Origin of the sequence: Xanthomonas sp. GW (genome assembly GCF_014236815.1) — a bacterium.
GTDB lineage: Bacteria > Pseudomonadota > Gammaproteobacteria > Xanthomonadales > Xanthomonadaceae > Xanthomonas_A.
The window spans coordinates 3752591-3809137 of record NZ_CP051189.1; the positions used below are offsets into that span (position 1 = coordinate 3752591).

The 56547-nt window shown below is 67.6% G+C and carries 55 protein-coding genes (2 of these 55 only partly in view); 14 read left to right on the forward strand and 41 right to left on the reverse strand.

Features of this window, described 5'->3' with window-relative positions; translation table 11 throughout:
- The 3 genes from HEP73_RS16005 to HEP73_RS16015 all read right to left on the reverse strand — a co-directional run.
- Nucleotides 1-2415 carry the 5' portion of an excinuclease ABC subunit UvrA gene (locus HEP73_RS16005; RefSeq protein WP_185820732.1) on the reverse strand. It extends 96 nt beyond the left edge of the window, so only the first 2415 of its 2511 coding nucleotides appear in the window; its start codon is at nt 2413-2415; its stop codon lies beyond the left edge, outside the window.
- Nucleotides 2416-2815: 400 nt separating this feature from the next.
- A complete protein-coding gene (locus tag HEP73_RS16010; RefSeq protein ID WP_179570728.1) occupies nt 2816-3121 on the reverse strand; it encodes a UBP-type zinc finger domain-containing protein in 306 nt (101 codons plus the stop codon).
- On the reverse strand, nt 3118-4824 hold the full coding sequence (locus HEP73_RS16015) for an FAD-dependent oxidoreductase (RefSeq protein ID WP_185820733.1): 1707 nt from the start codon (nt 4822-4824) through the stop codon (nt 3118-3120). The genes HEP73_RS16010 and HEP73_RS16015 overlap by 4 nt, the downstream gene beginning before the upstream one ends.
- A gap of 336 nt (nt 4825-5160) precedes the next feature.
- Here HEP73_RS16015 and HEP73_RS16020 point away from each other — a divergent pair, with 336 nt between their 5' ends.
- Nucleotides 5161-5691 carry a DUF1993 domain-containing protein gene (locus HEP73_RS16020; protein ID WP_185820734.1) on the forward strand — a complete coding sequence of 177 codons (531 nt, stop codon included), beginning with the start codon at nt 5161-5163 and terminating at the stop codon, nt 5689-5691.
- Nucleotides 5692-6069: 378 nt separating this feature from the next.
- A protein-coding gene (locus tag HEP73_RS16025; RefSeq protein WP_185820735.1) for an IS3 family transposase occupies nt 6070-7214 on the forward strand; the annotation gives its coding sequence in 2 pieces (ribosomal slippage) (nt 6070-6340 and nt 6340-7214; 1146 coding nt in all).
- Nucleotides 7215-7446: 232 nt separating this feature from the next.
- Here the strand turns inward: HEP73_RS16025 and HEP73_RS16030 are convergent.
- Together HEP73_RS16030 and HEP73_RS16035 are read right to left on the reverse strand one after the other, a co-directional pair.
- Nucleotides 7447-8097, reverse strand: a complete 651-nt coding sequence (locus HEP73_RS16030; RefSeq protein ID WP_185820736.1) for an HD domain-containing protein — start codon at nt 8095-8097, stop codon at nt 7447-7449.
- Between the two features lie 67 nt (nt 8098-8164).
- Entirely contained in the window at nt 8165-8749 is a 585-nt protein-coding gene (locus HEP73_RS16035) for an alpha-ketoglutarate-dependent dioxygenase AlkB family protein (protein WP_185820737.1), read from the reverse strand.
- Between the two features lie 212 nt (nt 8750-8961).
- Here HEP73_RS16035 and HEP73_RS16040 point away from each other — a divergent pair, with 212 nt between their 5' ends.
- The 4 genes from HEP73_RS16040 to HEP73_RS16055 all read left to right on the forward strand — a co-directional run bounded on the left by HEP73_RS16040 (nt 8962) and on the right by HEP73_RS16055 (nt 12761).
- Nucleotides 8962-9240 carry a hypothetical protein gene (locus HEP73_RS16040; RefSeq protein ID WP_185820738.1) on the forward strand — a complete coding sequence of 93 codons (279 nt, stop codon included), beginning with the start codon at nt 8962-8964 and terminating at the stop codon, nt 9238-9240.
- A 309-nt stretch (nt 9241-9549) separates the two neighbouring features.
- Nucleotides 9550-9792 carry a hypothetical protein gene (locus tag HEP73_RS16045; protein ID WP_185820739.1) on the forward strand — a complete coding sequence of 81 codons (243 nt, stop codon included), beginning with the start codon at nt 9550-9552 and terminating at the stop codon, nt 9790-9792.
- A gap of 243 nt (nt 9793-10035) precedes the next feature.
- Complete coding sequence (locus tag HEP73_RS16050; protein ID WP_185820740.1) at nt 10036-10938, forward strand: SDR family oxidoreductase; 903 nt, start codon at nt 10036-10038, stop codon at nt 10936-10938.
- A gap of 11 nt (nt 10939-10949) precedes the next feature.
- The gene (locus HEP73_RS16055; protein ID WP_185823455.1) at nt 10950-12761 is read left to right on the forward strand and encodes a glycoside hydrolase family 15 protein; all 1812 of its coding nucleotides are present in this window, start codon (nt 10950-10952) and stop codon (nt 12759-12761) included.
- A gap of 146 nt (nt 12762-12907) precedes the next feature.
- Here the strand turns inward: HEP73_RS16055 and HEP73_RS16060 are convergent, their stop codons facing one another.
- Nucleotides 12908-13492: a hypothetical protein gene (locus tag HEP73_RS16060; protein WP_185820741.1), complete on the reverse strand. Its 585-nt coding sequence runs from the start codon at nt 13490-13492 to the stop codon at nt 12908-12910.
- 6 nt (nt 13493-13498) lie between these two features.
- On the opposite strand from HEP73_RS16060, the gene HEP73_RS16065 reads away from it, so the two are divergent.
- From HEP73_RS16065 to HEP73_RS16080, 4 genes are all read left to right on the forward strand, one after another.
- Nucleotides 13499-14599: a sensor histidine kinase gene (locus tag HEP73_RS16065; RefSeq protein ID WP_185820742.1), complete on the forward strand. Its 1101-nt coding sequence runs from the start codon at nt 13499-13501 to the stop codon at nt 14597-14599.
- Entirely contained in the window at nt 14596-15363 is a 768-nt protein-coding gene (locus HEP73_RS16070; protein ID WP_185820743.1) for a LytR/AlgR family response regulator transcription factor, read from the forward strand. The genes HEP73_RS16065 and HEP73_RS16070 overlap by 4 nt, the downstream gene beginning before the upstream one ends.
- Nucleotides 15364-15615: 252 nt before the next feature.
- A complete protein-coding gene (locus tag HEP73_RS16075; RefSeq protein ID WP_255423530.1) occupies nt 15616-15975 on the forward strand; it encodes a hypothetical protein in 360 nt (119 codons plus the stop codon).
- Between the two features lie 27 nt (nt 15976-16002).
- A complete protein-coding gene (locus tag HEP73_RS16080) occupies nt 16003-17004 on the forward strand; it encodes an XVIPCD domain-containing protein (RefSeq protein ID WP_185820745.1) in 1002 nt (333 codons plus the stop codon).
- A gap of 96 nt (nt 17005-17100) precedes the next feature.
- On the opposite strand, the gene HEP73_RS16085 is transcribed toward HEP73_RS16080, so the two are convergent.
- The 20 genes from HEP73_RS16085 to hflK form a co-directional block, all read right to left on the reverse strand.
- The gene (locus HEP73_RS16085; protein WP_185820746.1) at nt 17101-18303 is read right to left on the reverse strand and encodes a hypothetical protein; all 1203 of its coding nucleotides are present in this window, start codon (nt 18301-18303) and stop codon (nt 17101-17103) included.
- Between the two features lie 167 nt (nt 18304-18470).
- Nucleotides 18471-18686, reverse strand: a complete 216-nt coding sequence (locus HEP73_RS16090; protein ID WP_185820747.1) for a hypothetical protein — start codon at nt 18684-18686, stop codon at nt 18471-18473.
- A 1-nt stretch (nt 18687) separates the two neighbouring features.
- Nucleotides 18688-19002 carry an XAC0095 family protein gene (locus HEP73_RS16095; RefSeq protein WP_255423531.1) on the reverse strand — a complete coding sequence of 105 codons (315 nt, stop codon included), beginning with the start codon at nt 19000-19002 and terminating at the stop codon, nt 18688-18690.
- A 280-nt stretch (nt 19003-19282) separates the two neighbouring features.
- Nucleotides 19283-20059 (reverse strand): restriction endonuclease subunit S domain-containing protein, encoded by a 777-nt coding sequence (locus HEP73_RS16100; RefSeq protein ID WP_185820749.1) that lies wholly within the window; start codon nt 20057-20059, stop codon nt 19283-19285.
- The gene (locus tag HEP73_RS16105) at nt 20059-21900 is read right to left on the reverse strand and encodes an N-6 DNA methylase (RefSeq protein ID WP_185820750.1); all 1842 of its coding nucleotides are present in this window, start codon (nt 21898-21900) and stop codon (nt 20059-20061) included. Before HEP73_RS16105 ends, HEP73_RS16100 begins: the two co-directional genes overlap by 1 nt.
- Before the next feature lie 184 nt (nt 21901-22084).
- Nucleotides 22085-22975: a restriction endonuclease gene (locus tag HEP73_RS16110; protein ID WP_185820751.1), complete on the reverse strand. Its 891-nt coding sequence runs from the start codon at nt 22973-22975 to the stop codon at nt 22085-22087.
- Between the two features lie 91 nt (nt 22976-23066).
- The gene (locus HEP73_RS16115; protein ID WP_185820752.1) at nt 23067-23330 is read right to left on the reverse strand and encodes a hypothetical protein; all 264 of its coding nucleotides are present in this window, start codon (nt 23328-23330) and stop codon (nt 23067-23069) included.
- A 67-nt stretch (nt 23331-23397) separates the two neighbouring features.
- Entirely contained in the window at nt 23398-25062 is a 1665-nt protein-coding gene (locus HEP73_RS16120; RefSeq protein WP_345776841.1) for an XVIPCD domain-containing protein, read from the reverse strand.
- A gap of 20 nt (nt 25063-25082) precedes the next feature.
- Nucleotides 25083-26009 (reverse strand): hypothetical protein, encoded by a 927-nt coding sequence (locus HEP73_RS16125; protein WP_255423532.1) that lies wholly within the window; start codon nt 26007-26009, stop codon nt 25083-25085.
- Between the two features lie 562 nt (nt 26010-26571).
- A complete protein-coding gene (locus tag HEP73_RS16130) occupies nt 26572-29241 on the reverse strand; it encodes a M1 family metallopeptidase (protein ID WP_185820753.1) in 2670 nt (889 codons plus the stop codon).
- A 135-nt stretch (nt 29242-29376) separates the two neighbouring features.
- On the reverse strand, nt 29377-30603 hold the full coding sequence (locus HEP73_RS16135) for a DUF1444 domain-containing protein (RefSeq protein ID WP_185820754.1): 1227 nt from the start codon (nt 30601-30603) through the stop codon (nt 29377-29379).
- 43 nt (nt 30604-30646) lie between these two features.
- Nucleotides 30647-30946 (reverse strand): type II toxin-antitoxin system RelE/ParE family toxin, encoded by a 300-nt coding sequence (locus HEP73_RS16140; RefSeq protein WP_185820755.1) that lies wholly within the window; start codon nt 30944-30946, stop codon nt 30647-30649.
- 1 nt (nt 30947) lies between these two features.
- Complete coding sequence (locus tag HEP73_RS16145; protein ID WP_185820756.1) at nt 30948-31232, reverse strand: type II toxin -antitoxin system TacA 1-like antitoxin; 285 nt, start codon at nt 31230-31232, stop codon at nt 30948-30950.
- Nucleotides 31233-31277: 45 nt separating this feature from the next.
- Nucleotides 31278-31466 (reverse strand): hypothetical protein, encoded by a 189-nt coding sequence (locus HEP73_RS16150; RefSeq protein WP_255423533.1) that lies wholly within the window; start codon nt 31464-31466, stop codon nt 31278-31280.
- A gap of 10 nt (nt 31467-31476) precedes the next feature.
- Nucleotides 31477-32172 (reverse strand): hypothetical protein, encoded by a 696-nt coding sequence (locus HEP73_RS16155; RefSeq protein ID WP_255423534.1) that lies wholly within the window; start codon nt 32170-32172, stop codon nt 31477-31479.
- Nucleotides 32162-32692, reverse strand: a complete 531-nt coding sequence (locus HEP73_RS16160; RefSeq protein WP_185820757.1) for a MarR family transcriptional regulator — start codon at nt 32690-32692, stop codon at nt 32162-32164. The genes HEP73_RS16155 and HEP73_RS16160 overlap by 11 nt, the downstream gene beginning before the upstream one ends.
- A gap of 135 nt (nt 32693-32827) precedes the next feature.
- Nucleotides 32828-34120, reverse strand: a complete 1293-nt coding sequence (locus tag HEP73_RS16165; protein ID WP_185820758.1) for an adenylosuccinate synthase — start codon at nt 34118-34120, stop codon at nt 32828-32830.
- Nucleotides 34121-34387: 267 nt separating this feature from the next.
- A complete protein-coding gene (locus HEP73_RS16170) occupies nt 34388-34573 on the reverse strand; it encodes a DUF2065 domain-containing protein (RefSeq protein WP_185813601.1) in 186 nt (61 codons plus the stop codon).
- A gap of 194 nt (nt 34574-34767) precedes the next feature.
- Nucleotides 34768-35631 carry a protease modulator HflC gene (hflC, locus tag HEP73_RS16175; RefSeq protein ID WP_185813602.1) on the reverse strand — a complete coding sequence of 288 codons (864 nt, stop codon included), beginning with the start codon at nt 35629-35631 and terminating at the stop codon, nt 34768-34770.
- A complete protein-coding gene (gene hflK, locus HEP73_RS16180) occupies nt 35628-36779 on the reverse strand; it encodes an FtsH protease activity modulator HflK (protein ID WP_185820759.1) in 1152 nt (383 codons plus the stop codon). Before hflK ends, hflC begins: the two co-directional genes overlap by 4 nt.
- Nucleotides 36780-36922: 143 nt before the next feature.
- On the opposite strand from hflK, the gene HEP73_RS16185 reads away from it, so the two are divergent.
- The gene (locus HEP73_RS16185) at nt 36923-37927 is read left to right on the forward strand and encodes an acrylyl-CoA reductase family protein (protein ID WP_185820760.1); all 1005 of its coding nucleotides are present in this window, start codon (nt 36923-36925) and stop codon (nt 37925-37927) included.
- Nucleotides 37928-38009: 82 nt separating this feature from the next.
- On the forward strand, nt 38010-38393 hold the full coding sequence (gene pilH, locus HEP73_RS16190; protein WP_185820761.1) for a twitching motility response regulator PilH: 384 nt from the start codon (nt 38010-38012) through the stop codon (nt 38391-38393).
- 205 nt (nt 38394-38598) lie between these two features.
- Here the strand turns inward: pilH and HEP73_RS16195 are convergent, their stop codons facing one another.
- Nucleotides 38599-39489, reverse strand: a complete 891-nt coding sequence (locus HEP73_RS16195) for a DnaJ C-terminal domain-containing protein (RefSeq protein WP_185820762.1) — start codon at nt 39487-39489, stop codon at nt 38599-38601.
- Nucleotides 39490-39625: 136 nt separating this feature from the next.
- On the reverse strand, nt 39626-40093 hold the full coding sequence (locus HEP73_RS16200) for an Hsp20/alpha crystallin family protein (protein WP_185820763.1): 468 nt from the start codon (nt 40091-40093) through the stop codon (nt 39626-39628).
- A 170-nt stretch (nt 40094-40263) separates the two neighbouring features.
- Between HEP73_RS16200 and HEP73_RS16205 the strand changes: the two genes are divergently transcribed.
- Nucleotides 40264-40746 (forward strand): peroxiredoxin, encoded by a 483-nt coding sequence (locus HEP73_RS16205; protein ID WP_185813608.1) that lies wholly within the window; start codon nt 40264-40266, stop codon nt 40744-40746.
- 34 nt (nt 40747-40780) lie between these two features.
- A complete protein-coding gene (locus HEP73_RS16210) occupies nt 40781-41356 on the forward strand; it encodes a ferritin-like domain-containing protein (RefSeq protein WP_185813609.1) in 576 nt (191 codons plus the stop codon).
- Nucleotides 41357-41806: 450 nt separating this feature from the next.
- On the opposite strand, the gene pbpC is transcribed toward HEP73_RS16210, so the two are convergent.
- From pbpC to HEP73_RS16275, 13 genes are all read right to left on the reverse strand, one after another.
- A complete protein-coding gene (pbpC, locus tag HEP73_RS16215; protein WP_185820764.1) occupies nt 41807-44230 on the reverse strand; it encodes a penicillin-binding protein 1C in 2424 nt (807 codons plus the stop codon).
- A 21-nt stretch (nt 44231-44251) separates the two neighbouring features.
- Nucleotides 44252-45055 carry a DeoR/GlpR family DNA-binding transcription regulator gene (locus tag HEP73_RS16220; protein ID WP_185820765.1) on the reverse strand — a complete coding sequence of 268 codons (804 nt, stop codon included), beginning with the start codon at nt 45053-45055 and terminating at the stop codon, nt 44252-44254.
- Entirely contained in the window at nt 45052-45699 is a 648-nt protein-coding gene (locus tag HEP73_RS16225; protein ID WP_185820766.1) for an HAD family hydrolase, read from the reverse strand. The genes HEP73_RS16220 and HEP73_RS16225 overlap by 4 nt, the downstream gene beginning before the upstream one ends.
- 22 nt (nt 45700-45721) lie before the next feature.
- The gene (locus HEP73_RS16230; protein WP_255423535.1) at nt 45722-46876 is read right to left on the reverse strand and encodes an MFS transporter; all 1155 of its coding nucleotides are present in this window, start codon (nt 46874-46876) and stop codon (nt 45722-45724) included.
- A gap of 360 nt (nt 46877-47236) precedes the next feature.
- Nucleotides 47237-47743 carry a sensor histidine kinase gene (locus tag HEP73_RS22500; RefSeq protein WP_221899421.1) on the reverse strand — a complete coding sequence of 169 codons (507 nt, stop codon included), beginning with the start codon at nt 47741-47743 and terminating at the stop codon, nt 47237-47239.
- Between the two features lie 805 nt (nt 47744-48548).
- Nucleotides 48549-49940 carry a sigma-54-dependent transcriptional regulator gene (locus HEP73_RS16240; protein ID WP_185820768.1) on the reverse strand — a complete coding sequence of 464 codons (1392 nt, stop codon included), beginning with the start codon at nt 49938-49940 and terminating at the stop codon, nt 48549-48551.
- Nucleotides 49941-49950: 10 nt separating this feature from the next.
- Complete coding sequence (gene vapC / locus HEP73_RS16245) at nt 49951-50364, reverse strand: type II toxin-antitoxin system tRNA(fMet)-specific endonuclease VapC (protein ID WP_185820769.1); 414 nt, start codon at nt 50362-50364, stop codon at nt 49951-49953.
- Nucleotides 50361-50597 (reverse strand): antitoxin, encoded by a 237-nt coding sequence (locus HEP73_RS16250; protein ID WP_185813619.1) that lies wholly within the window; start codon nt 50595-50597, stop codon nt 50361-50363. The genes vapC and HEP73_RS16250 overlap by 4 nt, the downstream gene beginning before the upstream one ends.
- A gap of 96 nt (nt 50598-50693) precedes the next feature.
- Nucleotides 50694-53132, reverse strand: a complete 2439-nt coding sequence (locus HEP73_RS16255; RefSeq protein WP_185820770.1) for an ADOP family duplicated permease — start codon at nt 53130-53132, stop codon at nt 50694-50696.
- A complete protein-coding gene (locus HEP73_RS16260; RefSeq protein ID WP_458309693.1) occupies nt 53129-53866 on the reverse strand; it encodes an ABC transporter ATP-binding protein in 738 nt (245 codons plus the stop codon). Before HEP73_RS16260 ends, HEP73_RS16255 begins: the two co-directional genes overlap by 4 nt.
- Before the next feature lie 51 nt (nt 53867-53917).
- Nucleotides 53918-55168: an efflux RND transporter periplasmic adaptor subunit gene (locus HEP73_RS16265; protein WP_185820772.1), complete on the reverse strand. Its 1251-nt coding sequence runs from the start codon at nt 55166-55168 to the stop codon at nt 53918-53920.
- Nucleotides 55169-55318: 150 nt separating this feature from the next.
- Entirely contained in the window at nt 55319-56266 is a 948-nt protein-coding gene (locus HEP73_RS16270; protein ID WP_185820773.1) for a glycerophosphodiester phosphodiesterase family protein, read from the reverse strand.
- 30 nt (nt 56267-56296) lie between these two features.
- Nucleotides 56297-56547, reverse strand: partial view of a TonB-dependent receptor gene (locus HEP73_RS16275; RefSeq protein WP_185820774.1) — the end only. It continues 2626 nt past the right edge of the window; only the last 251 of its 2877 coding nucleotides appear in the window; its start codon lies beyond the right edge, outside the window; its stop codon occupies nt 56297-56299.

The following is a 56547-nucleotide window of genomic DNA, read 5'->3' on the forward strand; positions in this document are numbered from 1 at the left end:
GCCGGCGCCCGGCCCCATATCGATGATCCAGTCGCTGGCCGCGGCCACGCGCATGTCGTGCTCGACCGCCACCACCGTATTGCCCGCCTCCACCAACCCGTGCAGCTGGCGCAGCAGCGTGTCCACGTCGGCCGGGTGCAGGCCGGTGGTCGGCTCGTCGAGCACGTAGACGGTGTCGCGGCGTTGCGCGCGCTGCAGCTCGGTGGCCAGCTTGATGCGCTGCGCCTCACCGCCGGACAGCTCGGTGGCCGGCTGGCCCAGCCGCAGATAACCGAGTCCCACCTCGCCCAGCACCTGCAGCGGCCGCGCGATCGCCGCATCGTCGGCGAAGAAGTCCGCCGCCTGCGCCACGGTCATGCGCAACACCTGCGCGATGTTGTGCCCGCGCAATTCGATCTCCAGCGTCTTGGCGTTGTAGCGCGCGCCATGGCAGGTGGGGCATGGCGCATAGACGCTGGGCATGAACAACAGTTCCACGAACACCGCGCCCTCGCCTTCGCAGGTTTCGCAGCGGCCCTTGGCGACGTTGAACGAGAAGCGGCCGGCGTCGTACTTGCGCTTGCGCGCGGCAGGCGTCGCGGCGAAGCGCTTGCGCACATGGTCGAACAAGCCGGTATAAGTGGCCAGGTTGGAACGCGGCGTGCGGCCGATCGGTTTCTGGTCCACCTGCACCAGCCGCCGCACATGCTGCAGGCCGTCGGCAATGCGGCCGTCGGTCGCCACCTGCGTGCTGCGCTCGAGCGGATCCACGCCTTCTTCCGGATCGATGCGCTCCTGGCCAAGATGCGCGCCGAGCAGTTCCACCAAGGCCTGGCTGACCAGCGACGATTTCCCCGAGCCGGACACACCGGTGACCGTGGTGAACACGCCCAGCGGGATGTCCACGTCCAGCGCGGCGACGTTGTTGCGGGTGATGCCGCGCAGCTGCAGCCACGCGCCCGGCGCGCGCGGCGCATGTGCGATCGGCGCCTGCTCGGCGAACAGGTAGCGGCGCGTGGACGAGGCGGCGACCTGCGCCAGTCCGGCCGGCGGTCCGCTGTACAGCACCTGCCCGCCCTGCTCGCCCGCACCGGGACCGACATCGACGATCCAGTTGGCATGGCGGATCACGTCGATCTCGTGTTCGACCACGAACAGCGAATTACCCGCGGCCTTGAGCTGGTCCAGCGCGGCCAGCAGCGCCTGCGCATCGGCCGGATGCAGGCCGGCGGACGGCTCGTCCATCACGTAGACCACGCCGAACAGCTGCGAGCGGATCTGCGTGGCCAGGCGCAGCCGCTGCAGTTCGCCGGGCGACAGCGTCGGCGTACTGCGTTCCAGGGTGAGATAGCCCAGGCCCAGCTCCTGCAGGATCTGGATCCGCGCCAGCAGATCCTGGGCGATGCGCTGCGCGGCGATGGCCTGCTCGGGATGGCGCTTGGCGCCGCGGGTGCGGCCTTCTGCAGCAGGGCGCAGCAGTTCGGCCACTTGCGTGAGCGGACGCTGCGACAGCGCGCCGATGTCGAGTCCGGCGAAGGTCACCGACAGCGCCTCACGGCGCAGACGCTTGCCGTCGCAGGTCGGGCATGGCGTGCTCAGCAAGTATTGCGACACGCGCTTCTTGATCAGCGCGCTCTGCGTGCTGGCGAAGGTATGCAGCACGTAGCGGCGCGCGCTGCTGAAGGTGCCCATGTAGGCCGGCTCCTGCTTGCGCCGCAGCGCACGCTGGGTCTCGGCGAGGGTGAAGCCCGGATACACCGGCACCGTCGGCTGCTCGTCGGTGTACAGGATCCAGTCGCGGGTCTTCTTCGGCAGCTTCGCCCACGGCACATCGACGTCGTGGCCGAGCGTGGTGAGGATGTCGCGCAGGTTCTGTCCGTGCCAGGCCGGCGGCCACGCGGCCACGGCGCGCTCGCGGATGCTCAGCGACCGGTCCGGCACCATCGATGCCTCGGTGGCGTCGTAGATGCGGCCCAGGCCGTGGCAGGTCGGACAGGCGCCGGCCGGCGTGTTCGGCGAGAAGCCGTCGGCATAGATGATGGCCTGCCCCGGCGGATAGTCGCCGGCGCGCGAATACAGCATGCGCAGCGAATTGGAGATGGTGGTGACGCTGCCGACCGACGAGCGCGTGCTCGGCGCGCCGCGATGCTGCTGCAGCGCCACCGCCGGCGGCAAGCCCTCGATGGAATCCACGTCCGGCACCCCGGCCTGGTCGATCAGGCGTCGCGCATACGGCGAAATCGAATCCAGATAGCGGCGCTGCGCCTCGGCGAACAGCGTGCCGAACGCCAGCGACGACTTGCCGGAGCCGGACACGCCGGTGAACACCACCAGCGCATCGCGCGGCAGTTCCACATCCACATCCTTGAGATTGTGCTCGCGGGCGCCGCGGACGCGGACGAAACCGGAGGCGGGGGAAACGGGCGGCTTTGGCATTGGCTGGAAGATTGGCAAGAGCTTGCGCAAGCTTAGCGGGGTCCGGCGGAAGTGGCCGTGTATGGGCTGGCGCGATGGGCGCGGCGACGCGTTCGCTACATGCACACCTGTCAATCGACAGGCGCTGTTGCGGGGGTGGCTTCAGTTCCGGCGCTGCCCGAAGCTATCAGGTCCACCGCTTCGCCGGTCGCGGCTGAAGCCGCTCCTACAAGAGCCGACATGCCCGCATAGACCCGACACCCCCGGCCAATGCCCCTGTAGGAGCGGCTTCAGCCGCGACAGGCAGCTCGGAGTATCGATACATCCCGGTCGGGGCTGAAGCCCCTCCTACAGAAACCTTGCAGCAAGCTGGCCGGATGCACTGTGGGAGGGACTTCAGTCCCGACGCTGTCACCCACCGCTACACATAACGCGGAATCGGCCCCAGCTGCGGCGTCTGGTCCGGCAGCTCCACTTCGGTGTCGTCCACGTAGCACCAGCCCCAGCCTTCAGGCGGATCGTAGCCTTCGATGATCGGGTGCGCGGTCTGGTGGAAATGCTTGGTCGCGTGACGATTGGGCGAATCGTCGCAACAGCCGACATGGCCGCAACTGCGGCACAGGCGCAGGTGCACCCAGGGGCTGCCGATCTTCAGGCATTCCTCGCAGCCGCGCGCGCTCGGCGTGACCTCGACGATGGTGGAAAGGTGGGAACAACGCGCACTCATGGGCTGGCCCTCTCGATGGTGGCGGGCGCACTGCGCCGCGCCAGGAACTGATGGATCTGCGCGACCACCGCCGCGCCCTCGCCGACCGCCGCGGCCACGCGCTTGACCGAACCGGCGCGCACGTCGCCGATCGCGAACACGCCCGGCCGATCGGTCTCCAACGGCAGCGCAGGCACCTGGCCAGCGACCGGCTCGGCGCCGGTGACGACGAAGCCGGCGTGGTCCAGCTGCACGCAGCCGTCCACCCAGGCGCTGTTGGGATCGGCGCCGACGAACAGGAACAGATGGTGCAAATTGCAGCGATGCGTGGCGCCGCTGGCGCGATCGCGGAACTCCGCGCTCTCCAGGCGCTGCGATGCGTCGGCCTGCAGCGACACCACCTCGGTGCCGGTGTGCAACTCGACATTCGGCAACGCGGCGATGCGCTCGATCAGGTAGCGCGACATCGACGCCTCCAGCCCGGCGCCGCGCACGATCAGGTGCAGGCGCTTCACCTTCGGCGCCAGGAACACCACCGCCTGGCCCGCGGAATTACCGCCGCCGACCAGGGCCACCTCCTCGCCTTCGCACAGCCGCGCCTCCACCGGCGAAGCCCAATACGACACGCCATTGCCCTCGAACGCGGCCAGGTTGACGATGTCCGGGCGCCGGTAGCGCGCGCCCGACGCGATCACCACGGTGCGCGCCTGTACGCGCAGGCCGTCGCGCATCTGCAACTGCAGCGGCGCGGCGCTGCAGTCCTCGGCGCTGGCCGCATCGCAATGCAGCTGCGCCACTTCCAGCGGCAACGCCAGCTCGGCGCCGAACTTCAGCGCCTGGTTGTAGGCGCGCCCGGCCAGCGCCTGGCCGGAGATGCCGGTGGGAAAGCCCAGGTAATTCTCGATCCGTGCCGACGCACCGGCCTGGCCGCCGATCGCGCGCTGGTCCAGTACCAGCACCGACAGCCCTTCGGAGGCGGCATACACCGCGGTCGCCAGGCCGGCCGGGCCGGCGCCGACGATCGCCACGTCGTAGCGCTTGTCGGGGTCCAGCTCCGGCGTCATGCCCAGGCAATGCGCGGCCTCGGCCTCGCTGGGACGGCGCAGCACCGTGCCGCTGGGGCAGACCATCAGCGGCAGTTCGTCGTGATGGATACCCAGGCGCTCAACCAGCGCGCGCCCCTCGTCGTCGTCGGCCGCATCCAGGAAGGTGTTGGGATAGCCGTTGCGGGTCAGGAAGCCCTGCAAGCGGGTCAAGCGCGCCTCGCCCGGCTCGCCGATCAGCACCGAGCCGGCGGTATCGCCCTCGATCAGCCCGACCCGCCGCAGGATCAACGCGCGCATCACGATCTCGCCGACGTCGGCCGAACTGATCATCAGCGAGCGCAGATGCGCCGCATCGAACGGCACCGCCACGCAGCCCTGCGCCCCGGCACGCCCGCCGGCCAGCGACGCACGGCCGGCCAACTGGCTGACCTCGCCGCTGAACTGCCCGGCGCCGTGCTCGGTGACCGGCTTCTCGTGACCCAGCCCGTCGCGGCGCACCACCGCGATCGTGCCCTGCAGCACCAGCCACACCGGCGCCGGATGGTCGCCGACGGCGAACACCTCCTCACCCGGCGCGAACGTCCGCGGCGCGCCGCTGGCAAAACGGCGTGCGGTGTCCACCTGCGCCGGCTCGAGCACAGGGAACATCTGATGGCGACGGGTATCGGCCAGGCTCATCGGCATCCTTGTGGGTAGCGGGCGACAACCCCCACAGCATGCGATGCGTGGACGCCGCGGGCAATCACCCATTCTGGGAGGCCCTCTCCCCTCTCCCACCGGGAGAGGGGCCGGGGGTGAGGGTACGGGCGCAGCCACATGTCCTCAGTGGACGCGGCTGTCTTCTTCGCAGCGCAGCCTCCCTGCGGCACCCATTACGTACACCCTGGTATGGCCCGCGCCAAACGCAGCGGCCCTGGCGGCGATGCTCTTGTGTTCCACCCGCACCCCCCCATCCAGTGGTTGCTGTGCCAATGCCGATGTTTACCCGGCCATCTCTTTCTCAAGGAACCGCCCATGTCCGTCTCGATGTACCGCCTTACCGTCCCAGTGTTCCTGCGCGGCCTGGATGTGCTGCAGCACTACGTGGACTTGGCCGAGCGCCATGCGCAGGACAACGGCCAGGATCCGCAGACGCTGGTCGACGCGCGCCTGGCGCCGGACATGTTCGGCTTCGCCGCGCAGATCCAGCGCAGCTCGGACACCGCGAAGAACACCATCGGCCGCCTCAGCGACATCGTGCCGCCGAAGATGGCGGACGACGAAACCACCCTGGCGCAGCTACGCGAGCGCATCGCCGCCACCCAGCGCTTCCTGCACAGCGTGGAGGCTTCCGCCCTGGACGGTGCGCAGGACCGCGCAGTATCGCTGAGCGCCGGCAAATTGAAGGCCGACTTCAACGGCAGCGACTACCTGCTGACCTTCGCGCTGCCGAACTTCTTCTTCCATGTCGCCACCGCGCACGCGATCCTGCGCCAGCAAGGCGTGGCAGTGGGCAAGCTCGACTACCTGGGTCGGTTCGACACGGTGGAAACCGAGAGCGCTTAAGCCCCTCTCCCCTCGGGAGAGGGGTTGGGGTGAGGGTACAGCGCGAAAGCGTCTCGCTGATCCAAGCGCACGAGGCTTCGCCCGTACCCTCATCCGCCCCTGCGGGGCACCTTCTCCCGAAAAGGGGGCCATGGTCCCGATGGGAGAAGGAACAGCCGAGCGTTCATAGCCCCTCTCCCACCGGGAGAGGGGTTGGGGTGAGGGTACGGCGCGAAAGCGACTCGCCGATCCAAGCGCACGAGGCTGCGCCCGTACCCTCATCCGCCCCTACGGGGCACCTTCTCCCGAGGGGAGAAGGGAACAGCTGCAGCTGTCCTGGTCTAATTCTCGTGGACACCTCGCTAGGGGATGATCATCCCCCCGAGGACCGAGTACGCCATGACATCCCGCCCGCGTAGGACTTTCGATAGCGCCTTTAAGCTGCAGGTGGTGCATATGATCCGCGACCAAGGTCTGAGCGTGGGCCAGGTGTGCCGCGATCTGGATCTGGTCGATAGCGCTGTCCGTCGCTGGCTGGCCCAGCACGACAGCGAGCAGGCCGGCCAGGCGGGACCAGGCAGACCGCTGAGTCCCGAACAGCAACGCATCCGTGCATTGGAGCGGGAGAACCAGCGGCTGCGTGAGGACAACAGCCTGCTAAAAAAAGCATCGGCCTTCTTCGCCCGAGAACTGAAGTGATCCAGCAGGTGATCCAGCAGTGGCAGGAGAAGGCCTGGACCGCTCGGCTGTGCCGGTTGTTGGGCGTGAGTCGTTCGGGGCTGTATGCCGCGCGCCGACGGCGGCCCGCTCCACATGCTGGCGCGCTCGCGGCCGCGTTGCAGGCCGCTTTCCAGGCCAGTGGCGGCAACTACGGCAGCCGCCGGTTGAGCGCCAGTTTGAAGGCCCAGGGCCTTCCCGCTGGCCGCCACCGGGTCCGCCGCCTGATGAAGCAGCAGGGGCTGAAGGCACGGTGGAAGCGCCGGTTCGTCCACACCACCGACAGCCGGCATGACTTGCCCGTGGCGCCCAACGTCCTGGACCGGCGCTTCACCCCCGCCGCCCCCGACCAGGCGTGGGCGGCCGACATCACCTACATCCGCACCGAGCGCGGCTGGCTGTACTTGGCCGCCGTGCTGGACCTGTACTCGCGCAAGGTCGTGGGCTGGGCGATGGCGCCGACCATGCCGGCCGAGCTGGCCTGTGCCGCCTTGCAGATGGCGATCGTCCTGCGCCAGCCCAAGCCGGGACTGATCGTGCACACCGACCGCGGCAGCCAGTACGCCAGCCAGGCCCACCGCGATCTGCTGGCCAAGCACACCCTCGTGGCCAGCATGAGCCGCAAGGGTAATTGCTGGGACAACGCGGTGATGGAGCGGTTCTTCCTGAGCCTGAAAATGGAGCGCGTCTGGCAGCGTTGCTACGCCAATCCCACCGAAGCCAGCGCCGACATCACCCACTACATCGTCGCCTTCTACAACACACAACGGCTGCACTCCACGCTCGGCTATCGATCACCGGCCGACTACGAGAACGCAGCTACCTAAAATCCCCTATCGCGGTGTCCACTAAAACTTGACCACGACAAGCGCTTTAGCCCCTCTCCCACCGGGAGAGGGGTTGGGGTGAGGGTCCGGCGCGAAGCGACTCGCTGATCCAAACGCACAAGGCTGCGCCCGTACCCTCATCCGCCCCTTCGGGGCACCTTCTCCCGAAAAGGGGGGGGCCATGGTCCCGACGGGAGAAGGGAATTGCCGAGCATGCATCGGCGCCAAACGACTACACCAACGAAGGCACCGCAAGCGCACCAGCATCGTCCACGACAAACTCCTCACCCGCCAACGCATGCATCCGCGCCACCGCTGCCGCGAACGGCCGCAGCACCGCCACGCCGCGTTCGGCGAACACCGCATGCAGCGCGGCGTAGTACCACAACGTCCCCTCGCGGCCAGCAGTGAAGCGTTCGAACACCTCCACACCCACCTCGGGATCTTCCAGATCCGCAACGATGCTGCGCGCGTTGTAAAGCTTGTCGCAGGCCGAGACCAACAACACCGCATCCGGCGCCTCGCGCAGATGCGCCAGATACGCCTGCTTGCGAGTGCGCCAATCGCGGCGCCTGGCCGGCACGTCCTCGTGTTCGGCCTTGCGCTCGGCGCTGGCGTCGGTGCAGCCCATCACGATCGTCGCCACCGCATCGCCGAACTGCGCGCGGATCACCGCCTCGTGGCCCGCGCCGCAGTCCTCGACCACGTCGTGCAGCAACGCCCCGATCGCCTGATCTTCATTGCCCCCGGCTTCCAACACCAGCGTCGACACCCCCAGCACATGGCTGAAATACGGCACCGTGCCGCCCTTGCGGAATTGGCCGGCGTGGGCGATGCGCGCGTAGTCCACGGCACGCGCATAGCGTTCGGTGAGAGCGGTCATGCGGTCTTCCTGACTAGGGCGGACCCGCATTATCGCGGAATCCACACGCTGTCGCGGCGCGAACGGTTCAGCCCGACCGCGGCCGCACCCGGAACACCACGCTCATCCGCGGCGCCACCGGCCTGGCGGTCTTCGGGATGCCGTGCTCGTGGGTGAGCTGCGAGGCGTGGCTCATCGCCAGCAGACTGCCCGGCGCCAGTTCCACACCGATGGTCCTGCGCGCGCCGGCCGTAGCGCGAAGATTCATGCGCCGCGGCGCGCCCAGCGACACCAGCGCGATCGGGTGCGGCGCCAGCAGCGTATGCAGCTTGTCGTGATGCATCGCCACGCTGTCGCGGCCGTCCCGGTACAGGTTCAGGCCCACGTCGGTGTATGGCGCCGGCAGCCGCGCCTGCACCGCGGCATGCAGCGCACGCAACGGCAGCGCCTCGGGCAAATCCTGCAGGCGATACGCCGCCACCAGCCGCGGCACGTCCACCACCCGGTCGTACATCGGCCGGCGCAGCTGCTGCCACTGCGCGCCATCGCGCAAAGCGGCGAACCAGGCCTGCGCCAGCTCCGGATCGAGCAACTGCGGCCAATAGCGGATACCGCCCTCGGCATCGGGCACCAGACAATGCGGCGCGTCGTCGGGCTGGGCGAACAGGTCCATGGGCACAAGATGGGGGCGCGGCAAAGGAGGCACCATCCCAGCATCTGAACGGATCAGCGGCTGCGACGCGGCCAAATGTCGCAGCCCGCGAGGGGAATTCTTACTTTTCGCCCGCGCTGCCTTAACGTTGCGCTTGGGAGCATGCACACTGTCCCACCCAACAGCACAGGCGATACGCACGCATGACCGCAGCGCGCAGGACGACGGAAAGCATGACCACAGCAGCCGCCACGCCCCTCCACAGCGCCTACGGCGCCGATGCCTCCGGCAACGACGGCGTCCAGGCACCCGCCGCAGCGCTCGGCGCACGCGGCGCACGGACCAACCGCAGCGAGGTGTTCCAGTCGCCTCTCTCCGCAGGCAGCGCCGACAGCGATCTACGCCGACGCGCGGAGCGTGTGCAATTGGCGACCAGGGTGGCCGCGGTCGGCACGATTGCCGCCGTGGCAGCGGTCGCCGCGCTGATCGCCTGGCGACGCGCGCGGCGCTAGCCGATTGCGGCGACGGCGTGCTGCTGCCTTGCTGCAGCAGCATGCAAGCACCCGAGCGCGTCCATCCGCTTGCAACTTGATGCTGAGTGCCATGCTGTTTGGTCGCGCAAAGGACACCGGCTAGGCCGAATAGCCTTTAGCCATCCAGAGCCGCCACCACGCAATCCTCCCAAAGCGGCCGCCGCAGCACACTCATGCATGGCCGCTAGCGGGCCATCGACACCATGAATTGAGTGGCGGCATCCCCTTGGCGCGTGGTGATCGGCCCAGCGGTCGGCGCGATGCGCGTGGTGCATGCGCTGGCGCCCAATGCGTTCGATCCGCGGCATGGGCCGCTTCTTCGACCGCTATCTGGCACGCACGCCGCACGCGCTAATGTTGCCGGGCAACGTCTTCCAGCCGCCACTGTCGCCTGTCGGCGTGGACGGCGGCCTGCGCCGGCGCGCGCAGCGCACCGAGCTGGCGACGCAGGTGGCCGCGGCCGGCGCGGTGGCCGCACTGGCCGCACTGGCCACGGTCGCAGTGATCGCCTGGCGTCGCAGCAGCCGCTAGAGCGCAGCAGGCATCGCACACGCATATCGCTCGGTCGTACCGCACGCCGCATCCGTAATGCGACGCGTGCGGTTGCGTCTGCATGTCTGCAGGCAAGCCGTGCCGGTATCGCACTTTCACGTGCCCTGCCCATTTCGTTCACCCTGCCGCATCCGCGCGATTTCCATACTGCGTGCGTTGGCCCGCCGAGTGCGTCCACCTCGGCATGGCGCCGCGCCTTCCCCCATCGCAAGGAGATCGTGCATGTCTGGCAGCAAGAACCAGTTCACGATGCAGAACCCGCTCACCCAGTTCCCGCAACCCGAGTTCCCCGAGCAGACCCAGACCCCGCCCGGCAGCGTGCACGCGTTGCAGCCGGCCGCCGACCACGGCGAGCAGAGCTACCGCGGCTTCGGCCGCCTGACCGGGCGCAAGGCGCTGATCACCGGCGCCGATTCGGGCATCGGCCGCGCCACCGCGATCGCCTATGCGCGCGAAGGCGCCGACATCGTCCTCAACTACCTGCCCGAGGAAGCGCAGGACGCCGCCGAGGTGGTCGCGCTGATCGAGGCCGAAGGCCGCAAGGCGGTGTGCCTACCCGGCGACCTGCAGGACGAGGCGTTCTGCGAGCAGCTGGTGGCCAAGAGCGTGGAGGTGCTGGGCGGGTTGGACATCCTGGTCAACGTGGCCGGCAAGCAGACCGCGGTGAAAGACATCGCCGAACTGAGCACCGAGCAGTTCGAGGCCACCTTCCGCACCAACGTGTTCGCCATGTTCTGGCTGTGCAAGGCCGCCGTGCCGCATCTGCCACCGGGCGCCACCATCATCAACACCACCTCCATCCAGGCCTACCAGCCCTCGCCGATGCTGATCGACTATGCGTCGACCAAGGCGGCCATCGCCAACTTCACCCAGGCGCTGGCGCAGCAACTGGCCGACAAGGGCATCCGCGTCAACGCGGTGGCGCCGGGGCCGGTGTGGACGCCGCTGCAGCCCAGCGGCGGGCAGCCGCCGGAGAAGATTCCCGCGTTCGGCTCGGAGACCCCGCTCAAGCGCGCCGGCCAGCCGGTGGAGATGGCGCCGCTGTACGTGCTGCTGGCCTCGCAGGAATCGAGCTACATCACCGGCGAGATCATCGGCGCCACCGGCGGCCTGTTGCTGTCTTGAGCGCGCCGGCCGTGCCTGCTCGCGCGCCACGCCTGCAGCGCGATGCCGAGGGCACCGCGCCGATCGAGAGCTATGCCGCGCTGGGCGACGGCCGCTCGGTGGCGCTGGTCGCCGCCGACGGCAGCATCGACTGGTGGTGCGTGCCGACCATGGACGCACCGCCGCTGTTCGACCGCCTGCTCGACGCGCGCGACGGCGGCCGCTTCGCCATTACCCCGGTCGGCTCCATCGAGGTGCAGCGCCGCTACCGCGACGACAGCAACGTGCTGGAAACCACTTTCCGCACTGCCGGCGGCAGCGCGCGGCTGACCGAGTCGCTCAACAGCGGCGAAGCCGGGCGCCTGCCGTGGTCGGAGCTGGCGCGGCGGCTGGAAGGCATGGACGGCGAGGTGGAGTTCGAGATCTGCTTCCGGCCCGGCACCCGCGCCGGAACATCCACGCCTTGGATGAGCGACACCCCCAACGGCCGCGTGTTCCACATCGGCCCGGTGATGGCGATGCTGCGCCACTCGCAGGCGCTCACCGTTTCCGCCTACGACGACCGCGGCGTGCAAGCCCGGCTGCGCCTGCACGCCGGCCAACGCGAGGTGCTCGCGGTGCTCGCCACGCAGGACGAAGCGCTGCCGGTGCCGCCATTGGAGGACATCGACGCGCGCATCGAGCGCAGCGACCAGGAATGGCGCGAGTGGACCGGCAACCTGCACTACGACGGCGGCTACCCGCAGACCGTGCTGCGCTCGGCGCTGGCGCTGAAGTTCCTGTGGTATTCGCCCACCGGCGCCATCGCCGCCGCGGCCACCACCTCGCTGCCCGAGGGCATCGGCGGCAACGGCAACTGGGACTACCGCTACGCCTGGGTGCGCGATGCCGCCTACACCACCAAGGCGTTCCTGCGCGTGGGCGCCCTGCCCGACGCCAAGGCCGCGTTCGCCTGGCTGCTCGGTACCATCGCCCGGCACCGGCCGTGGATCCGCCCGTGCTACACGCTGCACGGCGAACTGGTCCCTGACGAGCGGCAGATCGATATCGCCGGCTACCGCCACACGCGCCCGGTGCGCGTGGGCAACACCGCCACCGACCAGCTGCAGCTGTGCCTGTACGGCGACGTGTTCGAGATGACCGCGCGCTTCGTCGAGCACGGCCACATCCTCGATCCGCACACCGCGCAGCACCTGTTCGAACTCGGCAACGCATGCGCCGAGGCATGGATGCGCAAGGACGCCGGATTCTGGGAACTGGAGGACGCGCAGCACTACACCATGTCCAAGATCGAGTGCTGGATGGCGCTGCGCCGCGCCAGCGAACTGGCCCAGGCCGGTCACCTGTCCAAGGCCATGCTGCCGCGCTGGCAGCGCGAACAGGCGCGCATCCTCGACTGGATCGACGCGCACTGCTGGTCCGAGCACAAGCAGGCCTACACCCTGTACGCCGGCAGCGACGCGCTGGATGCCGGGCTGATGCTGGCCTCGCGCTTCGGCCTGGGCGAGGTGCGCCGCGAACGCATGATCGCCACCCGCGAGGCGATCCGCCGCGAACTCGGCAGCGGCGACGCGCGCGCCCTGCTGCACCGCTACAGCGGCATGCAGCAACGCGAAGGCGCGTTCATCGCCTGCAGCTTCTGGATGGTGGAAGCCTACGGCCTGCTCGACGAACGCGACGAAGCCAGACGCCTGTTCGAACACCTGCTCGACACCGTCGGCAACGACGTCGGCCTGCTGCCGGAACTGGTCGACCCGCACAGCGGCGCCGCGCTCGGCAACATGCCGCAGGGCCTGAGCCACCTGGCGCTGATCCACGCCGCCCTGGCAGTGGGCGGCGAATAGCAGCGGCATCGCAGCGGCGCCCTAGCGCACCGCCCCTGTAGGAGCGACTTCAGTCGCGACAGACACCACCAACAACACGTATCGCCCCCGCCAGCACGTCACTCACCAAAGCATCTCCCGCAACGCCCCCCGCAGTCTCGAAAAGGCTAATCCCCCATCGACACCGCGAACCGCATCGACGCATCCACCTCCTTGCGCGGCAGCGCCCGGATCCGTACCAGCACATTGCGGCACACGTCCAGGTTGCGGTACACCAGCGTGCGCCCGTCGCCAAACTCGAAACGCAGGTCGTAGCGGCAGCCTGCGCCGGCGATGCCGATGGTGGTCGAGTCGCCGCCGCCACGCAGGGGGTCGGCGGCAATGGCGCGGAACGTGGTGCTGCCAGGGTCAGCGACCGCCAGCGCGGTCACGCTGTCGTGCGCGCGGTTGACCAGCATGACGTAGTGCGTGCGGCTGGCGTCCTGCGCATGGGCGGTGGCCGCTGCGGCGAGCAGCGCGATGGCAAGGCAGGCGGTAGGCAATGGAGTCATGGCGGGAATCTCCGGCAGAAGGGATACCGCCTCGTGCACATCGGCAACAGCAGCGGTGCGCATATCTGGCACGCCCGCCCTGCCCCAAGCCCAGCGATCCGGGACGAATCGTCGTACCGGCGTGACCAATCGTCGCCATTGCTCGCCGCGCTTCTCAGCGCGCACCACCGCGCTTAGGATCGCCGCATCCCGTTCGAGCATCGCCCGATGAAGATCCGCCTGGGTTCCACGGAAATCGGCCTGACCCGATACCTGAGCCTGTGGACCGCCGTTGTGGTGGCGTTCGCCGTGCAGGGCTGTCTGTACGATTCCGTCAACAACGGCCACAGCTGGCAGCTCGGCGACTACCTGCGCTGGTCGATGATCCAGTGGTACACCTGGGCCGCGCTGGCGCCACTGGTGTTCCAGTTGGGCGAACGCTTCCCGATCGTCACCCCGCTGCGGCTGCGTTCGCTGGGGCGGCAGCTGCTGGCCGGCATCGGCGTCACCGCGCTGGCGATGTTCATCGGCGCAGTCGTCTCGCCAGGCGCGTTCTTCGACCAGCTCGGTCAGTTCATCGGCAAGCACTTCGCGATCGGCCTGCTGACCTACTGGGGCCTGCTGGCGATCCAACAGGCGCTGCACTACCGCAGCGAGAGCGACCGCCGCGAACTGGAAGCCAGCCGCCTGGCCACGGAACTGGCGCAATCGCGGCTGCAGGCGCTGAAGACCCAACTGCAACCGCACTTCCTGTTCAACACCCTGCACGCCATCGTGACCCTGCTCGACGACGACGTCGCCTCGGCCGAGGACATGCTGTTGCGCCTGAGCGAACTGCTGCGCGCGCTGCTGGAGGAATTCGACGGCCAGGAAATCACCCTGCGCCACGAACTCACCCTGCTCGACCTGTACCTGGGCATCCAGCGCAAGCGCTTCGGCGACCGCCTGACCACGCGCCTATATATCGATCCTGCCACCCTGGACTGCGCGGTGCCGAGCCTGCTGCTGCAACCGATCGTGGAGAACGCCATCCAGCACGGCATCGGCCGCCACGCCGGCGCCGACTGCGTGGAGATCGAGAGCCGGCGCGAAGACGGCCAGCTGCGCATCGAAGTGCGCAACCGCAACAGCACCCTGGGCGACAGCAGCGGCACCGCCGGCCACGGCATCGGCCTGTCGAACACGCGGCTGCGGCTGCAGGAACTTTACGGCACGCACGCCGAGATCCGCCTGGACATGATCTGGCCGCAAGGCGTGGCGTGCCGCATCCGCATGCCATTCCGCGAACTGGAAGACGCCGAAGGCGCGCCGGAGCACGTACCCGCATGACCATCGCCGCGCTGGTCATCGACGACGAACCGATCGCCCGCCACGCCATCGTGCGCCTGCTACGCGAGCATCCCGACATCGCCCTGCTCGGCGAATGCGGCGACGGCGCCGCCGCGGTGGCCGCGATCCGCGCGCACTCGCCGGACCTGGTGTTCCTGGACATCCAGATGCCGGAAATGACCGGCATGGACGTGGTCGCGCAGATCGGCGCCGAGCGCATGCCGGCCACCGTGTTCGTCACCGCCTACGAGCAGTACGCCGTGCGGGCCTTCGAAGCCAACGCGCTGGACTACCTGGTCAAGCCCTTCAGCCGCGAGCGCTTCGCCGCCACCCTGCAACGCGCCAAGGCGCGGCTGGGCGGCGCCGGCAACAATCCCGCCCACCTCCTGCAGGCGCTGGACGCACTGCGCCAGCGCGACGCCTACCTGCAGCGCATCGCCGTGCGCGTGGACGAACACGTGGTGTTCGTCGCCGTGGACGACATCGTCTGGATCAAGGCCAACCGCAACACCGTGCAACTCCACGTAGCCGGCGCCGTGCACGAACTGCGCGAGACCATGGCCGCCCTCGGCGCACGCCTGGACCCGCGCCACTTCGCCCGCGTGCACCGCTCGGCGATCATCAACGTGCGCCGGGTCAAGGCCATCCATCCCTGGTTCAACGGCCACCACGTGGTCACCATGGACAACGGCCAGCAGCTGCGCATGAGCCGGTATCAGCATGAGGTGTTCCTGCGGTTGGTGACCAATGGCGGTGGGGAATGAGGCGGGCGCGGCGGCCGTAAGCAGGACCACGGCCTAGCTCCGCGCCAAGCGCTCCACCGCACACCGTCCGGCACCGGCTCGCGCGGCCCAGGCACCGAATCGACAGGCGCAGCCGGCGCATTTACAGTGGGCACATCGCCTCGCCGCAGCACCGCAGTGCGACACGCCGGGCCACACAAGGAGAAGCACATGAAGCCGTGGCTCGCCGCCGCCCAGATCGCCGGCCTCTTGTTCGTCGCAGGAGCATGCAGCATGTCCGCCGCCGCAAAGAAGACCCCGATGGCCTCCGATATCCTGGCAGTGCCCGCGGACCTGCCGACCCAGCGCCTGTTCGACTGCGCCGAGACCAGCATCACCAAGTTGTCCGAGACCAGCAGCTCCTGGCCCAAGGTCACGCGCAAGGACGACGCCAAGGGCGTACTGGAATCGGGCAACTTCGAAGAAGAAAACCGCAGCGGCTTCCGCATGCGCATCGAGCGCGCGCAAGGTGCCGGCCAGGCCAAGATCACCCTGAAGGGCGCAGGCGCATACTTCGTCGACCTGGGCGTGGCGCAGGCGATGAAGGACCTCAAGGCCTCGCTGGACAGCTGCGTCGCCACCCAACCGCACTAACCCCGATCACCAAGGAAGGAGACAGACATGCCCGATTATTCGATTGAAGCACGCTCGCTCGGCGTCGCCGGCGTTGCCGGCCACGACTACTGGGTACTGCGCGACGAGCACGGCAAGGCCCTGGCCGAACTGCACGGCCTGGCCACCGACCGGCAGACCGGCGAAGCCATCCCGATCGGCACCGACGAGACCAAGCATTCGTTGCGCGCCTGGCACTACCCGCACGACGCCGGCTACGCCAGCGCCATCGGCGCCAAGGTCGACGGCACCAGCTACATCCAGGAAGGCCAGCCGTCGCGCACCGTCGCCACCGGCGACAAGGACGAGATCCTGGCGCGCTGGAACACCGCGGTCAGCGCCGTGCCCGAACTCAACGCGCAGGACCTCAATTACCCCAACTACGGCTTCAAGGTCTTCGGCGAGACCGTCAACAGCAACTCCGCCTACCGCACCTTCGGCGAACTGATGGACGTGCCGGTGAACGACTTCCCCGGCCGGGTCGAGCCGGGCATCGACAACCGCATGCTGTCGCGGGAACGCACCGAGGCACTGCGCTACCGCGAGCAACCGGCCCTGGACCGGCAGCGCGCTCCGGCGCCGGACGACGCCCCCGCGCACCAGGGTCCCCAGGACCCCGCCATGCTGCAGCAGATCCGCGGCAAGGTCGAAGGCCTCAACGGTCCCGGCCAGTTGGACCCGGCCGACAACGACCGCGTCAGCGCCAGCCTGTACGCACTGGCCAAGCAGAACAACTTCAGCAGCGTCGACCAGATCGCACTCAGTGAGAAGACCAGGGCCGCCCCGGCGGGCGAGAACATCTTCATCGTGCAGGGCGCGTCTGACGACCCGGCCAAGATGCGCGCGCACATGTCGACCGCGGAAGCGGCGCAGACCCCGGTCGAGCAGTCGTTTGACAAGGCGCAAGCGCAGCAGCCCAACCAGCAGGTGCAGGAGCGCGAGCAGCAGCAAGTGCAGAACCAGGTCCAGACACAGGAAGCGCAGCAGCGGCCGATGGTGCAGGCGCTGTAGCTTTGCTGTTTGCAGTCGCCGGCCACCCTCAGAACAGGGTGGCCGCGTGCTGCCTGCTAGCCCGAACACAGCACCTGTTTGCAAACAGGCAATCGATTACTTGGCTGGTGGTGTGGGCGGTGCAACTGCTGTCTTCTTGGCAGCCTCGACCCTGCTCCAACTCAGCACTTGGCTCGCAGGAATCAGAAAGCGCGGCTTGTGCTCATCGCTGAGCCCACCAGGCGGCGCCACATAGAAATCCGATCCCAACCGGGTCAGCACATCGACCGACGGCAGCACATACACGTTCGATCCGGGTTGCGCTCGCTCGCAGCGCGCTTCCGGCCAGGCGGCCTTGACGATCTGGCAGCCCTGCTCCGTCAATTGCAACTGCACGCTCGGCAGCATGCCGATGCCGAGCTTGCGCACGGTGACGTCCACGCTGCCGAGCAGCGCGCCGCTGTAGATCACCACGATCAACAACGCTGGCGCAAAACCTCGCAGACGTTTGGACAGTTCGACGCGATGGGTTACGTACACCCCCCAATGGGCGAAAACCAGCATCAGCGCAGAAAGCGCGAGATAGAACCAGTCCCTGCCCCGCACGGGAGGTGCCACGTAATCGACCGCAAACGCGGCAAGTGGCCAGAAGGCCAGGTACATCAGCAGCATCAACACGAACGTATTGTGCCGCTTGCGCAAAATCGGCCAAAACCGACGGACGCGATCAAAGTCCCAGGCGACGGTCAGCACCATCAAGGTGATTGCACCAACGCAGAAACCGGCGATGACGCCATAGGTCGCCACACCGCCGAAGCCCGAGCGCGCGCAGAGCAGCATGATGGTGTAGTAAGCGGCACTCACCAGTGCCGCTCCGGCGAACACCCACATACTGCCGAAGATGCGCTCCTGCCGCGGGCGCGGCGCGACCTGCGCGCGACGATAGTAGGATTTCAATCCCTTGCGTGGCGCATTGTCCTGCCTCGGCCGCAACGGGACGGGCAGCACGTGCTGATCGACCAGCATCCCGATCACCCACGCGGGCAGCGCAAGCACTGCCAAAAAACCGAGCAGCGCAATCGCACCAAACAACGCCACCGCACTCAGCACCACGCCAAGATCGCCGAGCGACAGCACATAGCCGATGCGCAGGAAGTGCGCCAGCACCATGCCGCCACCCCAACAGGGCACCAGCCATTTCAGGTCCACCCCGAACGTCTGGCGCAACATGCGCCACAGCGGCATGGCCGGCGCATTGCGTTTCCCCGGTCGCTCGCCGGCCTCACTGCCGCCAGGGGCGGCCTCCTCGCTCTGCTGCATCGTGGTTCCTTGGCGCTTGGCCGCACTGTTTCCTGGCAGGGGCCAAGCATACGCAAGGTCCGCCGCACGGAGGCAGACACTTTCCTGCGACCGCATGGCATGGCATACAGCCGGATGGGCATGCCGTATAGAGCAGCCGGGCCAAACGCACTATTGCGCCGCGCTGCTCAAAGCTTCTGCTTGACCACCTCAACAAGGATGCCGCGCACCGCATGAGCCGCGTCATAGATCGCCTCTCCAAGCGCAGGCAAGGACCGGTGATCGAAATGGGCAGCACCGCCCGCGGCGATCACATCGCCATAGACCGTGATCGTCCGCATCAGGCGGTCGAGCGCGTCCACCTGCTTCAGGGTCAGGCCGAAGGCAAAGGATGTAGCGGCCATCTCACTCCCTCCCCCGCATCGAAGCGTCCACGGTGTCGGCGCCAAGATCCTGGCCCGAGTAAAGAGACTGACGACATGCCGGCCACGACACCTCGCGTAGCACCATGTCCATCTGCTCCGCGAGCAATTCCATGCACACCGCTAGCTCGCCCGCTCGCACCTTCGGCGCGGCCTCCCGCTCTTCGTCCACGCTGCGTGGCTCTGCCAGTCTTGCGAGGAACTTGATGAACTCGCCCAGCCGCACCAACCGGAACTGGCTCTCTTCGGGCAGGAAATAGCCCGCCATTTCAAGATCGTCCGTTCTGTACTCCGACATCGTCGCCTCTCCTTCCATGAAGTGGCCGTCCGCCGCCAATGGCGGACGGGAAGTCGGGAGGCTAGAAACCGCGTATAGCCGGCGGGTTTATTCCCCTTTCGGGTGTTGTATTCACCGCCCTCCCGACGCAGAACGCCGCGTCGGCTGTACCTACAAAGTATGCAGGCACAAAAAACCCACCAGTTTGTCGGAGGTGGGTACCGCTATACGAGGAGTTTCTAGGCTCCGTGTGGTAATCATGCACCCGCTAGCGCGTTAGGTCAAGCCACCGGACGATCTCTTACACCATGGCGAGCATCGAAGTCATTTCCACATCAAACTCTTCGTACTTCTTAACTGCCGAGCGGAATTTCTCCGCTATAGATCTAACCTTAGCAGGGGACTTCACTGGGACCCAAAGGCGACTTATGTCCTGCGGATATATCTCAACCTGGCCACTCGAACCGTTTATGTATCGGTAAATTTGGCGCTGCCCCTGCTCACTGAGCAGGTAGGCTGCCGTATACCAAGCGTAGTCAGGCTCTTTGAATCTGACAATAGTAATATGACCGTCAACCACGGCTTTATGATCCCTATTATAAATGGCAACGCGTCCGATTGTGCCATCACCCGTCGAGTTGATCAAAAGATCATGCTTTTGGACACCTGCTCGACTTCCATGCTTAATGAAAAAATCTTTCGAGACTGCGCGGGCGACGCCAAAATCGACAAAGCCCCAGCGGACCGCAACAGATTTAAGGGCGCATATGTTACTGGTAGCAGCAGAACCAACTTTCTTTCCAGAGCGATCGACCATCCCCTGGTAAACCAAGGACTCCGGATCACTCTCATCGTCGATATATTCAGGTTGCCTTCCGCGATTAGGCTCACGTAAAATACGTGAAAGATCGCCAATACGGAATGCTCCACGGCTCTCCTTCGCATTCTCGCTAGCGGCTCGATACAATTCCTGGTGAAATTCTGGCTCAAAGATGTGATTCTGCGAAAGCAATGCATCGCCATCCACATTCAAATCCAACAGCGCATCCACAAACGGTCGCTTCGTTAACAACGCCATTACTTTGACCTCCAAGAAATTTCTTTCTTAAGATATTTTCCAATTATACCGAGGTCTGAAATTATCGCACCAGAACTATCCCGTATCAACCGGCCACTTTGGTCCTTGCCCGATTGCTCAGCCACTGCGTAAACAATTGGCCCATCGTTAGCCGCCTTGTGCAGATCGACAAGCTCAACTTCTCGTTTTTGCACGAAAAGCACACAAGTCTTTGTGTTCGTGAAGGGCTTAAACATATTCCCTGTAAGACTAACGACCGCCTTGATTTTTGCACGCTGAAGAATAAATCTCCGAACCCGCTCGTCGGTATAATTTTTAAATATCCCCCGGGGAAGCACGATGGCCATCCTCCCCCCAGAAGACAACGACTCTAAGCACCGCTCAAGAAAAAGGATGTCACGCGAAACTCTTGCGAGGCGCTTGCTACGCCCACTTGCTTCAGTCTTATAAGCGAGGCGATACTTCGACAACGTATCTTCTGCGGATATGTCACCTGCAAATGGTGGATTAGTCGCGATAATGTCGAACTGCCTAAACTTCCTTTTTCCTTGTCGCACGTCCTGAAACTTCGCCCGAGCCTCATCCGACCAATTTCCGTCATTTAGCCCATCCCCAACGCAGATATTCGACCGGCCGTCCCCCCATATAAGCATATAGGCCTTGGCAACCTTAGCGATCATAGGATCGTAGTCCATCCCGAACACATTGCTGGAGGCATAATCCTTCTGATTCTCTAAGATCTCGCTTTCGTCATCACGCTCTGCACGTATGGCTTTGAATACATGATCCATTGCAGATACGAGAAACCCCCCGCTGCCGCATGCTGGATCGAAAATAGTTTCACTATCCTGCGGATTAAGTACATCTATACAAAGATCAATGACATGCCTAGGGGTAAAGTATTGCCCCTTATCACCCTTCATCGTCGGATTGACCATTACCTCGAATGCAGCACCAAGCACGTCCGCATCGGACTTCAAAAGATAGGTCTTTTGAAGTGCAGATACACAAAATGCTAGCGTCTCATCACCAAGATTTATATCTTCACCTGGAGCGAACACACCCTGCCACTGAGTGCGAGCATCTGAATAAAGCTTAACAATGCGCCCTCGTGCGTCCACTGCTGATTCAAGCGCACCCACTCGAAACTTGGCTGGCGAATCATCATTCTTCAAATTACGACGCTCATCGTAGAGTTTCGCAAATATCAGCTTGAATATCTCATCAAAAACATTAACCCCCTCGTGCGCCTTAATGTGATCCTCGCATTCACGCAAAATGGCGAGAAAATCATTAACCGGCTCAAGCTGACTGCGAGTAAGAGGCCTGTCAACGGATGAGATATCCTCCTCCGCAGCAGGGATATTTCTCAGCTCTCGCCAACTAGCTTCCTCTTGGCCATCTTTGGGCTCTACACGGAGCAAATAAACATGTGGAGTTCCACCATTACTCCAGAGGCCCAGGCGGCAACCGGTGGCATTCATGTAGACCTCAAGCTGGTCCACACCGTCCTTCCGGTCAGGCTTTTTGACCTCAACAAATATTCTCGCAATACGCTTCGTGTCATCTTTATAGACGACTATATCGGCCTTCTTTTTTGCTTCTGCCGATCCAACGCGGACTGAAACCTCCACTCCAATTTGGCTAAATTTGTAACCATATTGATCACGGAGTCGGTATAGCCACCACTGCCGAACTATTTCTTCCGGCTTAGAATCCACCTTGTACGCCTTTTCACGAATCGGGCAAAACACGAAACGCTCATCCCCGACCAAGAAAATAGTAAACTTCGCGGGAGCTGCACTGGGCTTATCTTTTATTAATACAGTCTCGTAATGCATCTCTATCTCTTATTATCCTGAATTTACAATATCACGTTCAATGATAGCTTTTATTAAAGGAGACAGTGAACGCGCGCACTCCTGTCCTTTATATGTTGATAGGGCTTTCTGCTTACTCAGATTACCCAAATCTCAAGCAACAAAACTACAGGCAACAAAACTACTTGTCTGCAGAGCCATCTACTCACTCGTCCCCAGCAAGAAACCACACCGGCTTAAGCGGCATGCGGGTGCGGGCGACATCGTCAAGCTGGGCGTAGTGGGCGGTCCACAACCCCAGCAGCTTGCGCGCATCGATCAGGTTGATGCGGCGATGCGACTGCCGCGCCTCGTAGTCCGCATCCTTGGTGAAGCCGGACAGGGCCACGAACAGGCCCACGTCGCCCTCGCTGAGCACGGCCATGAAGCTGCGCAGGTCCCTCACATCGATGCGCGGGGAGTTGGCGTTGCGCTTGACCTGCACCTTGATGCGCGGCGGCCGGGTGCCGAGCGGGTCGTTGTAGGCGATGATGTCGGTGCCGCCGTCCTTGCCGGGCGGGGCGATCCAGGCGACGTGGTAGCCCATTGCCTTCAGCAGAGAGCCGACGAGTTCCTGGAAATCGTAAGGCGGCATCGCCGCGAGATATGCCTCGATCTCGGTCCAGGCCATCTCCTCGGCTTCTTCCAGGGTGATGGTGGCCGAACCCTCGCCGATCTCCTCCTCACCCTCTTCGCCCTCGACCGGGTCGGGCTGGGCGCTCTTCCATTTCTTGTATAGCTGGCCGACCGCGCGGTTGAACTGTTCCGGGTCGGGATAAGCCTGCAAGGCGGCTTCGCCCTCGGGCGTCAGCGTCCAGATGCCCTTGTCCTTGACTAGCCAACCGGCCTTCACCGGCGCCACGGTGCTGAACCGCACGATCTTCTCGAAGCGGCGTCCGCCGGTCTCGTAGTTCCCTTCCTCGTACTCGGTCAACGTGGCCTGCTTCGCCAACAGCTCCAGCGCTTCGCTGGCCCGCATTCCCTCCGGCTGTGCCTTGAGGATTTGGAACAGCATGCGAATCAGCTCGCCTTTGCGGCGCTTGGTGATGTTGGCCATCGGCTTTTCCATGTCTCCGGTGTCTAGGGTGCAGGACGCGCACTCAATGATAGCCGCCTTCACGCTGGGGCTTACCGCCAGACTCCCGGGTTTAGCCCTTACGCGCCAAGTCCAACCGGGACTGCAGCGCCGCCAACACATCCTTTGCCTCGACATAGACGCCCGATCGGCGGGCCTTGGCGCGGGACGCCAACCCACGCGCGACGAACGCTTCCTGCCCCTGACGCGGCGACATCTCGCCAAGCACGGACTGCTCGGCGAAGCCGGAGACAGCTTCGCCTTCATGCGACACCGACTCAGGCACTCCGCAAACCGCGGGATCGTGCCTGCGCCGTGGCTGGGAAGGCGACGTCATCGTGCTCGCCAGCATCGGCAGACAGCGCTACGCACTTCGATCCCACCGAAACCAGCACTCTGGCGCATCAGCCCATCCCGCGTTGCTTGGCTCCCTGCTCTTGCGTCAGAGCTTGGTCCTGCGCCTGGCTCTGTGCCAGCGAGCGCGCATCGAGCGCTTGCAGTTGGGCCAATGACTGTTCCACTGGCGTATTGACCGCCACCTCGGTCGGCATGTCGGCACGCAGATGCGCCGGATTACTAGGCTCGCCCTGCACGACGAACACCGTTGCGCCCGCCGCAGCACGCGGCGTCTGCTCGCTCAGCAGCACATGATCGATGCGCTCCAACCCGTGCTCCTTTGCCAGATGCGCGAGGCTGGCGCTCATGCGCTCGCTGTGTTCGTCGCTGGCCCTGCCCAAGCGCGCGTCCAACTGCCCGACCAGGGTGCTCGCCTGGGCGTGCAGCGGGTGCAGCGCTGCCTGCTGTGCAGGCTCGATCTCTGCCCGGGGCTGCCCGCCGTGCGGTGGCGCTGCGGGCCGACCCTCGGGACGATGGTGTTCCGGCGGCCCTCGTCCGTCCTGCTGGGCCGGTCCTGGCCTGGCGCCTTCCTGCTGGTGTTCCTGGTCGCGCTGCTGCTCTCTCACCGGACCTGGCGTCGTGCTGGTCAGCACGTATTGCCAGCGGGTCTGCGCAGGATTGCCTTGAACGGCTTGCATGAACGTGTCGTAGTCGTCCGCATGTATCGTCTGGCAACCAGCCGAATCGGTGCTGCCGCGCGATCCGCGGTGGATCTTGAACGTGTCGTTGAGGTCTTGCACGCCGTTGACGTCGGCCCGATCGAACCAGCCATCGGCGTTGCTGTCGCGCTGCACCATGCCACGCCCTGCCGCGATGGCGGCTTGGCTCGGCCTAAGCGCGTCTTCCAGTGCCCCGCCCGCTATGGGATTGGGATGTTGCGCCATCTGCATCTCGACCGTGCCGTCACGCAGGCGTCCCAGGTCGCGAATGCCGTCTGCGTTTACATCGTCGCCCTCGATCTTCCTGGGCCGCGCAATGTCCTCGAAACCCGGGGATGGATCCAACCTGCGGGTTTCTCGCCCACCGTCGGCAAACGGACGGTTGCCGGTACTGCCGGCGTGGTGATCGTACTGTGCGGTGGGCTCGGTGTTGGCCCGGTCGGATTCGACCACGTGCGGCGTGCCGTTGGCATCTTTCCACAATACGACCAGGCGGTCGTTGTAGATTCCGCCGCCACCACGCGACTCATCACGTGGCGTGGCTGGATTGTCTGCGCGCCGCTGCGCGGGATGAGCGGCATCCTGCATGGTGTCGAACGTCGAGTTTTCTTGCCGCAGGCCTAGGATGACTCTCTGCCCCGGCGTCGCCAGCGCCTGATCGGCTGCTGCATTTCCACGCGTCTGCGCGATGCTGGCATAGACGTCGTACTTTTGACCGTCGGAGAGCGTCGCAATCTCGGCATGCGCGGGGAAACGCGGCTCGCTCGTTCTGGCATTTTGCAGGCGCTGCAACACCTCTCCCGCATTGGGGCTAGGAGGCGCTGCACTATAGCCCGCAAGACTGCGCTCGGCACTGGTGCCGACATAGCGATCCAGGCTTTCCTGCACCACCTCCGGCTGCCCTTGCCGCTGCCGCTCCAGCAGTGCCAGCGCCTCAGCGGGACGATTGGCGTTGAACAGCGCAGCGACTTCGTCTGCGCGCTCCCTGATATTGAATTCTACTACCCGAGCCATCATTGCTCTCCATGCATCGACTAAGGGGTAACGAACCGATCGCCCATCTTGTCCAGTGAGCCGGAACATTCCGGCTCACCTTCAGGGACCGGACGACACGGCCAGTGCAAGCGGTCGACCTTGTCGGTCAACTCGAACCGTCGGCCTTTCCACACCAGGAAGCCGAAATGCACATAGGCCCAATCGTTGTAGTAACGGGGATCGTCGGCCAGCGGCGCATCAGGATCCAATTCGATCACCCAGCGCAGGACGGGAACCGTCCACAAGCGCGACGTATCTAGCAGCGGAATCGGTTCCGCATAGGGGTCGTAGCGGCGGATCTCTGCCTCGCTCAAGGTGGGCGCGGCAGGAAGAACCTGGTCGCTGACGTCAGCCAGCTTGCCATTTGCAGCGAAGCGGAATGCGCGCACTCCAGTGCCGCCCTGGCACTCCAGCGCATGCGCCGTGCACGCCACGCCCTGCACCAGATAGACGGTATCGCGCGGATCGGGCGCCTCGAACGAACGCACCCAGAACGTTTCGGTGGCCAACATGAAATCCGGACGTTTGCCCAAACCGGGCGAAGCAACATATGCCGCGTCGTCCAACGCCTTGAGCCGCTCCTCCTCGCTTTCGGCCAGGTCGGTTGGCGCGAGCGACAGCACGACCTTGGCCAACGGACGCGGCGCCGGCCCGAGGCACTCGTCGGCCGGTAAGAGGACGCTGCGACCAGAAGAGTTGCGTTGCGCCCGCGTCGAACACGTTGCGCCCATGGCCCGCTCCAAAACGAAACGCGTCCACGGCTGCGGCGAGGACGCCGGCACGGCCGGGTAACGGTCCTCGGCTGCAGCAGAGGCCGGCGGAGGCGGCACAGGCGCCGTTGTCGAACGCGCGCTCTCTTGGGTGCAGCCCATGGTGACCAGCAGCAGCGTCCCTGCAAAGAATCCACTGGAGCCAACGCGACGCATGTACTTCCTCCTTGTGTACGCAGCCCTGAAGCAAAACGACTGCGCTTGTGGCGAGCACGACCAATGCCCTGGCACGTGGCCCTGTCACGCTGAACGGCGCGTACCTTGGCGCACTATGGGTCGGGAAAAGACCGCATTGCAAGAGCAGTTGTAGACGAAATGCGCATCGCGCACGGACTAGCGCGGTTTGCCTAGCAGCGCCCCTGCTTGGCCTTGCCCTGTATGGCAAGCAGGCCGGCATCGGCCAGCTTGGCGGGATCCTACTGCACCGCACAGGAGCCCCGCCCGTGGCGGCGATCGGCTTACGCCCCCGACGCCATTTTGCGGCTGCCGTACAGCACGGCCAGCACGCATTGCTTCGTACGGGAGAGCAAGACACCGGCCAGACCCGATGACGGGCGATAGAGCACATGCGAGGGCTGGGCCTTGTAGTAACGGCGGTGACCTTGTTACCCAGAATGGGTTGGTCATTACCCAATTTGGGTATCAGCGCAGGCTTGCCTGGGCCAGGGAAAGGCTCCCTGGCGGCAGCCAGCCCCACTCAACCAGCAACTGCCAAGCCTCACCCCTTCCGCCCCACCAACCACGCCTTGATCTGCGGCACCCGCTGCGCACGCAGCTTCACCCGCGTGCGGATGTCGGCGATGGCCGCATCCGCATCCCGGCGCGAGGTCGCGGCGAGGTAACGCTGCGCATACGCCTGGATCTTGTCGACCATCTTCAGGTCGACGGAGCCGGCGCCCAGGCGCGGGTAGTAGCGGGCGCGCGAGGTGGTGTCGATCAGGGTGTCCACGTGGTCGCGGTGGGCCACGGCGAAATCGAAGGCCAGGTCCGGATGCTCGCCCGCGACCGCCGAGATCATGGAGGCGCTGTTGGTGGCGCCGGGTTCGTCGGTCAGCGCCATGTCCAGGGCGCGTTGCGCGAGGGTGGTGTCCTTGGCGGCGGCCAGCAGCAGGTAGTCCTGGTCGCGGATCATCGAGGACGTCTCCTTCTGCGCCATCCGATGCAGCGCGTCCCAGGTGGCGGCGTCGGCATGGCGCGCGACGATGCCCAGCACGCTGTTGCGCAGTTCCGGCGACAAGGCCTTCGGGTCGGACTGGAATGCGGCGAAGCGGTGGCGCGCTTCGGCGATCACCTGGGCGTCGCCCATGCCGCCGAGCGTGTCGATCAGGTGCGCGCGCAATTGCTTGTCCTGGGCGGCGTCGCTGGCGCGGTCGTCCCAGCCCAGGGTGGCGAACTCCGGCGCCAGCCGCGACAGCGCGTAGCGGCGCCAGGCGGCCTGGCTCTGCGGGTCGTCCTGGAACAGGTCGTCGATGCCGGCGTAGACCGTGGCGACGGTGGCCCACAGGTCCGACGCGGCGCCCACCGGCACGGTGTCGGCCAGGCCGAGCAGGTCCGCTTGCGGCTGCAGGCCGACGCTGGCCAATGCGCTGGTATCCAGCAGCACGCCGAGCTGGTCCACCACCGGCAGCGTGGCGAAGCCAGCGGTCAGCACCTTAAACTGCGCGGGCGCGTACAGCGTGCGGTAGTAGCCCTTCTGCCCGGCGTTGACCAGCACCGGCGCGGCGCAGCCGGGCAGTTGCAGCTGCGCGCTGCCGTCCACCAGTACGCGCACGTCTTTGTCGCCGCTGCGCACGGCCACCGGCACGTGCCAGTGCAGCGGTTGTTTGTCGGGGCGGTCGAGGGTGTATTCGCCCTGCTCCAGGCGCACGACGGTGGTGCCAGCGTTGCAGCTGGTGGCGACCTTGATCAGCGGCACGCCGGGCTGCAGGGTGAAGTCGTGCGCCACCTGCAGGAATTGCTTGCCGGGCGCGGCGGCGTCGATTTCCTGCCACAGGTCGCCGGTGACGGCGTTGCCGTAGGCGCGCTTGGCGATGTAGCGGCGCACGCCGTCGCGCCATGCGTCGGCGCCGACGTAGTCCTCCAGCATGCCGATCACCGCCGAGCCCTTTTCGTAGGTGATGCCGTCGAAGGCCTGGCTGGCCTGTTCGACGGTGTCCACTTTCTGCACCACCGGGTGGGTGGTGGCGTAGGCGTCGCGGCCCATGGCGGCGCGGCTGACGTAGGCCGGGCCGGTCTTGTCGATATCCCATTCCGGGTGCAGCTTGGCGGTGGTGCGGCCTTCCAGCCAGGTGGCGAAGCCTTCGTTGAGCCACAGGTCGTCCCACCAGGCCATGGTCACCAGGTCGCCGAACCATTGGTGCGCGATCTCGTGCGCGGCGGTGGTGAACACGCGCTGGCGGTCGGTCACATCCGACACCGCCGGGTCCAGCAGCAAGGAATGTTCGAAGGTGAAGATGGCGCCCCAGTTTTCCATGGCGCTGAAGAACTGGCTGCCGCCCGGCGCGGCGATGTTGTCCAGCTTGGGCAGCGGATAGCGCACGCCGAAGTAGTCGTTGTATTCGCGCAGCACGTCGCGGCCGGACTCCAGCGCGAAGCGCGCCTGCTCGGCCTTGCCCTGCTGGGCGATCACGCCGATCTCGGTGCCGTTGTCGCCCTTGAGCGCGGTGCGCTCGAAATCGCCCACGCCCAGGAACAGCAGGTAGGTGGACATCTTCGGCGTGGTCTGGAACGCGACGCGCTTGAGGCCGTTGCCGAGGTCGGCGGTGGCGGCCACGGGCATGTTGCCGACCACCATCTGCGCGGCCGGTGCGTTCACCGTCAGGTCGAAGGTGGCCTTGAAATCGGGTTCGTCCCAGGACGGCAGGAAACGGCGCGCGTCGGAGTTCTCGAACTGCGTGTACAGCGCGCGGCGCTGGCCGTGCGCGGTGGCGTAGTCCAGCGCGAACAGGCCGTTGGCCTGGGTGTTGATGACGCCGCTGTAGTCGATGGACAGCACGTAGCTGCCCGGCGCCAGCGGCTTGGCGAACACGAAGCTGGCGGTCTGCGCGTCGGCGTCGGTGGCGACCTTGGCGACCAGCGCGGCTTTTGCCTTGCCGCCGGTCAGGGTGCTGCGGCCGAAGCGCAGGTCGGCCGCCTGCAGCACGATGCGGTCGGTGGGCTGCAGCACGTCGAGCGCGATGCGGACCTTGCCGTCGAACGTCATCGTGTCGGCGTGCGGGGTGACTTCCAGCGCGTAATGGCGCGGCCTGGCGGTGCGCGGCAATTGCGTGGTGACCGCGGCGGCCGGCGCGGCGGCAATGCTGGGCGCAGGACGTTCCGGCTGGGCGAACGTGTACGGCGAGACGCTGGCCAGGGCCAGGGCGATAGCAGTCGTCAGGATCTGGCGCATGGGGGCTCTTCGAATGGGCCGGCGCAGGATACAGACGGCGTGGCGGGTTCGACGCGGCCGCGTGGAACGCAGACAGCGGGCAATCAGCTCGGGCCGCCAGGACCCCACCCTGCCGACCCGATGGCAGCGGCTAGGTCACGCCAGTTGCCTGAGTTGCGCCTCGCTGGGAAAGCCTCGCACGCGAAAGCGCGGCGGATAGAAATCGGGTTCCTGCTGCATCAGTTCGGCGACCACCGCGACGGCCTTGTCCCAGTCCGCGACCACCATGTCCGCGTCATCCGCGTCCTTCGGCATGACGAAGGCGATGCGATCGGCCTTCGGCAAGGAGGTGTCGACATCGCGGGTCCAGGTCGCCAACGAGAACTGCTTACCGCTGCCGTCGTTCTCCTCGAACACGCGGTAGGAGGCGACGAAGATGTCGGTGTGGTTCGCTTCGTGGATCTTTTCCAGCAGTTCCTTCTGCAGGGAATAGGCCGGCGCATCCATCATGCGCTGCAGATCGGCCTGGCGGCGCCGGTGCTCGGGCTGCGGCAGCGCGAACGGCACGATCCGGCGCGCGTCGTCGTAAGCGAAGGCCAGCGAGGAGATGCAGCGGCCGTTCGCGGCCGCTTCCATGCTCAGTTCCAGCATGCCCGCCATCGCGGTTTCGTCGCGGTCGCCCACGACCAGCAGGCAATCGCGGGTGGGCAGCATGAACACCGGCCGCCCCTTTACCGGGACGCGCTGCAGCACGTCGGGCAGCAACACGCGGCTGGTGTCGTAGGCATCCTGCCATGCGCCGCGGAAGATGCCTGCGGCGACCTCGACGAAGCGGTCCGGCGTGACGTCGCGCAGGTTGTCGTGGGCGATGGCCAGGGCTTGCTCGAAGGTGATGCCCCATGCGTCCTTCGGCCCAGCGAGCAGGGTCGAGGTCGAATCGGGGCGGTCGATCGCCAGCAACTCGACGCAGTCCTCGCTCAGCTCGCGCCAGACGGTGGTGAACGGTGTCTCCCAGCCATGCTCGCGGACATGCTCCAGGCGCATTTCCTCGAACATGGCGCGATGGCGCACGACGGGCATCAGCATCGGCCGCGCCTGCTCCAACGTCTCGATCTGGTTTTCTTCGCCACCCTCCTCCACGAAGGCCGCGGCATAGCTGCGCAGCACCTCGGCGCGGCGCTGGCGATCGGCGGTGGTGTAGTCGTGGTAGGCGTTGTGCAGGTTGATGATGCGCCCGCGCGGCGCGACAAGGCGGAATTCGTCAGGCCGGTACGTCAGTTCGTCGCGGCAGCCCTGCGCGCGCAAGGCATCCTCGAACAGTTTGGCGAACGCATCCGGGCTGGGCTTGCGATTGAACAGCTTGTCGAACAGTGCTGTGAGCATCAGCGGTCTTCCTTGTTAGTTGGGGCGGGTGTCCGCCTTGGTTTCATGCATCGCGTGCATAGCCCGCCTCTCGCTGTGCGCGGATCGCCAGCACGACCACCGTGTCGGTCACATCCACATAGCGATACGACGCCACGTATCCGCGCGAACCGCGACCCATCACCAGTTCGCGGCTGTCTCCATGGACCGGACGGCCGATCAACGGATTGCCTGCCAGCACGTCGAACGCGCTGACGATCTCCTCGGCTCTCTCTTCTGCATGCGCGCTCTCTTGGTCGCGCAAATACGCGGCGATCCGCTCCATATCCTCGATCACGCCGGGGCCGAGGCGAATGCGCGCCACTTCAGTCTTCCAGCTTGCGCGCCACCGGCCGCTTCGCAGGCTTTCCTGCAACCTGGGCCCTGAAGTAGGTGCGCGCCTCGTCCCACGGGATGGTCTCACCCGTCTCCAGGAACTCGGCCCAACGCTGATCGGCCTGGGCGTGGAAATCGGCGCGCCGCTCGGCCAGTTCGGCCTTCTCGGCGATGGCTTCCAGGATGAAGTTGTGCGACGTGGTGCCGGCCGCTTCCGCCGCCTTGGCGATGCGGGCCTTGAGCGCGTCCGGCAGGCGGATGGTGGTGGTGCTCATGCAGAGCTCCCGGCGATGGGTTCGAGGCAATGTAGCACATGTGTGTTACAGGCAGCAGGTAGCCGACCGAGCAGGGTTCAGCTCAGCTGACATGCCCTTTTCCAGGTAGACGCGCATGTCGCTCCACGCAATGGTCTTCCCGGACGCGACGATGCCGGCGCAGCGCCGCTCGGCCACCGCGTCGACGTCGGCGCGAGGTTGGGAGTGTCGTCTTGCGTGCGGCATCTTCGTCATGCGGCGATTTTCACTGTGGCCGCAAAAGGAGCATGGCTTGAAGGCGTTCGTGCACAATCCCTGCCCTTCCGGGCTCGGCCACCAAACCGGGTAGCGCATTCGCGAAGGCGGGATCGTCCAGCAGCGCCGCAAACGCGTTGGCGACCATGCGCCTCAGGTCTTCCGGCGCCATGGCAAGTTCTTCCACCAGTTCTGCCCGACCGTCGATGACATTGAGCACGTCCTCCAGATCGTGGCTGGAAAGAAAGTCGCCCTTACCTCGCGTGGCGAAGGCCTCGAGCTTCGTCGCCACGAACGCGACCGCCGTGACCATCCGTATGGATAAACGCTCATCCAATTCAACTGACTGAGCGGTTTCCACGGCGTAGGCGTACCAACGATTCGAGAAGCCCAGGACCTCGGAATCCACCGGCATCAGATCGAACACCACGCCAGACTCACGATGCACCCAACGGCAGACCACGCCACTTTCCATCTCGCGGGCGAAGCCTTGCGTCTGTACGCGCTCTTCGATGCGACGGAACCGGGACCAGTCCAAATCCACCACCGCATCGACGTCGTAGGTAGCGCGAACGCTCTCGGCCAATGGATCGGACAGCAACAGGCCAACGACTGCGCCACCGAGGAAGACGACCTGCTCGCGCAGTTCGCCTAGCGCATCGGCGATCGCACGTAGATGCGGCAGATTGGGATCGTCAGCTCGCATCGCCCAGGCCCAACCGTTGCTTGAGGTGCTTGGCGGCCAATGCGCGCTCGCGCGCACGGCCGATGCGCAAGGCGTCCTGAAGCGCCAACAATTCGTACAGGCCAGGATCGGCCAGCGCAGCGTGCGGCGCATTGGCGGACAACGGCGCCACGCCCGGCCCCTTTGCCGTGCCTTCTGCACTCGGCCACACCGGCGCCTCGCCGGGCGCGCTGGCGATATCCACGGACAGCGGCGGCGCGCCGAACGCCGTGGGGATCCCTCGTCGCACAGGACCCAAGGCGGCGGGGAACGCATAGCGCACGCCGTGGACTGCGAATTCATGCAGCGCCGTACGCACCGCCTCCCATTCGCCGCGCCCTTTCTCAAGCGCCAAACCGGACGCCGTGCATCGCTTCACGCTACGGTGCACTTGCGAGGCGCTCATCTGCAGCGCTTCGCCCAAGGATGCATACGTCCAGGATCGCCCTGCTTGAGCGACCTGCTTGTACAGCACCACGAGGTCCTGGGGTTTCAGCTCCACAGCGCACCCTTATTCCATATTCCGGAATATGGAATATCCACCCCAAAGCATTGCTTTGCAACTCTTAGCCAAAAAAGAAGGCCCCTTGCGGGGCCTTCCTGCGATACTGGTCCCGGCATGCGCCGGGACGCCGGATCACGCGAACGGATCCTGCAACACCATCGTGTGGTCGCGGTCTGGGCCGGTGGAGACGATCGAGATCGGGCAGCCGGCCAGTTCCTCCAGCGCGCGCAGGTAGGCGCGGGCGGCGGGCGGCAGCTCGTCCCACACGGTGATGCCGTGGGTGTTCTCGGTCCAGCCCGGGAACTCCAGGTACACCGGCGTGCACTCCTCCCAGCCCTGCGCGTCCAGCGGGGCGTATTCGGTGCGCTTGCCGCGGTATTCGTAGGCGATGCAGATCTTCAGCTTCTCCATGCCGTCGAGCACGTCGAGCTTGGTGATGCACAGGCCGGAAATACCGTTGATGGCCACGGCGCGCTTGAGCGCGACGATGTCCATCCAGCCGCAGCGGCGCGGGCGGCCGGTGGAGGCGCCGTATTCGGCGCCGCGGTCGCGGATGCCCTGGCCGACTTCGTCGTCCAGTTCGGTCGGGAACGGGCCGCCGCCGACGCGGGTGGCGTAGGCCTTGGCGATGCCCAGCACGTAGTCGATGGCATCGGCGCCGACGCCAGTGCCGGCCAGCGCGCCGCCGACGGTGGTGTTGGAGCTGGTGACGTACGGGTAGGTGCCGTGGTCGATGTCCAGCAGCGCGCCCTGCGCGCCTTCGAACAGCACGCGCTTGCCCTGCTTGCGCAGCTCGTGGAGGATGCCGGCTACGTCGGACTTCATCGGCTGCACGTATTCGCCGAAGGCCAGGGCCTCGTCGAAGGTCTTCTGGAAATCGACCGCTTCCACGCCCAGGTACTTGGTCAGCACGAAGTTGTGGTAATCCAGCGCGGTGCGCAGCAGTTCTTCCAGCTGCGGCGGGTAATGCAGGTCGGCAATGCGGATGCCGCGGCGCGCCACCTTGTCTTCGTATGCCGGGCCGATGCCGCGGCCGGTGGTGCCGATGGCCTTGCCGCCGGCGGCCTTTTCGCGGGCCTGATCCAGGGCAATGTGGTACGGCATGATCAGCGGCGCGGCCGGGGAGATCTTCAGGCGCGAACGCACTTCCACGCCCGCTTCCTCCAGCTCGCTGATTTCCTTGATCAAGGCGGCCGGGGAGATCACCACGCCGTTGCCGATCAGGCACAGCGCGTCTTCGCGCAGGATGCCGGACGGGATCAGGTGCAGCACGGTCTTCTTGCCGTTGATGACGAGGGTGTGGCCGGCGTTGTGGCCGCCCTGGAAGCGCACGACGGCGCCGATTTCCTCGGTGAGCAGATCGACGATCTTGCCTTTGCCTTCATCGCCCCACTGGGCGCCGAGCACGACAACTGACTGACCCATGGCTGGGTAACTCCTGGTTTGCTGCGCGGCCATCGGGGCCGCACGGATGTGGTGGCCATGCACGGGTCTTGCCGGCGCCGGTACGGCCGCTCCATCGGGGAGCGTCCAGGCGGCGGCAGGCCCTTACACAGAAAAAGCCGGTCGAGACGCTCGCATGGAGCGGGCCCGGCCGGCTTTTGTGCATTATCCGGGTTTTGGGTGACGCTCACCACCCCCTCGGCCGCTGCGTTCAGCAGCGCGACCGGGCTGGATGGATCGGAGCCCCGCTCAGGCGCGGACCCACCACAGGGCCAGCAGCCCCACCGCCACGGCCACGCCACCGGACGCACGCAGTTGCGCGGCCGGCATGGCCAGCATCTGCTGCACCAGCCGCTTCCACGCCTCCGGCGCGACCAGCAGCACCAGCCCCTCGAAGACGATCATCAGGCACACCGCGGCGATCAGATCGTGCATGGGGTCTCGGGCAAGGGGGATGGATTCAGCGCGTCGGCGCTGGCGCGCCTTGGAATTTGTAGGCCCCCTGTAGGAGCGGCTTCAGCCGCGACAGGATTTCCCAGGAAAGCCGTCGCGGCTGAAGCCGCTCCTACAGGGGGACTGTGGCGACCGGAACCCGCTCTTGCGAATCCCGAATCCCGAATCCCGGCCCCTCAGCGCTCGCTCTTCAGGTACTGCAGGAACGGATCGTTCTTGTCCAGCACGATCACCGCGTTGCCGTCGGCCATCGCACCGCGATAGGCCTCCAGGCTGCGGTAGAACGCGTAGAACGACGGGTCCGCGGAGCCGGCCTTGCCGTAGATGCTGGCGGCTTCGGCATCGCCTTCGCCGCGCAGCTTCTGCGCGTCGCGCTCGGCCTCGGCGACCAGCACGGTGCTCTCGCGGTCGGCCTGGGCACGGATGGTCAGCGCCTGCTCTTCGCCTTCGGCGCGCAGCTTGCTGGCTTCCTGCTTGCGTTGCGCGCGCATGCGCTCGTACACGTCGGTGATCACCTGGCTGTCGGTCGGCAGGTCGATCTGCTTGATGCGCAGGTCGGTGATCTGCATGCCCAGGGTCTTGCCGGCGGCGTTGATCGCGCTCAGCTGCTGCGCGATCAGTTCGCTGCGGTCGCCGGACACCAGCTGCTGCAAGGTGCGCGAATTGATCTGGTTGCGCAGCGAATCGATGATGATCGGCGCCAGGCGCGCGTTGGCCACCTTCTCGTCGCCGCCGGTGGCGCGGTAGAACGCGCGCACGTCGGAGATGTAGCCGATGGCGAAGAAGTCGACGCTGACGTCCTTCTGCTCGGCGGTGAAGTAGCGCGCCGGCGGCGTGTCCAGCACCTGGAAGCGGCGATCGAACACGCGCGTGGATTCCACCAGCGGCAGCTTGAAGTGCAGCCCCGGCTTGAGGTCGGCGCGGGCCACGCGGCCCAGGTTCAGCACCATCGCGGTCTGGTCTTCGCGCACCACGAACACCGAGCTCAGCAGCGCGAACAGCGCCACGACCGCAACGCCCGCCCACAGGGAAATTCTCATCGCTGCACCTCCTCACGGCCGTTCGGGCGCGGCGTGCGCTCCGGACTGCGGATACTTTCGGCCGGGCTGCTGGACAGCGACGGCATCAGGACTTCCTGCGGCAGCGTCGGCATGCCGCCGCTGGCGGACGGCGCCGGCGCGGCGCTGCCACCGCTCTTGCCGCCATCGGCCGGCATCGGCACGTAGATCAGCTGGCGGCCGTCGCCGCCGATGACCTTGCGGTTCTCCGACAGCACCTTCTGCACCGTCTCCAGCCACAGCCGCTTGCGGGTGACCTCCGGCGCGTTCTGGTACTGCTGCTGCAGCAGGGTGAAGCGCTCGGCATCGCCCTGCGCGCGCGCGATCGACGCTTCCTTGTAGCCCTCGGCGACGGTGCGGGTGCGCGCGGCCTGGCCGCGGGCTTCCGGCACCATCTTGGCGGCATAGGCCTGGGCCTCGTTGATCAGCCGTTCCTTGACCTGCTGCGCGCCGTTGACCTCGTCGAAGGCCGGCTTCACTTCTTCCGGCGGACGCGCGTCGGGCAGGGTCAGGCCGGTCACGGTCAGGCCGGTGCGGTAGGCGCTGAGCGCGGCCTGCAGGCGGTCGCGCGCGGCGGTGGCCATCGGCCCGCGGTTGTTCAGCACCACGTTGAGGTCGGCGCGGCCGACCTGTTCGCGCACCGCGCTCTGCGCGGCCTGCTCCAGCACCTGGTCGGCGTTGCGCGAGCCGAACACGTACATGCGCGGATCGTCGATGCGGTACTGCACGTTGAGCGAGACGCTGACGATGTTCTCGTCGCGGGTCAGCACCGGCACCTGGTTGCTGAAGGTCTTGATCTCGGTGGCGTTGACCTTGCGCACCGATTCGATCGGCCACGGCAGCTTGAAGCTCGGGCCCGGCTGCAGGATCCGCGAGAACTGGCCGAAGCGCAGCACCACGCCGCGCTGCTGCTCGCCGATCAGCTGGAAGCAACTGAACAACAGCAGCAGCACCGCCGCCGCCAGCACCCAGCGGCCGATGTTGGCGCCGTCGCCGCCGAACAGGTCCTTCAACGGACCGGGCAACCCGCCCCACTTGCCGCCACCATTGCCGCCACGAGGCTTCCAGGGATTGCGCCCGTTATTGTCCGAGCCATCTCCGCCCTTGCCGCCGGGTGTATTCCAGGCCATGCATGCTCCAAGAAGGTAGGTGGCGGCGCGTCGGTCCGCGCCGGTCACCGTAAGTGAGTCGCCGATTCTACAAGATGGGGCAGATCCGACGTTTCGAAAGGGCTATCTTGGTGCATTCCTTCGTGCCGACCAAGGTTTTCGCCATGTCGCTCCCCGCCAGCTTCCCCGCTTTCCGCATCCACCAGGACGAGGCCGGCTACCGCGCCGCGGTCGAGCCGGTGCGTCTGGACCAGCTCAGCCCGGGCGAAGTGGTGATCCGCGGCGCCTGGTCTTCGGTGAATTTCAAGGACGCGCTGGCCGGCACCGGCCAGGGCAAGATCCTGCGCCGTTTCCCGCTGGTGGGCGGCATCGACGTGGCCGGGCACGTGGTCGCCTCCAGCGACCCGGCCTTCAAGGAAGGCGATGCGGTGCTGGTCACCGGCTGCGGCCTGAGCGAGACCCGCGACGGCGGCTACAGCCAGTACGCGCGGCTGGAGGCCAAGTGGGTGGTGCCGCTGCCGGCCGGGCTGAGCCTGCGCGAGAGCATGGTGCTGGGCACCGCCGGCTTCACCGCGGCGCTGGCGCTGCTGCGCCTGCTCGACAACCGGCAGACCCCGGAACACGGCCCGCTGTGCGTGACCGGCGCCACCGGCGGGGTCGGCTCGCTGGCGATCGACATCTTCAGCCGTGCCGGCTTCGAGGTGCACGCGGTCAGCTGCAAGGCCGACCGCGCCGAGCACCTGAAGGCGCTGGGCGCCAGCCAGGTGCTGGGCCGCGACGCGCTGCAGAGCAAACGCCCGCTGGAGTCGGTGCGCTTCGGCGGCGGCCTGGACAACGTCGGCGGCGCGATGCTGACCAGCCTGCTGGCGCAGACGGCGCCGTACGGCAACGTCGCCAGCGCCGGGCTGGCCGCGACCCCGGAGCTGGACATGACGGTGATGCCGTTCATCCTGCGCGGCGTGTCGCTGCTGGGAATCGGTTCGGCCGGCACCGCGCGCGACCTGCGCGACCTGATCTGGCAGCACCTGGGCAGCGACTGGAAACCGCGCCACCTGGACGCGATCTGCACCCGCGAAGTGGACCTGTCCGGCCTGCCCGAGGTGTTCGCGACGATGCTCGCCGGGCAGTCGTTCGGACGCACCGTGGTGCGGCTGGATCCGGCGGCGTAGACGCCCCCGGGGGTTTGTGACGCGCACCGCTTTCCGGCTGCGCGCCGCTGCCACTACACTCGTGGCTCCAAGGGGGAAACACATGGCACGCATCCTGATCGTCGACGACTCGCCGTCGCAGTTGCTCGGCATCCAGCGCATCGTCGAAAAGCTGGGCCACGAAACGATCACCGCCACCGACGGTGCGGCCGGCGTGGAAGCGGCCAAGGCGTCGTTGCCGGACCTGGTGCTGATGGACGTGGTGATGCCCAACCTCAACGGCTTCCAGGCCACCCGCACGCTGCGCCGCGAGCCGACCACGCAGAACATCCCGGTGATCCTGGTCACCACCAAGGACCAGGACACCGACCGCATGTGGGGCATGCGCCAGGGCGCCCGCGCCTACATCACCAAGCCGTTCTCCGAGGACGAGCTGTCCGAGGTGATCGAGCGGGTGTTCAGTGGCGAGGATCCGCCGAAGGGCTGAAAAGCCGGGATTGGGGATTGGGGATTCGGGATTGGGATGCAGCCGAGGCCGCCATTAGCTCCCGCGCTGCGCTTTTTGTGGGGGGCTTCAGCCCCGACGCGTTACCGGTAACGCGTCGGGGCTGAAGCCCCTCCCACAGGAAAGCACAAGCCGCGGCAAGCCTGGGAAACTCGAATCCCCAATCCCGAAGCCCTAATCCCGGCCCTTAAACTGCCTCGCCGAACGCCTTGGCCAGAGTGCGATAGGCCTTGCGCTGCGCCTCGGTCTCCGGCGCCGGCGCCAGCACTTCCAGTTCCACGATCTGGTCGCCGGCCGGGTTGCCCGGCAGGCCGCGGCCGCGCAGGCGCAGCTTGCGCCCGGCATCGGACTCCGGCGGGATCTTCAGCTCCACCGCCCCGCCCAGGGTCGGCACGCTGATGCTGGTGCCCAGCGCCGCCTGCCACGGCGTCACCGGCAGGGTGTACAGGATATTGAGCCCGTCCACCTCGAACTGCGGATGCGCGGCGTATTCGATTTCCAGCAGCAGGTTGCTGCCGCCGTTGCCCTGCCCGCTCAGCCGGATCACCTGGCCAGGACGCACGCCCTTGGGCACGCGCACGTCCAGTTGCTTGCCATTGATGGTGATGCGCACGCTGTCGCCGGCGTACACCGCTTCCAGCGGCACCGCCAGCTTGGCGCGGGTGTCGCCGCGCGGCGCCGCGCCCGCGCCGGGGCCAGGGCCGGCGCCGCCCTGGCGCGCGCGCTGCTGGCGCGCGAACAGGCTCTCGAAGAAATCGCTGAAACCGCCGCCGGCGCCGCCGTTGCCGAACACTTCCTCAAAGTCGTAGCCCTGCGCGCCGCCGTAGTTGGGCGGGGCCTGGAACTCTTCGCCGGGCCGGTAGCCCTGCGCGCGCAACTGGTCGTAGGCGGCGCGCTTGGGCGGATCGCGCAGCGCCTCGTAGGCCTCGTTGATGGCCTTGAACTTGTCCTCGGCGCCGGCCTCCTTGCTGACGTCGGGATGGTACTTGCGCGCCAGCCGCCGGTACGCGGTCTTGATCTCGGCGTCGCCCGCGCTGGGCTCCACGCCCAGGGTCGCGTAGTAATCCTTGAATTCCATCCATCACCTCAAAAAGAGTCGGCCCGCCGCCTTGCGGCAACGGGCCGGTTGCATGCTGCGCACCATCGCCCGGCCATTCTACCGGCCGGCCGCGAAGGCGCGGCGACGCCGTGGCGCCGCCGGCGCGTGCGGGCGCTTACTGCACGATCGTGGCCCCGGTGTCGACCTGGATCCGGCGCGGCGTGCTCGCCGGGCGCTTGGGGATGCGCACTTCCAGCACGCCATGGTAGCCGGTGGCGGAAATGCCGTCGGGATCGGCGCTGTCGGGCAGCGCGAAGCGGCGGTGGAAGCTGCCGTAGCGGCGCTCGATGCGCGAGAAGCGCTCGCTGTCGGCGGTGGACTCGCTCTTGCGCTCGCCCCGGATCGACAGGATGCCCTTGTCCATCGACACCTCGATCTCGGACGGGTCGATGCCGGGCAGGTCGGCGTACAGCACGAAGCGCTCGGCTTCTTCCTTGATGTCCACGCGCGGCACCCACTGCGCGGTGACGACGGCCGACTCGTCGGTGCCGCCGTTGGGGTCGAAGAAGCGGTCGAACACCTGCTTGATCTCGTTCTGGAAGGCGGCCTGGGCCGGCAACTGGCGATAACGGACGATGCTCATCTCGTAGTCTCCTGCAACGTGAATGGGATAGACCCTGACGGGTGGTTCGCGGCGCCGGGCCAGGCCCGCCGCCATGCCTGCCAGATAGGAATGGCCCTGCGCTTTTCAAGGGGCCTTGACGCTGCCTTCCCATATCGATTTCTAGACTCGATTCATCCAAGGAGCCCGACATGCCCATCCAGCCCGGCGAACGCATTCCCGAAGTGGTCCTGCAACGCATCCGCGAGGGCGTGGAGCAGGTCGATACCCGCACTCTGTTCGATGGCCACCGCGTGCTGCTGTTCGCAGTGCCCGGCGCGTTCACCCCGACCTGTTCGGAGAAGCACCTGCCCGGCTACGTCGAGCACTTCGAGGAGTTCCGCAAGCGCGGCATCGAGGTGTACTGCATGGCGGTCAACGACCCGTTCGTGATGCAGGCCTGGGGCAAGAGCCAGCTGGTGCCCGACGGCCTGCAGATGCTGTCCGACGGCAACGGCGACCTGGCCAAGGCGCTGGGCCTGGAAATGGACGCCAGCAGCTACGGCATGGGCGTGCGGGCGAAGCGCTTCGCGCTGTACGCCGAGGACGGCGTGGTGCGCGCGCTGTTCGTCGAGGCGCCGGGCGAATTCAAGGTCTCCGCGGCCGACTACGTGCTGCAGCATCTCCCTGACTGATCCCCTTCACCCACCACACAGGAACCGGCCAGCCATGTCCAACAAGCCAGCCAACGACGCCAAGCCGCTGCAGCACACCGCCGGCCTCACCGATACCGCCACGCTGCGCGCCAATGCGCGCCAGAGCATCGAGGACGGCGCGATCACCAAGAGCTACAGCGCCGACCGCGAGGCGGTGATCAAACTGCTCAACGATGCGCTCGCCACCGAATACGTGTGCGTGCTGCGCTACTACCGCCACTACTTCATGGCCTCGGGCATGCTCGCCGACTCGATCAAGGCCGAGTTCCTGGAGCACGCGCAGCAGGAGCAGGAGCACGCGCACAAGCTGGCCGAACGCATCGTGCAGCTGGGCGGCGAGCCGGATCTCAATCCCGACACGCTGACCGCGCGTTCGCACGCCGAGTACAAGGAAGGCGAGGACCTGCGCGACATGGTCAAGGAAAACCTGATCGCCGAGCGCATCGCCATCGACAGCTATCGCGAGATGATCAACTTCATCGGCGACAAGGACACCACCACCAAGCGCATCCTGGAGCAGATCCTGGCCCAGGAAGAAGAGCATGCCGACGAGTTTTCCGACCTGCTGGAAGGGTGGATCGGGAAGTAGTTCAGTCGATCGCCTGCATCGATACATCCAGTGCCCGGCACCTGCCGGGCGCTTTTTTTTGGCAATCGCGACGGGTTCATCGGTAACGCCCGTCGGGGTTGGAACAAGGGTCGGACGAGCCGGGCGCCCGCTTCCTGTAGGAGCGGCTTCAGCCGCGACAGAATCCATCCGCAAACCTGTCGCGGCTGAAGCCGCTCCCACAAGAGCCATGCCGCTTCACGTGTTTTCCTGGTTCGCAAGAAGACCGCGACAGCACGTCGTCGCCCGCTCGCAGCCCTCGCCTTTCGCAAGCACTGCAGCACCCTTGTGGGAGCGACTTCAGTCGCGACGGGCCTTACCGGTAGAGCCCGTCGCGGCTGAAGCCGCTCCTGCAACGTTCCCTCGACTGCAAGCAGCGAAGTCGAATGTTCCACATCCCGCGGCGCGCGCGCAATCCACGCGCAAGTGCGCTCAATGCAACACCCGGAACCGCACCTGCGTCCACGCGCCATTGCTGGCCAGCGCAGTCAAGGTATGGTCGCCAGCATCCGCGAAATCGCGCTGGAAGTTGCGCGCGCCCTCGGTGCGCGCGATCCAGCGCCCATCCAGCAGCCAGTCCACCGGCGCAGTGGTGCCGAGCGCACGCACCTGCAGGCGCACGCTGAGGCTGCCCGGCGCGCGCGCCAGTGTGGCGCGGTCGTTGAGGCCTTCGATGCGCAGCACGTCGTTGCCGCCGCGGCCGTCGTCGCGGCAGTCCGGCGCCAGGGCGGGCAGTTGTCCGGCCTGGCGTTCGCTGGCGTGCAGCCATGGAGTCAGCAGCGCCGGCCAGCGCGCGAGTTCGCGCTGCACGGCCTGGTGCGGCCGCGCGCAATCGGGCGACAGCCGCAGGCCGCTGCGCGCGTCCACTTGCACCGTGTCGCGGCCGGCGCTCCACAGCCGCGCGTCGCGCTCGGCGAAGGTCGGCGGCACCGCCCCGTCCAGCGCGTAGGCGGAGAAGCGCCGCTGGCACAGCGCGGGCGGGGTCTGTTCGGCGGCGATGCCCAGCGGCCAGCACACGTCCAGCTGCTGCACGTTGCCCGGCATCGGCCGCGGCGCGTTGTCGCCGCGCGCGCGCGGCAGGCTGTCGATGGTCTCGAACATCAGCGGCAGCGCGGTCACCGCGCCGTACTGGCCGGGCAGCGGCGTGCCGTCCGGGCGTCCGACCCAGACCCCGACCGTATAGCGGCGGGTGCTGCCGATCGCCCAGGCGTCGCGGTAGCCGTAGCTGGTGCCGGTCTTCCACGCCACCCGCGGGCGCGTGCCGACATCGAAGGTGCCGATGCCGTAGCCCGGGCGCGGGTTGGCCTCGAGGATCTCGCGCACGATCCACGCCGCGCCCGGTGACATCAGCCGCCGGTCGATGACCTTGTCGGTGGCGGTGTAGCGCACGTGCCCGGCGATGCCGTCGCGGTTCAGCGCGGCGAAGGCGCCGACCAGTTCTTCCAGCTGCGCGCCGGTGCCGCCGAGGATCAAGGCCAGGTTCGGGGTGCTGCCGCGCGGAAACTTCAGGCCGATGCCGGCATTGTTCAGGCGCGCGGCGAAGCGCGCCGGGCCGACCCGCTCGAGCAGGTCCACCGCCGGCACGTTCAGCGACAGGCGCAAGGCGCTGGCGGCGCCGACCGGACCGTTGAAGGCCTCGTCGAAATTGCCCGGGCGGTAGTCGCCGAAACTCTGCGGCGCGTCCACCAGCAGGCTTTCGGAATGGATCAGGCCGTCGTCCAGGGCCATGCCGTACAGGAACGGCTTGAGCGTGGAGCCGGGCGAGCGCCAGGCCTGGACCATGTCCACGTCGCCGAGCCGCTTGCGGTCGCCGAACGTCACCGAGCCGATGTAGGCGCGCGCCTGCAGGTCGCGGTTGTCCACCACCAGCAACGCCGCGGAGGTGCGCTCGGGCAGCTGCGAGAAATACGCGCTGACCCGGTCCTCCAGGGTGCGCTGCAGGTCCGCATCGATGGTGGAGACGATGTGCGCGGCGCGCGGCGATTGCCGGCGCAGGCGCTCGGCCAGCAGCGCGGCGTGCATCGGCGACTGCAGCGAGCGCGCCACCACCGGTTCGATGCGCGCGTCGTCGACCTGCTCGCGCGACCACACGTGCAGTTCGACCATGCGCTCGAGCACCTTGTCGCGCGCGGCGCGCGCAGCTTCCGGGTGCCGGTCCGGGCGCAGCCGGCTCGGCGCCTGCGGCAGCACCGCCAGCAGCGCCGCCTCGGCCTGCGACAGGCGCGCCGCCGGCTTGCCCAGGTAGGCCCAGCTCGCCGCATCCACGCCTTCGATGGTGCCGCCGTAGGGCGCGCGCTCCAGGTACAGCTGCAGGATCTGGCGCTTGCTCAGGTGCACTTCCAGTTGCAGCGCGCGCAACAACTGCTGCAGCTTGCCCAGCGGGCTGCGCGTGCTGACGTCGTCCGGCATCAGGATCCGCGCCACCTGCATGGTCAGGGTGGAACCGCCGGAGACGATGCGGCGCGAGAAGACCCACTGCTTGCCGGCGCGCAGCAACGCCCACGGGTTGACGCCGGGGTGATGCCAGAACCAGCGGTCCTCGTAGTTCAGCAGCGCCTGCAGGTACAGCGGCGACACGCTCTGCGGCGTGGCCGGGTAGCGCCACACGCCGTTGCCGTCGGCGAAGGCGCGCAACGGGGTACCATCGGCGGCCACCACCAGGGTGGAGGTGTCGCGCGATTTCGGCAGCGGCAGCGGGAACGCCAGGTCCAGCAGCAACAGCGTGGCCAGCAGCGCCGCGGTACCCCAGCGCAGCACGCGCCACTGCGTGCGGCTCCAAGGCAGCTTCGGCAGCAGGCGCGTCCAGCGCCGGGTGCGCCACGCGCGGGGCGTGGCGGCGGAGACGTCCTGTGACATGCGGGCTCCCGGTGGAAGCGGCTATTTTGCCCGTTGTGGCGGCGCCGGCGCATCCGCGCGATGCAATTGCACCGCCTGCACCAGAAAGGGCGCGCACAGCGCCTGGGCCGCATCGTGCTCCACCACCAGATGGTCGATCGCCGCCACCGCGGCCACCAGATGCGGCGCATGCGCGCCGAGTTTGTCCACGGTGACCACCACCGCGGTCTCGCCGCTGGCCTCGATCATCGCGCGCTTGAACAGCGCCTCCTCGCCGTCCACGCCCCACAACCCGCGCTCGGCATCGACCGCGCAGGCGCCGGGAAAGCACAGGTCGGCGCGGACCTGGCGCAGTTGCTGCAGCGCCTGCGCGCCGACGGCGGCGCCGATGCGCGGATCGATCCGGCCGCCGATCAGCAGGATCTCGAAACCTTCGCGCGGCATCAGCAGTTGGGCGATGTCCGGCGCATTGGTGACCACGGTCAGGCGCTGCCGCGGCGGCAGCGCGGCGGCGATGGCGCTGTTGGTGGAGCCGGCGTCGATCAGCAGCACCTGCCCGGGGCGCACCAGCGCGGCGGCGGCCTGCGCAAGCGCGCGCTTGCGCTCGGCATGTTCCTCGTGCCGCTGCGGCAGCGGCGCGAAGCCGGGCGTGGGCGGCAGCGCACCGCCGTAGACGCGGCGGCACAGGCCCTGCGCGGCGAGGTCGCGCAGGTCGCGGCGGATCGAATCCTCCGACACCGCGAACGCGGCGGCCAGTTCCGCGGCCACCACCCGGCCGTGCTCGCGCAGGCGCTGCAGGATCGCCTGTTGGCGTTCCTGCGGCAGTGCGTCGGCGGCGGCACTCATGCGTCCGGCCCGGCGCCGCTTAGCGGCAGGCCCAGCGCGCGCAGCTCGGCACGCAGCGTGGCCGCGTCGCGAAAGTGCAGCGCGTGCAGGCCCTGCGCGGCGGCGGCGTGGACATTGCGCGGCGCGTCGTCGATGAACACCGCGCGCGCCGGATCGATGGCGTAGCGCGACAGCAGCAGCGCGAAGATCGCCGGATCCGGCTTCACCAGGCGCTCCTGCCCGGACACCAGGATCCCGGCGAAACGCTGCAGGAACGCATAGCGCTGCAGCGCGACCGGGAACGTCTCGTGCGACCAGTTGGTCAGCGCGTACAGGCGCACGCCCTGTGCGTGCAGTTCTTCCAGGATCTGCACGCTGGCGTCGAGCGGGCCGCCGAGCGTCTCTTCCCAGCGCAGGTGATAGGCGGCGATGCGCTCGGCCTGCGCCGGATGCAACGCGCTCAATTCGGCGACCGCCTCGTGCCACGGCCGGCCGGCGTCCTGGCGCTCGTTCCACTGCGGCGAGCACACCTCGGCGAGGAAGCGCTCCATCTCGGCTTCGTCGTCGAACAGTTGCCGGTACAGATGGCGCGGGTTCCAGTCGATCAGCACGCCGCCGAGGTCGAAGATCACGGTGTCCGGGGCGTGCGCGGGAATGGAGGGCATGGCGTGGTACTCCTTGGTCGGATCAGTGCCGCAGCAGCCGCGATCCCATCGCCACCAGCAGCAACAGCCCGGACACCGCCAGCAACGCGGCGGGCAGGCTGCTGGCGTGGGCGAGGAAGCCGATCAGCGCCGGGCCGGCGAGCAGGCCGGTATAGCCGAGCGTGGTCAGCGCGGCAATGGCCACCGCCGGCGAGGTGCCGGGCAGGCGCCCGGCCGCGCCGAACAGGATCGGCACCAGGTTCGACACGCCCAGGCCGACCAGCGCATAACCGAGCAGACCGCTGGCGACACCCGGCAGCTGCGTGGCCAGCAGCAGGCCGCAGGCGGCCAGCGAGGCGCCGGCCGCCAGCATCGCCGGCTGGCCGATCCGCGCGACCACCCGGTCGCCGCCGAAGCGGCCGGCCGCCATCGCCACCGAGAACAGCGCATAGCCGACGCCGGCGTAACGCGTGTCCACGCCATGCAACTCGCGCAGCAGCACCGCGCTCCAGTCGAGCATCGCGCCTTCGGCCAACAGGCAGATGAAACACAGCGCCGCCAGCACCAGCACCACGCCGCGCGGCAGGCGCAGCGGGACGCGCTGTGCCGGGTCGCCGGCGGCGACGCGCAGCAGGCCGGAGCGCTGCCACAGCAGCAACGCCAGCAACAGCGCCGACACCGCGAGCGTCGCTGCCAGCAGCGGTGCGCCGGCCGCGAGCAGCGCGCTCATCGCCGCCGCGCCGCTCAGCCCGCCGACGCTGAACACGCCATGGAAACTCGACATCACCGGACGCCCGGCGCGTTTTTCGGTCTCCACGCCGTGCGCGTTCATCGCCACGTCCAGCGCGCCGAGCGCGGCACCGAAGTACAGCAGCGCGGCGACCACGCTCGGCAGGGTCGGCGCCAGCGCCACCAGCGGCAGGCCCAGGCACAGCGCCAGCCCGGAAGCGACCATGACCGCGCGGCTGCCGACGCGGTGGCTGAGTACGCCGGCCAGCGGCATCGCCAGGATCGAGCCGCCGCCGAAGGCGAGCAGCACCAGGCCCAAGGCGGCATCGTCCAGCGCGAAGCGCGCTTTGACGTACGGCACCATCGGCGCCCATGCGGCCATCGCGATCCCGGACAGCAGGAACACCCAGCGGGTGGCGCGGATCGCAGGCCTGGCGGCGTCGGGGAAGGTGGGCGTAACGCCATCCACTGTGGCGAGGTGGGTCGGTAGGCATGCGGCGACTGTACTGAAACACGCACAAACGTGCAACAAGCCGCAAAATACCGCATAGACAGCTGGCGGTGGAACGCCGTGGCGCAGCTACGAAGTCGAAGACGATCCGCGATGCGCACTACTGCTGCCCGGCGCCCGACCATCGTGCAAGAAGAGGCTTCAACCCTGCTTCAACGGCAAGGCGTCGAGCACAAAGCATCCCGCCACGCCTGCGCCGCGCTTACGGAATCACGCAGCATGCGCACGCGCCTGCATGGGATCGCCCTGCCCGGCCGTGCAGGTGCTGCATGCGGCATCGCCACTTGCGCTCCGGACGACAGGGCCACACAGCCGGCGTCACTCCCCGCGGCCGTCCGCCGCCAGCGGCAGGCGCAGCGTGGCCACGCTGCCGGCGGCATCCGCACGCGCCCCGAGGCTCAGGCTGCCGCCTTGCGCCTCCAGGATCTGCCGCGACAGCACCAGGCCGATGCCCGACCCGCCGGGCTTGGTGGTGAAGAACGGCACGAACAGGTTGTCGCTGGGCGGTAGCCCGGCGCCGCCATCGAGGATTTCGATCAACGCGCAGGCGCCATCGCTGCGCGCGCGCAGCACCACCGGCGCGCTGCCGCCGGACTCCAGCGCGTTGCGCAGCAGATTGATCAGCACTTGCTCGAGTTGGTCGGCATCGGCGCGCAGCCGCAGCTGCGGCTCGATCTCGACCAGCACTCGCACATCGTCGAGCAGCCGCTGCACGCGCACACATAGCGGTGCCAGTTCCACGGTTGCCAGCACCGGCACTGGCAACCTGGCCAGGCGCGCGTAGCCGCCGAGGAAGCGCTGCAGCGCCGCGCTGCGCTGTTCGATCACACCCAGGCCGTTGCGCAGATCCTCATGCAGCTCGGCGTCGAGCGTGTCCGGCGCGGCCGCCAGCAAACGCCCGAGCGTATCGGCGATCGAGCCGATCGGCGCCAGCGAGTTGTTGATCTCGTGGCCGAGTACGCGCAACAGGCGGCGGAAGGCTTGCGCCTCCTCCTCGCGCAATGCGCGCTCCATCGGCTGCACCAGCAGCAGGCGCCCAGCCTGGCTGCGGCTGCGCAACGCGGCATGGCCGATCTGCCAGCGCCCCTGCTGGCCGGCGAAGGCATGCGCGTGGATGCTGCCCGACGGCAACGCGAACAATCCGGCCAGGCCCAGCGCCTGCGCGGACTGCCCGATCAGGTGCTCGGCGGCGGCGCCGAGCAGGCGCTCGCCGGCCGGATTGACCAGGCGCAGGCGCTGGTCCTGTTCGAACGCGAACACCGCCCCGTCCAGCGCCGCCAGGGTCTTGCTCAGCAGCTGCAGGCTCTCGTGCGAATCGCGCTGCTCGTCCTGCAGTCGCTGCGCCAGCGCGTTGAACCGCTGCAGCAGGCCATCGCTGTCGCGATCGCGCGCGTCCTGCGCCATCCGCACGCTGTAGTCGCCCTCGCGCAGCGCCTCGAGCAGGCCGCCCAGCGTGCGCAGACGCTGCCCGGCATCGCGCTGCTGCCAGCGCCACAGCGCGGCGGTCAGCGCCAGCACGCACAGCATCAGCACGGCCGCTTCGGGCGGCCGTGGCGCGCCGACCGCGAGCACCAGCGCCAACGCCAGTACCGCCGGCGCCGCCAGCCACAACGGTCGCCGCCGTTGCCGCTCAGCCGCCGTCATCGCTGCGCAGGCCGTGTTTGCCCAGGCGCCGGTACAGGCTCTGCCGGGTGATGCCGAGCTGGTCGGCGGCGCGCTGCAGATTGCCCTGCTGCTGCGCCAATGCCTGGCGCAGCAGCAGCGCCTCGGCTTCTTCGAGGGTCAGCTGGGTGGACAAGGCCGGCGCGACAGCAGCAGCCGGCTGCAGGCGCAGGTCGTCGCTGCCCAGCGTCGCGCCATCGGCGAGCAGCGCGGCGCGTTCCATCGCGTGCGCCAGTTCGCGCACGTTGCCGGGCCAGGCGTAGCCGAGCAAGGCGCGCTCGGCGTCGCGTGCCAACGCCGGCAGCGGCCGCCGGTAGCGCGTGCAGGCGGCAGCCAGGTAGTGCCGCGCCAGCGGCAGGATGTCGGCCGCGCGCTCGCGCAACGGCGGCACCCGCAGCTGGAAGGTGTTGAGCCGGTACAGCAGGTCCTGGCGGAAATTCCCGGCCGCCACTTCGGCGTCCAGGTCGGCATTGGTCGCGGCGACGATGCGCACGTCCACGCGCTGCGTGCGCGAGGACCCGAGCCGCTCGAATTCGCCATCCTCGATCGCGCGCAGCAGCTTGGGCTGCTGCTGCAGCGGCAGGTTGCCGATCTCGTCCAGGAACAGGGTGCCGCCGTCGGCCAGTTCGAAGCGGCCGGCGCGGTCCTGCCGCGCGTCGGTGTAGGCGCCGCGCACATTGCCGAACAGTTCGGCCTCGAACAGGGTCGGCGCCAATCCGCCGATGTTGACCTTGACGAAGGCCTGCGCGCGGCGCGGCGACCACTGGTGCAGCAGCTGCGCGAGCAGGCTCTTGCCGGTGCCGTTCTCGCCCAGCAGCAACACGTTGGCGCCGCTGCCGGCGATGCGCAGCAGGTCCTCGACCAGGCGCTGCATCGGCGCCGATTCGGCGACGAAACCGGCCGCGCCGTCCTGCAGCAGCAAGGCCTGCGCCTCGCCGAGCCGCTGCGCGTTGCGGCGGCTGCGGTCCAGCGCGATGCGGCTGTCCAGCACCGCGAGCACGCGCGCGTTCTGCCACGGCTTCTCGATGAAATCCACCGCGCCGTCGCGCATCGCCGCCACCGCCAGCTCGATGCTGGCCCAGGCGGTCATCGCGATCACCGGCAAGCCCGGCCACTGCGCGGCGATCTGCGCGATCAGCGCCAATCCTTCCGCGCCGGAGGTGGTGTCGCGGGCGTAGTTCATGTCCACCAGCACCGCGGCGAACTCATCGCCGCGCAGGCAGGCCAGCGCCAGCTCCGGCGACTCGGTGCCGACCATGCCGTAGCCGGCGCTCTTGAGCAGCATGCGCAAGGCCTCGCGCACATCCGCCTGGTCGTCGACCACCAGGATGCGCGGCGACGCCGCGGTCAGCGGTTTCATCGCCGAGACCTCATTCCGTTGACACCCAGTTTTCCAGGCGCAGGCCGATAACGCGCTCGAACTCGCGCACGTTGTTGGTGACCAGCACCGCATCCACGGCCAGGGCATGCGCCGCGATCAACTGGTCCAGCGCACCGATCGGGGTGCCCTTGCGCTCCAGTCCGCTGCGCAGCGCGCCATAGCGGCGCATGGCCGCTTCGTCGAACGGCAGGATGTCCAGCGGCGCCAGGAACTTGTCCAGCGCCTGCCGATTGCGTGGCGAGCCGCTCTTGTCCACGCCATAGGCCAATTCGGTGCCGGTGATGCTGGAAATGGCGACCTGCCCGATGCGCAACGCGGCAAAGCGATCGAGCACACCGGGCGGACGGCGGTTGATGATGTAGATGCAGATGTTGGTGTCGAGCAGATAGAGCGGCTGACTCATACGGGCCACTCGCCGCGCACCTGCTGTTCGGGCTGCTCGCGCTGCAATTGGAAGCCGGGCTCGAACTCCTCCAACGCCTCGCGCAGCAACTGCCAGGGGGCATCCAGCGGCAACAGCAGTACGCCGTTGCCGAAACGCCGGGCGATCACCTCCTCCCCTTCGAAGCGCAAAGCCTTGGGCAGGCGGACGGCCTGACTGCGCCCGGACTGGAACAGTTTCGCAGTCGTGGTCATGGCGATACTCCAATGGCAATGGATTGATATATACCGATGATATATACCACCTCGACAGTGTCAATGCCGCCCCTCGCCGTCCCGCCTGCCAAGGTTTCATTCGGCGCGCAACGCCTGCATCGGCGGCACCCGCGCCGCACGCTGCGCCGGCGCCAGCGCCGCGAGCAGGCCGGCCGCGGCGAGCACCAGCAGCACCGCGCCGATCGCCAGCGGATCGGCCACCCGCACCTCGAACAGGAAGCGCTGCAGCAGCCGCGACAGCGCCATCGCCACGCCCAGGCCCAGCAGCAGCCCGATCCCGATCTGCAGGCCGGCCTCGCGCAGCACCTGCCGCCGCAGCCGCGCCGGCGGCGCGCCGAGCGCGGCGCGCACGCCGAACTCGTGCTGGCGCGCGGCCACCGCCACCGCCATCACCGCGTACAGGCCGACCGCGGCCAGCAGCAGCGCCAGCGCCGCGAACAGGCCGACCAGCAGCAGGTTGAGCTTCTGCTCGCCGGTGGTACTGGCGACCAGCGCCTGCATCGGCTGCAGGTCGGCGATCGGCTGCTGCGGCGCCACTTCGTCGATCGCCGCACGCAGCGCGCGCTCGTCGGCGCCCAGCGCACCGGCATGCAGGCGCACCGCATAGGTCAACGCGCCGAAGCTGCGCATGATCTGCCACATCGGCTCGCTCATCTGCGCCAGCGGCTGGTACACCATGGGCTCCGGCGGCTGGGCCGGGCCGGCGTGGCGCACGTCGCCGACCACGCCGACCACGCGCATCGGCAAGCGGTTGTTGCCGCCGTCGTCGGGCACGGTGACGATCTTGCCGAGCGCATGGCCGTGCAGGTAACGCTCGGCGAACGTGGCACTGACCACGCAGATCTTCTCGGCACCGGCCACGTCGCCCTCGGCGATGCCGCGCCCGGCCAGCAACGGGATGCGAAACACCTGCAGGAATTGCGGCGTGGCCAGGCGGTACTGGCTGTTGACGGACGGCATGCCGTCCACCTCCACGCTCCAGCTCAACTGCGTGGTGGCCGGCGGATTGGTCGACACACCGACGCGTTCGATGCCGGGCACCTGCTGCAGCCGCGCGACGATGCGTCGGGTCTGCTCCACCGCATCGTGCACCGTGGCGTAGCGCTCCTTCACCGGCGCCAGGGTGAACACCACCGCGGAGCGGCTTTCGAACCCCATCGGCACTTCCGCCAGCTTCTGCAGCGTGCGCGTGAACAGCGCCGCGCCGATCAGCAGCATCACGGCGATGGCCACCTGCGCGATCACCAGCGTGCGGCCGAGGCGGCCGGCCTGCAGGCTCCAGCCGCCACGTCCGCCGTCGGCCAGTTCCGTCACCAGGTTGCGGCGGCGGCCGCGGACGATGCCCAGCGCGGCGGCCACTACCGCGGTAGCGCCGCCGGCGAGCAGCGCGAACAGCGCGCTGGCGCCGGTCAGGTGCGCGGCCTCGCCGCGCATCCACAGCAACGGCACCCAACCGCCGAGCAGGCGCAGGCCGAGCCAGGCCAGGGCCAGCCCGGCCAGACTGCCGAGTGCGCCGATCAGCACGCCTTCGGCCAGCGCCGGCAGGCTCAGCCGCAACCATGGCGCACCGAGCGCGGCGCGCACCGCGCTGTCGTGACTGCGGCCGAGCGCGCGCAGCAGCATCAGGCTGGTCAGGTTGATCGCCGCGATCAGCAGCACGCAGGCCGCCGCGGCGAAGAACAGCCACAGCGTGTTGCCGCTGTAGGAGGTGTACAGGCTGTCCTGCAACAGCAAGGCGTTCGGCGGCTCCCGTTGCAAGCTCCGCCACCATGATTCGTCCATGTACGGGCTGTTGCGCAGCAAGCCCTTGATCACCACCGCGGTCTGCGCGGACGCGGCGGCCACACCAACGCCCGGCCGCAACCGCGCCACCACGATCTCGTTGGTGGACAGGTTGGTCGCCGCCAGGTCCGGCTGCATGTTGCGGATCAGGTCGAACGGCTCGGCCCAGGGAAAGTCCGCGGGCAGCACACCGACGATCTGCACCGGCTTGCCCTCGACCTGCAAGGTACGCCCAACCGCTGCCGGATCGCCGCCGAAATAACGCTGCCAGAAGCGATGCGCAAGGATCACCGCCTGCGGCCCGCCGGGCCGGCTTTCCTCGGCCGTGAAGTTGCGCCCTGCCGCCATCGGCATGCCCAGCGTACGCAGAAATCCCTCGTCGGCGCTGATCGCAGCGATCACCTCGCTGGCATCGCCGCGGGCGATGTTGGTCGGCACCGGAAACCCACGCACGATACCGACGGCCTGCATGCTCGGCATGCGCCGCAACACCGGGTAATAGCCGGGCGCGGCGACGTTGTGGCCGCCAGAGGGCAGGCCCAGGGTGACCAGACGCTGCGGCTGCGGGAACGGCAGCGGCTTCAGCAAGGCCTGGTCGAGCAGCGCGAACACCGCGGTGGTGGTGGCCACGCCCAACGCCAGGGTCAGCACCGCCAGCAGCAGGTAGCCGGGCTTGCGCGCCAGCGCGCGCCAGGATTGCCGCGCTTCGGCCAGGTACATGGCGGCGCTCATCGCGCCTGCTCCGCGGCGCGCGCCGGCAGCGCCAGGTCCTGCTCGTGGCGCAGACGCTCGAAGGTGTCTTCGTCGACGATGCGCCCGTCGAGCATGTGCACGATGCGCTGCGCGCGCCGCGCGAACGCCGCATCGTGGGTGACCATGCACAAGGTGGTGCCGTTGTCGTGCAGCTGTTCCAGCAGTTGCATCACCGCCTCGCCATTGCGGGTGTCGAGATTGCCGGTGGGTTCGTCGGCGAGCAGGATCGACGGATTGCCGGCCAGCGCGCGCGCCACCGCCACGCGCTGCTGCTGGCCGCCGGACAGCTGCCCCGGATAGTGCTTGTGGCGATGGTGCATGCCGACCAGTTCCAGCACTTCGCGCACGCGCTGGCGGATCCGGCCGCGCTCGGCGCCGTCGCGATAGGTCAGCGGCAGCGCCACGTTCTCTTCCACGGTGAGGTCGGCGATCAGGTTGAAGGCCTGGAAGATGAAACCGATCTCGGCGTTGCGGATGCGCGCGCGGCCGACCGCGTCCAGTTCGGCGACGCTGCGGCCGTTGAGCCGGTAGGTGCCGCCGCTGGGCGCATCGAGCAGGCCGAGGATCGACAGCAGGGTCGATTTGCCGCAGCCGGACGGCCCGGTGATGGCGACGAAATCGCCGCGCGCCACGTCCAGCGCGATCTCGGCCAGGGCGTGGGTCTCCACTTCGTCGGTATGGAACACCTTGCCCAACCCGTGCAGGCGGATCAGCGGTTCGACGGAAGCTGCGGGAAGTGCGGTCATTCTGGTTCTCCTGGAGCGCTAGCGTAAGCGCAGGGTGGCGTAGGCGTTCCACTGGCTGGTGTCGGACAGCACGACTTGCTCGCCGGCGCGCAGCCCGGCACGCACTTCGATGCGATCGCTGGAGGCGGCGCCGAAGCGCACGCGGATGCGTTGCGCGCGCGCGCCGCCGTCGCGCAGCACGAACAGGGTGCCGGCGGTGTTCGGGGCGGCCAGGGCCGGGCGCGGGATGCTGACCACGTCGCGCAGGGTGCCGAGCACGATGCGTCCGTCCACCGACAGGTCCGGGCGCACGCCCGATGGCAGCGGCGGCGCCAGGCGCACGTCGACCACCACGCTGCCGCTGCGCACTGCCGGGTCGATCCGCGCCACCTGCCCGCTGACCACGCCGTTGTGCGTGTCCACCGCGACCGGCTGCTCGTCGATCACGTCCTTGGCCAGCACCTCGGCCACCTGCAGCCGCGCCAATAGATCGTCCGGGCGCGCGACTCGCGCCAGCTTGGCGCCGGCCTCGACGCGCTGGCCGGGCTCCACGTCCACCTGCTGCAGGATGCCGTCGCTGCCGGCACGCACCTGCAGCGAGGCGGCCTGTTGCGCGGCGATGGCCAGGGCGCTGGCGGCCTGCGCGCGCCGCGCCTGGGCGGCGCGCAACTGCGCGGCCATGTTCTGCCGGAACGCGGCCACGCGTTTGGTTTCGATGCCGGCGCGGCCGCGCTGCTGCGCTTCGACGATCTGGCTCTGGGTCAGGTCGATCGCCGAGATCGCGCCGCCGTCGTGGCCGCGCCGGTAGGCCTGCGCCTTGATCTGCGCGAGCTGCAGATCGGACGCGGCCTGCGCCTGCAGCGCCTGCTGGTCCAGCAGTTGCGAAGCCAGCGCCGCGTGCAGCGCGGCCAGGTCGGCATCGGCGCCGGCCAGTGCGGCGCGGGCGCGGTCCAGGCCGGCATCCAGCTCGGGATTGGCCAATTGCAGGATCAGCGTATCGGCCTGCACCCGCGCGCCGGCATCGACCAGCTGTTGCTGCACGGTGGCGGTGGCGCCGGCGGTGATCCAGCGGATCTGCCGCGGCACCAGCACGCCGTTGGCGCGGATCTCGCGGCGCATCTCGCCGCGCGTGGCCGCGTCGATCCACAGCTCGCTGCGGCTGACCTGCGGCGCGGCGCGGCCCGCACCCAACAGCACCACGCCGAGCAGCAGCACGGCCGCCACGGCCAACGCCAGCCAGCGGCGCCGGTGGCGCCAGATCGAACGGTGCGGAGACTTCGCGATATCCATGGCCATTGCAGAGCAGGCCGCATGCCAATCGGCGAAGCGCTATAACTCGTTGAAAGAATTGCCTATCGCCCGCGTCGGATGCGGCCGCCGCGTCCGCAAGCGGACGATCGGCGACCGATTACGGACAGTTGCGCAGCGAACCGTGCGCGCTCAGCGCTTTTTTTCGAGCGAGGCGCGGTAGCGCAGCAGGGCTTCGGGCTCGTCGGTCTGGAACGCGCCGATCCCGGCGCGGTACAGCCGCCCCCACACCGCATCCGGATCGCGCACCGCGTCGGCGTCGCCGCCGTAGCCGGCGACGAACCCTTCCCACAGCGTGTTGACCAGCAGTCGCACGTGCTGCTGCCTGGTCAAATCGGCCAGCGGCGGCAACTGCTCGGCGCGCATCCGCGGCAGTTCGATCGCCACCGGACGCACCTTGCCGCCGATCTGGGTGCGCACGGTCTGCAGCAGGTCGTCGGTGCCCGGCGGATTGAGCAGCACCGGGGTGAAGTTGACCTGGTCGAACGGCGGCAGCGACGACAGCGGCTGGCTGTACACGCCGACCTCGGTCTTGAGCACTACTTGGCGCTGCATGCCCGCGCGCCGCACCGCGTCCGCCACCTCCGCATAGATCGGCGCCTTGACGTCGAGATTGAGCATGATCCGGCCCTTGGCCGCGGCCAGCATCTGCTCCAGGGTCACCGGATGCTGGTCGGTGAGCGGCGCATCGGCGCCGCCTTCGTCGTCGCGCAGGCGCAGCCGCGACAGCTGCGCCCAGGTCATCTCGGCGACCTTGCCGCTGCCGTCGGTGGTGCGCTCGACGGTGGCGTCGTGGAACATCACCAAGGTGCCGTCGGCGGCGCGGCGGATGTCGGTTTCCAGCATGTCCACGCCCATCGCCACGCAGCGCTCCAGGCCGGACAGCGAGTTCTCCGGCGCGTGGCCGGGGAAGCCGTGCGCGGGCGCCGGATTGTGGCAACCGCGATGGGCGACGACGAAGATGCCGCCGGCGGGATCGGCCAGGCGCGCCTGGCTGGCGACGCTGCCGGCGGGGGCCGCGGCGACGGGGCCGGTCAGCGCGCTGCCCAGCAGCAGGAAAGGCAACAGAGTGGATTTCATGGCGATGGCAGTCCGAAGGAGTGAAAGGTTTTAGAGAGAAGGCGTGAAGCGGATGCCGAACCAGTAGGTGGTCGGCACCGAGTAGGTGTCCTTCAACAGGTTCTCGCCCGGCCCGGTCACGCTGGTGATGCGGCTGTGGGTGACGTTGCTGACCTGGCCGACCACGCTGACCTGCTTGTTGACCGCATAGGTCGCCGACAGATCCAGCTGCGAGCGCGGCGACCAGTACAGATCCTGCCAGTCGATGTTGCTGACGATGGCGCGCAGCGCCTTGCCCTGGC

Excerpts from the sequence above, each read along its gene's own strand:
- HEP73_RS16060 (WP_185820741.1), bottom strand. The coding sequence starts at position 13,492 with ATGCTCGAACGGGATGCGGCGATCCTAAGCGCGGTGGTGCGCGCTGAG.
- HEP73_RS16080 (WP_185820745.1), top strand. The coding sequence starts at position 16,003 with ATGCCCGATTATTCGATTGAAGCACGCTCGCTCGGCGTCGCCGGCGTT.
- HEP73_RS16170 (WP_185813601.1), bottom strand. The coding sequence starts at position 34,573 with ATGCACGATCTGATCGCCGCGGTGTGCCTGATGATCGTCTTCGAGGGG.
- HEP73_RS16040 (WP_185820738.1), top strand. The coding sequence starts at position 8,962 with ATGACCACAGCAGCCGCCACGCCCCTCCACAGCGCCTACGGCGCCGAT.
- HEP73_RS16115 (WP_185820752.1), bottom strand. The coding sequence starts at position 23,330 with ATGACGTCGCCTTCCCAGCCACGGCGCAGGCACGATCCCGCGGTTTGC.
- HEP73_RS16185 (WP_185820760.1), top strand. The coding sequence starts at position 36,923 with ATGTCGCTCCCCGCCAGCTTCCCCGCTTTCCGCATCCACCAGGACGAG.
- HEP73_RS16065 (WP_185820742.1), top strand. The coding sequence starts at position 13,499 with ATGAAGATCCGCCTGGGTTCCACGGAAATCGGCCTGACCCGATACCTG.
- HEP73_RS16150 (WP_255423533.1), bottom strand. The coding sequence starts at position 31,466 with ATGACGAAGATGCCGCACGCAAGACGACACTCCCAACCTCGCGCCGAC.
- HEP73_RS16225 (WP_185820766.1), bottom strand. The coding sequence starts at position 45,699 with ATGCCCTCCATTCCCGCGCACGCCCCGGACACCGTGATCTTCGACCTC.
- HEP73_RS16095 (WP_255423531.1), bottom strand. The coding sequence starts at position 19,002 with ATGTCGGAGTACAGAACGGACGATCTTGAAATGGCGGGCTATTTCCTG.
- HEP73_RS16045 (WP_185820739.1), top strand. The coding sequence starts at position 9,550 with ATGCGTTCGATCCGCGGCATGGGCCGCTTCTTCGACCGCTATCTGGCA.
- HEP73_RS16200 (WP_185820763.1), bottom strand. The coding sequence starts at position 40,093 with ATGAGCATCGTCCGTTATCGCCAGTTGCCGGCCCAGGCCGCCTTCCAG.
- pbpC (WP_185820764.1), bottom strand. The coding sequence starts at position 44,230 with ATGTCACAGGACGTCTCCGCCGCCACGCCCCGCGCGTGGCGCACCCGG.
- HEP73_RS16030 (WP_185820736.1), bottom strand. The coding sequence starts at position 8,097 with ATGACCGCTCTCACCGAACGCTATGCGCGTGCCGTGGACTACGCGCGC.
- HEP73_RS16155 (WP_255423534.1), bottom strand. The coding sequence starts at position 32,172 with ATGCGAGCTGACGATCCCAATCTGCCGCATCTACGTGCGATCGCCGAT.
- HEP73_RS16210 (WP_185813609.1), top strand. The coding sequence starts at position 40,781 with ATGTCCAACAAGCCAGCCAACGACGCCAAGCCGCTGCAGCACACCGCC.
- HEP73_RS16020 (WP_185820734.1), top strand. The coding sequence starts at position 5,161 with ATGTCCGTCTCGATGTACCGCCTTACCGTCCCAGTGTTCCTGCGCGGC.
- HEP73_RS16130 (WP_185820753.1), bottom strand. The coding sequence starts at position 29,241 with ATGCGCCAGATCCTGACGACTGCTATCGCCCTGGCCCTGGCCAGCGTC.
- HEP73_RS16105 (WP_185820750.1), bottom strand. The coding sequence starts at position 21,900 with ATGCATTACGAGACTGTATTAATAAAAGATAAGCCCAGTGCAGCTCCC.
- HEP73_RS16035 (WP_185820737.1), bottom strand. The coding sequence starts at position 8,749 with ATGGACCTGTTCGCCCAGCCCGACGACGCGCCGCATTGTCTGGTGCCC.
- HEP73_RS16110 (WP_185820751.1), bottom strand. The coding sequence starts at position 22,975 with ATGGCCAACATCACCAAGCGCCGCAAAGGCGAGCTGATTCGCATGCTG.
- hflC (WP_185813602.1), bottom strand. The coding sequence starts at position 35,631 with ATGAGAATTTCCCTGTGGGCGGGCGTTGCGGTCGTGGCGCTGTTCGCG.
- HEP73_RS16010 (WP_179570728.1), bottom strand. The coding sequence starts at position 3,121 with ATGAGTGCGCGTTGTTCCCACCTTTCCACCATCGTCGAGGTCACGCCG.
- pilH (WP_185820761.1), top strand. The coding sequence starts at position 38,010 with ATGGCACGCATCCTGATCGTCGACGACTCGCCGTCGCAGTTGCTCGGC.
- HEP73_RS16070 (WP_185820743.1), top strand. The coding sequence starts at position 14,596 with ATGACCATCGCCGCGCTGGTCATCGACGACGAACCGATCGCCCGCCAC.
- HEP73_RS16240 (WP_185820768.1), bottom strand. The coding sequence starts at position 49,940 with ATGAAACCGCTGACCGCGGCGTCGCCGCGCATCCTGGTGGTCGACGAC.
- HEP73_RS16265 (WP_185820772.1), bottom strand. The coding sequence starts at position 55,168 with ATGGATATCGCGAAGTCTCCGCACCGTTCGATCTGGCGCCACCGGCGC.
- HEP73_RS16135 (WP_185820754.1), bottom strand. The coding sequence starts at position 30,603 with ATGCTCACAGCACTGTTCGACAAGCTGTTCAATCGCAAGCCCAGCCCG.
- HEP73_RS16205 (WP_185813608.1), top strand. The coding sequence starts at position 40,264 with ATGCCCATCCAGCCCGGCGAACGCATTCCCGAAGTGGTCCTGCAACGC.
- HEP73_RS16145 (WP_185820756.1), bottom strand. The coding sequence starts at position 31,232 with ATGAGCACCACCACCATCCGCCTGCCGGACGCGCTCAAGGCCCGCATC.
- HEP73_RS16195 (WP_185820762.1), bottom strand. The coding sequence starts at position 39,489 with ATGGAATTCAAGGATTACTACGCGACCCTGGGCGTGGAGCCCAGCGCG.
- HEP73_RS16050 (WP_185820740.1), top strand. The coding sequence starts at position 10,036 with ATGTCTGGCAGCAAGAACCAGTTCACGATGCAGAACCCGCTCACCCAG.
- HEP73_RS16120 (WP_345776841.1), bottom strand. The coding sequence starts at position 25,062 with ATGGCTCGGGTAGTAGAATTCAATATCAGGGAGCGCGCAGACGAAGTC.
- hflK (WP_185820759.1), bottom strand. The coding sequence starts at position 36,779 with ATGGCCTGGAATACACCCGGCGGCAAGGGCGGAGATGGCTCGGACAAT.
- HEP73_RS16270 (WP_185820773.1), bottom strand. The coding sequence starts at position 56,266 with ATGAAATCCACTCTGTTGCCTTTCCTGCTGCTGGGCAGCGCGCTGACC.
- HEP73_RS16220 (WP_185820765.1), bottom strand. The coding sequence starts at position 45,055 with ATGAGTGCCGCCGCCGACGCACTGCCGCAGGAACGCCAACAGGCGATC.
- HEP73_RS16125 (WP_255423532.1), bottom strand. The coding sequence starts at position 26,009 with ATGCGTCGCGTTGGCTCCAGTGGATTCTTTGCAGGGACGCTGCTGCTG.
- HEP73_RS16075 (WP_255423530.1), top strand. The coding sequence starts at position 15,616 with ATGTCCGCCGCCGCAAAGAAGACCCCGATGGCCTCCGATATCCTGGCA.
- vapC (WP_185820769.1), bottom strand. The coding sequence starts at position 50,364 with ATGAGTCAGCCGCTCTATCTGCTCGACACCAACATCTGCATCTACATC.
- HEP73_RS16165 (WP_185820758.1), bottom strand. The coding sequence starts at position 34,120 with ATGGGTCAGTCAGTTGTCGTGCTCGGCGCCCAGTGGGGCGATGAAGGC.
- HEP73_RS16100 (WP_185820749.1), bottom strand. The coding sequence starts at position 20,059 with ATGGCGTTGTTAACGAAGCGACCGTTTGTGGATGCGCTGTTGGATTTG.
- HEP73_RS16250 (WP_185813619.1), bottom strand. The coding sequence starts at position 50,597 with ATGACCACGACTGCGAAACTGTTCCAGTCCGGGCGCAGTCAGGCCGTC.
- HEP73_RS16085 (WP_185820746.1), bottom strand. The coding sequence starts at position 18,303 with ATGCAGCAGAGCGAGGAGGCCGCCCCTGGCGGCAGTGAGGCCGGCGAG.
- HEP73_RS16090 (WP_185820747.1), bottom strand. The coding sequence starts at position 18,686 with ATGGCCGCTACATCCTTTGCCTTCGGCCTGACCCTGAAGCAGGTGGAC.
- HEP73_RS16255 (WP_185820770.1), bottom strand. The coding sequence starts at position 53,132 with ATGAGCGCCGCCATGTACCTGGCCGAAGCGCGGCAATCCTGGCGCGCG.
- HEP73_RS16015 (WP_185820733.1), bottom strand. The coding sequence starts at position 4,824 with ATGAGCCTGGCCGATACCCGTCGCCATCAGATGTTCCCTGTGCTCGAG.